Source organism: Pirellulales bacterium, assembly GCA_035656635.1.
Taxonomy (GTDB): domain Bacteria; phylum Planctomycetota; class Planctomycetia; order Pirellulales; family JADZDJ01; genus DATJYL01.
The window spans coordinates 1-57,671 of the sequence record DASRSD010000067.1 but is presented as its reverse complement, the minus strand read 5'-3'; the positions used below and the strand labels follow the sequence as shown (position 1 = coordinate 57,671).

Sequence of the window (57,671 nt, the reverse complement as noted above, 5' to 3'; positions counted from 1 at the left end):
ACCTGGATTTTGCGCCGTGGCGGCGCCGCCTTGGAAGCGGCCGAAAACATTCACACCGATTTGGCTCGCGGCTTCATTCGGGCCGAAGTCATGCGCAGCGAAGATTTAATCCGCCTGGGCAGCGAGCGCGAAATCAAAGCCCAAGGGCTGGTGCGACAAGAGCCAAAAGATTACGTCGTGCAGGAGGGAGATATTCTGAACATTAAGTTCAGCGTGTGAGTTGCATTTTCCTCGCCGGCCACACTATGATAGTGGTCGGTTTCAGAGACCGGCCAGACCGCGCATTTTGAAGCGCCGCGACGGCAAGTGGGGAAAAACAGAGGCAACGGAAGAGGCATGGGCACTTATACGCGCTCTCAATGCGTACATACCATTCTGGCCGGGCTGGCACTTGCCGTGTGCGCATTGGTTGCATTTTCCGCGAGACCAGTGCGCGCTCAATTGTTGGCTTTTCCGGGCGCTGATGGAGCAGGGGCCCTGGCTTCTGGCGGCCGCGGCGGAATTGTGTATCACGTCACCAAGCTCGATACCAAATTCAGCGATTCCGGCGTCGGCACGTTGCGGTACGGCCTGAACGACGCCAACTTCAAAGACAGTGGCGGCAACGTCATTCCGCGGACCATTGTGTTTGATGTCGGCGGCACCATCTGGCTGGGTCGCAATCCGACCGATACCGAAGGCTGGGATACCGAAGATCCTATGTCGATTGGCTCGAATGTTACGCTGGCCGGACAGACCGCACCGGGCGGAATTACGATTATGGGGGGCGGACTGAAAGCCAACGGCAACAATTCCATTATCCGCAACGTGGTCATCGCGCCGGGATATGGGACGCGATCGCTTAACTCCACCACGGGCTACGCCGATTCGTATGTTTTCGACGGCATGAACATTCACGCCAATAACGTGATTATCGATCACGTTTCGACCGTCTTCTCCACGGATGAGGGAATCTCAGCCGACGAATTTGCCAACAACGTGACCGTGCAGTACAGCGATATTTCGCAGGGGCAGAATTATCCACAGGCCGATGCCGAAAATCCGGGCACGTACACTGGCCATGCGTTAGGTTCGCTGTGGCAGCCGGGCACGAATGCCAAAACCAGCATTTTGCACAATTTATATGCGCAGCAAAAAGGACGGTTGGTGCGAGTGGGAACTGAGACCTCGAAACTCACTTCTGGCGTGGGCGCCATCAACGATATTCGCAACAACGTCATTTACAATTGGTACGATACCGCCGGCACCGGCGCTTCTGGGCAGCCAAGTTCCAACAACTTTGTGGGCAATTTTTATCTGGCCGGACCAGGCGGCGATGATAACTCTGGCACTACCATTATCAGCAAGGCCGGGGGCACGAGCATTTTTAACGGGTCCAGTGCCAGCGTGACCGGCGTGTACCAGTCGGGAAATTTGAAAGACACCAATAAAGACGGCGATGCCAACGACGGCGTCACCACCACCGCTGCCGATTTCACCAATTCCACGCTGCAGGCCAACCCGTACGCAGTTCCTGTGTATGGCGTGACCGACAGCGCGACCGCCGCATACCAAAACGTGCTGAATTACGCGGGCGCGAATTGGAACAATCGCAATTCGATTGATGCCCGCTTGGTCAACGAAGTGCGCACCGGCACGGGCAAAATTACAGCCTTCAACGATCCCACGCACGGCACGGATTGGAACGCACTGTTGGCTCTGCGTTCGGTGACCAATGGCGGCGTTGGGGGCACGGGCGCCATGATTCGGTCGGCGAATTTCGATTCCGATGGGGACGGCATGCCCGATGCTTGGGAAGCTGCACACGGATTGAATCCGAACGTGGCCGACAACAATGGCGATTTCGACAGCGACGGTTACACGAATCTGGAAGAGTACATTAACGAACTGGGCGAGTGGCCGGCTCCCCAGCCGTTGGTGTTCAATCCCGCGGGTGGTCGATTTGAACTGAGCACGAGTTGGAATATTTTGTGGCAGCCGTCGCGCTATGACGAAGCGCAAATCAACTCCGGCGTGTGCACTATTACCAGCGTCGGCCAGCATGCCAATGTAGTGCGTTTGGCGACCAGTGCAGGCAATGTTGCCGAGATGGATATCAGCGGCGGCTGGCTGAAAGTGGAAAGCGGCGTGGTCATCGGAAACACTCCCACGTCGCAAGGAACGTTGCGGCTGAGCGGCGGAGAGTTAAGCACGCCGCTGTTGACGAAAGGGGCGGCCGGTCAGTTTTTCTTCACCGGCGGAAAGCTGCATGCCGATGCGGTGGCGTTTGATCTGGTCAACCAAGGCGGCGTATTAGCGCCCGGCGACACTTTGGGCGGCTTCAATGCCAGCAATGTGTTTGTGCCGGGAGTGCATATTGGCCAAACTCACGTGCTGGGCAATTTAACGCTGCAAAGTGGATCGCTGGAAATTGAATTGGGCAGCCACACCCTGAGCGATTCGCTGACCATCGACAGCCTGCTCACGTTGGGCGGAACGCTTGATGTAGAATTATTCAACGGCTTCCAACCGCAGGTGGGCGATCGTTGGCAAATTGCTTCCGCCGCCGGCATAACGGGCAGTTTTGCAGCAATCACCACTGGCTTTACGCTCGATCAAGAAGGGGGTAACTTGTTTTTGGTTTCGCAAGTGCCCGAACCAAGCTCGGCGATCCTCATGCTGTTGGGACTGCTCGCCGTGGGGAGCACAGCATTTCGTTCCACGTGGACAAGGAAACCAATTCCAGTGTGGGCTTCACCTTCGAATTTTCAAAAACAGGCAAATTTCAAAATCAGGAATGACCATGCACGCTAACAATTTGCGGATTGCGAGATTCATTGGTGTGGGCCTGTGCGTGACCGTGGGATTTGTTTTCGTGCAGTCTCTCCGAGCGGCCGATCAAGCGAGTGCCAAGAGCACTGCCGCCCCGACCGATTTGCCGCTCTTGTTGGATGAAAACTTCGCCAATGGCGCCGACCGTTGGCAGCCGGCCAGCCCGGAGGCCTGGAAAATGATCGATTTGGAAGGCGGCGGCAAAGCCTTCAGCAGTTTCAAAGTGACCGATCTCACGAAAAAGCTGCCGCATCGCAGCCCGTGGGATGTGGCCCTGCTCAAAGACATCACGGTGGCTAATTTTGTGCTGGAAGTGAAAATGCGGGAAACTGCCCGTGAATATCCGCACCGCGATGCGTGTTTGCTGTTTGGCTACCAGGACCCGTCGCATTTTTATTATGTGCACTTTGCCCCAGTGACGGGCGATCCGCACGCCGACCAGGTATTCATTGTGAACAACGCCGATCGGGCGGCGATTACCGATAAGGATCATCTTTCGACCGGCGTGAAATGGGGAGATAAAACCACCTGGCACCGATTGAAAATTGTTCGCAATATCGACAGCGGGCTGATTGAAGCATATTTTCACGAAGACGACGCACCGTTTACCGACGCCGACAAGCCGCTGATGACGGCCCACGACAAAACGTTCACGTCGGGCCGCATTGGCGTGGGAACCTTTGACGACACGTCGGACATTGCCGAAGTGAAGTTGTGGGGAAATAAGGTCAAATCGCCGGGGCCTGATGTCAGTTATCCGTAGCCCCCGAGCGCGACCAACGGTCGCGGCTTTATAAAGAGGCCGGGCATAGCGGGCTATGAGCCAGCAAAAAACGTTTTTCGCCGGCACTGGAGGCGAACATGACCGTGGCTTTGCGCTTTAGGCCGCTGCCGGAGAGGGCCACGATTTTTCCCAGGCCGTAATGCGGATGGCGCACGACCATGCCCTGGTGGAACACTTCCGGCGAAATGCTTGGCAGGGATGGTGCTGCTTGGCCCGGGGCTGCTGAGGCGCTGCGTGCGGCCAATTCGGCGGCAGTGGTGAAGCGAAAGGGTGGTGCGGACACAGCACCCTCACCCCGGCCCTCTTCCAAAGGGAGAGAGAGTGAAGAATTGTCGGCTCCGGCAGAAAGAGAGGCGGCTACTTGGCCAGCTTCGGAAGGCGGCGAGGGAAATTCCAAATCGTGCGGATCGAAATCGATGGCATCATCGCCATGTTGATCTTCCGCATGCAAATCGGAAAACGCCGGCTCCGGTAATGGCGCAGTTTGCGGCTGCTGGAAGTCCAGCTCCTCTTGGGGCAGCTCCATCAGAAACGCGCTGGGCACCGTCGGCCGGAATTGACCGCGGTAATGGCGATAGCAAGCGCGATTCAAATACAATTCTTCCTTGGCCCGCGTGACGCCCACAAACAGCAGCCGGCGCTCCTCTTCCAATTGTTCTTCCTCATTGCGGCTGCGCTCGTGCGGGAAAATGCCTTCTTCCAGCGCGATGATAAATACCACCGGAAATTCTAAGCCCTTGGCGGCGTGAACGGTCATGAGCGTGACCCGGTCGTCGTCCACTTCCCAGGCATCGGTGTCGTTCACCAAGGCGGCCTGCTCCAAAAATGCCTCCAGCGCGCCCGGGCCAGGATGGGTTTCGTCGAACTCGCGGGCGGCGGTGAGCAATTCTTCGATGTTGGCCAGCCGTTCCTGGTCGTCTTCGTCTTCCGACTCTTTTAGAAAATCGTGATAACCGGAATCGGCCAGCACTCGCCCGATAATTTCTTCCACCGGGGCGCCGGCCGCCAGCGTCACGTGATCGAACAGGGCCACAAACTTGGCCACCCCCACGGCCGCCCTTTTATTCAGGCCTTCGATCAAACCGGCCTCGCGCGCGGCCGAAAGGAGCGAGAAACCCCGTGTGGCGGCGTAATCTTGCAGCCTGCCGATGGTGCCGCGGCCAATGCCCCGTGGCGGCGTGTTGATGATGCGCGCGAAAGCCACGTTGTCGCGCGGATTGTTCAGCAAGTGCAAATACGCCAGCACATCCTTGATTTCCTTGCGCTGATAAAATTCCAGGCCGTTGATCATTTGGTACGGAATGCCGTATTCGCGCAGCGCAAATTCCAACGCCCGAGATAACGCATTGGTCCGGTAAAAAATCGCGAAATCGCGCGGGCGGCGTCGGCCGGAGCGCACTTCAGCTTCGATCGTGCCGGCAATTTGCTCCGCTTCATCTTTTTGCGTAGGATGAAAAATCAATTGCACCGCGCGCCCTTCGGCATTGTCGGTGAACAGCGTTTTCAGCTTGCGTCGCTTATTGAAGGAGATGAGCCGATCGGCCACGCGCAAAATGCGCTTGGTGCTGCGGTAGTTTTGCTCCAACCGCACGATCTTCACGTTCGGATAATCGTGCTCAAAATCCAGAATGTTGCTGAGGTTCGCGCCGCGCCAGCCGTAAATCGATTGATCCGGATCGCCGGTGACCGCCAGGTTCGGATAGTCAACCGACATCGCCCGCACAATGGTGTACTGCGCTAAATTGGTGTCTTGATATTCGTCGACCAAAATGTAACGGTAGCGATCGTCCAGCCGGCGGCGAATTTCCGGGTTCTCGCGCAACAATACCGCCGTGTGCAACAGCAGATCGTCGAAATCGACCGCTCCGCTCGCCAACAACCGCTTTTGATATTCCGGATACACGCGGGCCACGATAGCGCCCACCGGACTGCCTTTGCGGGGTTCGTATTGCTCCGGCGTAATGAGATTGTTTTTGGCCCAGCTCATGGCCGATTGCACGCGCTCCGGCGTGGTGTGGGTGAGGTCTAAATCGAGCGCATCGAGCGTGTGCCGCAGGGCTTGCAAGCTGTCGGAAGTGTCGTAAATGGTGTAGTTTTCCGGCAGCCCAATGTACGGGGCGTATTCCCGCAACAGCTGCGCGCAAAAACGGTGAAAAGTGCTCATCCACACGGCGGCCAGCGGGGCCAGCAGGGCCACGCGACGCTTCATTTCATCGGCCGCTTTGTTGGTGAAGGTGAGCGCTAAAATGTGCCGCGCCGGAACGCCCAACTCCAGCAGGTTTGCAATGCGATGCGTAACCACGCGCGTTTTGCCGCTCCCCGGACCGGCAAGAATGAGCAGCGGACCGTCGACATGCCGCACGGCTGCCAATTGGGCTTCGGTAAGTTGTTCGATGCTCATGAGACGGCAACGCAGTGTGAGAGGTTGAGTGATCGGCGGCCAGTTGTCAGTAATGGTTGTTGATTGCCTGTAGTTGGTGAACCAAGTTGCAAAGACTCTTTGGAGTCGACGAGAAATCAATCGTTCGGTTCACCGACCATTGATCACCGACCACTGCCTACCATACATAAGTATACCGCTAGCACACACGCCGCGAAGGGCAGCGCACATGCTAGCGTTTGTGTTGACCGCGCCGTCCGAAGAGGCGACATAGAAGATGAGCACGAATTTTTTTTGGAAACTTGGGCAAAGTAGTTGGCGAAATTGGAAATTTCGTTATACTAGCACTTCAACATCCGGTGCGTATTCGAACTCATGGTGGGGTCGCGTGCCGGAAGGAAGCGCTAGTTGACGGGAGGGAACCCATGAGTCGCACTCGTATTCCGCTGAATACTATTTCCAGTCCGCACGATGGTTTGGCCGAACGGCTCGAAATGAGCACCGCCGAAATCGGCCTTTCGGTGCGAACCACCAATTGCCTGGAGGAACGGGGCATCTTCACGGTGGACGATCTGTTGAATTGCACTCGCGATGATTTGCTGAGCATTTCCAACTTCGGCGAAAAGACATTGGAAGAGGTTTATACCGCCCTGGAAGGCATCGGCTTTTTCCGCCCGAACCGCCAGGCCGAGGTCAGCATAGCCTAACCAATTCGTTTGCACGCGGGTCGAAATAGACCGTGGCGCTGAGAAAGCAGGAGAAGCCGCATTTTCCGCGAGGTTCTTGCGGTGCGTATGCCTCTGTGCGCCTGTGGCAGGCTGGCGTTGCCAGGCGGAAGGTGTACACTCAAACTGTCGGCGCTGCTGGCGCCCAAGCATTGATTTGCTGCGTCTTTCCCCGCACATTTTTTTCCTTAGCCCTCATTACGGACGTGGCTCGATCGTTCCGCATGTTCGGTAAGAAGCGCGGTCATCGCCGCACGGGGTCGAAGACTCTGCGGAATGTCGGCGAAGTGGTGTTCTTCGCCCTGCTGTTGACCATGGGGACCGCATTTTTGGTGCTGCTGCTCGCCCGAAAAGTCATTCCGGAGTGGCGGGCTAATCACGAATTTTTGGAAACCACGGCGACCATCCTCGAAAAGCGAATCGAGCATCGGCACGATCCGGACGGCAACCTGCTGTACGTGCCGAAAGCGAAAATCCAGTACGACCAGTCGCCCGACGATATTTGGACCTACGACATTGCCTCCACGTCCACCAGCCACGAAGCAGACGCGCAATCGCTTTTGGATCGCTACGAAATTGGCCAAGCGTACGCTTGCTGGTACGATCCGCTCGATCCCAGCGTGGCGGTGCTGGTGCGCGGATACAGCTTATGGTTTTGGATGTTGCTGTTGGCGCCCAGCGGCTTTATGCTCATCGGCGGCGGCGGCTTGGCGTACACGCTGTGGCATTGGGGGCGCTCGCCGGAGCATCAGGCGGCGCGAGGGCAACTTGGGCGCATCGATTTATTTGAAGAACAAAGCGCGCGGGCGAAAGATTATCCCACCGTGCCGTTCGATGCCGATTTAACCAACAGCCCGGGCACGCAATTGAAGTATCGCTTGCCCAGCAGTGCATCGCAGGGCTGGCGCTTGCTGGCGGCCACAACCATTTGCCTGATTTGGAACGGCATTGTCGCGGTGTTTGTCGTGCTGGCAGTGCGCAAGCACTTGCAAGGCGCCGGCGATTGGCCGCTCGATTTGCTGGTGCTCCCATTTTTCCTGGTGGGTTGTTTTCTCATTTATTACTTTGTGCGCGAGATTTTAATTGCCACGGGCGTGGGTCCCACGATTGTAGAAATATCGGCCCATCCGCTGCTGCCCGGCGTTGCTTACGAGTTGTACGTGGCGCAGCAGGGGCATTTGTCGGTGAAAACCTTCGAGGTGCTTTTGCGCTGCGAGGAGCAGGCCACATTTCATCAAGGAACCGATACTCGCACTGATCGCCGGGAAGTCTACACGCAGCAATTATTGCAGAAGCAGAATTTTGAAATTGTTCCGGGCGAGCCGTTCGAAATTGTTGCCGAGTTTCGTGTGCCGCCAGGGGCCATGCATTCCTTCGAGGCCGATCACAATCAAGTGCAATGGAAGCTGATTGCGCGGGGCGAGGCGGAGGGGTGGCCAGCGTTCGAGCGGAGCTATGCGGTGGTGGTGTATCCGCCGGAGCGGTCAAATGGCGCTCAAGCCGATGAGCCGGCAGCCGGCGTAGGCCATGAAGTTGGCGCACCGCGCGGATGAGAAGAGAGATTTTTCCATGATCAAAATGCTTCGCCAGCCGTTAATCAGCATTCAAATTGACAAGCGCCAGCAAGAGTTCGAGCCGGGCGAAGTTTTGGCGGGCGCCTTTCAAATTGACGCCGTCGATCCCGCCGCGCTTCGGGCGGTGGAAATTTCCGTGCTGTGGTTTACCGAAGGCGCCGGCGACGAAGATTTAGGCGTGCATTATTTCGAGCGCGTGTCGGCCGAGGATGTGCCGGAGCTGAATCTGCATCAACGGCGCCGGTTTCAAACCGTGTTGCCCAATAGCCCGTTGAGTTATGAAGGGTTCTCTGTGAAAATTTGCTGGTGCGTGCGGGTCCGAATATTTTTGCGCGAGGGGCGCGATTTTGTGGCCGAAAAAGCCTTCCACCTGGGCGCGGTTCCGCCTCCCGTGGGATCCGGCGAGCAAGCAAGTAGTCAGTAACGAAGAGCGATGCGGCTATGCAATCCCGACAAAGCAATCCGTTTTCCACACGGTGGGTGCGACCCGGAGCGGTCCCATATTTATTTTCCACCGGCGTCGATGCAGCCGCGGTGGTGGCGCGGTTGCAAGCGGCTGGCTGGCGGGGAGCGATTGTCGGCCCGCACGGCAGTGGAAAATCGACACTGCTGGCCTCCTTAATTCCGCTCATCAAGGAGCAAAATGTGGCGGTGCAGCTCATCGCATTGCACAACGGTCAAAGGAAATTGCCGCCCGGTGCGCTCGCTGCCTCGCACCAGTCAACACGCCGCCGGCTGCTGGTGATCGACGGTTACGAGCAACTGAGTTGGTGGCAGCGGCAACGGTTGGCCGCGGCGTGCCGGCGCCATCGTTGGGGGCTGTTGATTACCGCGCATGCTGCGCCGACTGATCGCAGCTTGCCGGTTCTGTTTCGCACGGCGGCGGATTTGGCGACCGTTCAGTTCCTAATCGACGACGTGTTACCCTCGCATGGTGGGCAGATTGGCCACGCAGAGGTGGCCGCCGCCTTCCAGGCAGCCGCCGGCAACGTGCGCGAAACCCTATTTGCCTTGTACGATTTGTACGAACAGCGACGGCGGGCGCCTCAGGAAGGGTCACCCCAAGAAGAGCTTGTTCATCTCGGTGCAGGCTAAGTGGCAAGCGAACGCCTGGCCGCTTGTAACGGTTGTAACAATTACACAGCCGCCATTGCTGATCAACGTCAACCAGGAATTCTTTTTGCATTCTGCGGCGTTGCCTTTTTGTAACCTACGCTTGCACAAGCGAAAGGCGCAGGATTTGCGCGGCCGCAGCGCTTAGGCGCGCGGTTCGCACTAGCGCCAGGAAGTGCAATCGCAGAATGACACCACGCCAGCACAGCTTGTGCAACGCGAACGTGTTGCCCCTGACGAATGTTCTTCCAAATGGTCGCCGGCGCGCCAGCGCTTGTTGACAATCCGTCGACCCGCGGATTTAACATAAAGAAGGGTTCCCATCGAGCATCGGAGCGATGTCATGTTCAAAAGATTTGTGCGGTGCAGCGTAGCGGCTGTGGTAACTTCCGTGGCGCTGGCCAGTGGAACAAGCCAGGCGTGTTGCTTTTCGGATTGGTGCTGCTGTTGGTTCAAGCCGAAAGAACCGGTTTGCCCTGCGCCCGTCGTCACGCCCGCATGCGCCGTTTGCCCGCAACAAATTAGCTACGTGCCGCAAACCAGTTACCGGACGGAATATACGTGCGTGCCTTGCACTTCGTGCCAGCCAGTGGCTGCGTGCGATCCTTGCGGTGGTTCGCAAACGGTGATGCAGCCCGTCACCACGTATGTGCGCCGCCCTGTGATGGTTCCGTATACCAGCTATCGGCCCGTGGCCACACAAGTAAATTATGCGGCCCCGGCCTGCACCAGTTGCGGCGCCAGCGCTCCCTACTATAGCGGCGCGGCGTACGCACCGGCTGCCACCAGCGGCTGCGCTACTTGCGGCGGCGGAGCGGCTGTTTCGTACGGCCCACCGGCTTACACCGCCGCTCCGGCAGCGACGACTTCGCTATACGGCGCGGCCCCAGCTTACGCCGCCACGCCTCCTAGCTACGCCGCGGCGCCGGCTTACACCACGACTACCACGCCAGGCTATGGCGCGGCTCCTGGCTATGCAGCGCCACCTGCTGGCTATGTAGCGCCGCCTGCATACGGCATGCCCCCCAGTGGTCCGCAAGGGATGATTGCCCCGTCGATGAACGGCATGCCCACGCCGGCTGCTCCGCCCGCGGGCAGCACCCCAGCCAACACGTTCCAGCCGAGCGGCGCCACCCCGCAGAATAATTCATCGTTGACGCCGCCGACTGCAATTCCAGATAACGACAAAATGAATTCCGGCGCCGCTCCGCGCCTCTTGGATCCACAAAGCCGAACCACCTCAACCTCGCTCATGAATCCCCAGGTGACAACGGCCATTTTCAACACGGCCGATCGCGGCTCGGTGTTCCACACGGCGATGTATCCGGCGAGCCAGAATAGCAATTCCACCAGCGGCTGGTCGGCTGCTTCGAACAGCAATTCATCGACGAACAACGACGGTTGGCAAGCCGGCAGCGGCCGCTAAGATTGCAATCGTTCAACAAGACCCACGGTCAAAGCCCGGTTTAACCACCGGGCTTTTTTGTTGCGCTCCTGCTTCGAGAAGTAGGGCTGCTGGGTCGATACCGATCTGCATTACACGCGCCAGAAACAATTTCACGTCATGCCGTGTCGAGCAGCTTCACATTGGGCGCCAGTTCGGTAATTTGGCGCTCCATGTAGCGGATGATTTGGGCGGAGGTGCTCAGCTTGAGCGCGTGCTGCAAAATTTTTTCCGCCTTGGCTTGCGTCAGGTTCGAAATCAGCTCTTTGATCGTCGGTATAAACGCCGGGCTCATGCTGAAGCTGCGCAGCCCCATGCCAAATAGCAGCACCACGGCGCGCGGGCGGCCGGCCATTTCCCCGCACAGCGTGACCGGCTTTTTGGCCCGGTTGCAAGCGGCAATGGTGTTGGCCAGCACGTGCAGCACGGCGGGACTTAGCGGTTGGCACAAATGGCTGACGCGCGGATTATCGCGATCGGCCGCCATTAAATACTGCACCAGGTCGTTGGAGCCGATGGAAACAAAATCGACCACTTCCAACAGCGATTCAATCATCACCGCCGCCGCCGGCACTTCCAGCATTAACCCAATCGGCACTCGCCCGCACGGCTTGCGCTGCTTGGTCAAATCGCGTTGCGCCCGGTCCACCATGCTCCGCACTTTGCGGATTTCTTCCAGCGTGGTGATCATCGGGAACATCAGCCGCACGTGCTTTCGCGGGCCGGCTGCCGCTTGCAACACCGCCCGAATTTGCGTGGCGAAAAATTCCGGATGCTCAAACGACAGCCGAATGGAGCGCCATCCCAAAAACGGATTGGCCTCGCGCGCGTGCCCCAGGTACGGAATCGTCTTATCGCCGCCCAAATCCAGCGTGCGAATGGTCACGCGGTGGTTGGGACTGGCGGCAATGATTTTGCGGTAGGCGGCGGTTTGTTCTTTTTCATCGGGCACGTTGGGATGGGTGAGAAACAAATATTCGGTGCGGAACAGGCCTACCCCAGAACCGCCCATGGCGCCGGCCGCTTGGGCATCAGACAAATTATTGATGTTGGCCAGCAGCTCCACTTCAACGTTGTCGCGCGTGACGGCAGGCTGCTGGCGGTTTTCAGCCAGATGGTCTTTCAAATCGAAAAATTCACGCTGCAGCTTGCGATAGGCCGAAGCAGTTTCGGCATCGGGATTAATCAGCACGTGCCCTTCGCGGCCGTCGACCACCACGAGATCGCCATTCTTCACGTGCTTGAGCATTCCCCGCATGCCGGAAACCGCGGGAATGCCACGGCTGCGGGCCAAAATAGCGGCGTGGCTGGTTTCGCCGCCGGCCTGCGTCACAATGCCGCGAACTTCCCGCTCTCCCAGCATCACCACTTGCGATGGCAGCAGCTCGTCGGCGATAAGAATCAACGGGCCATCGACCCCCGGCTCCGATTTGGTTTGCAGCATTTCCGAAAGATGTCCACTCAACCGCACGACCACGTCGCGCACGTCGGTCAGCCGCTCCTTGATGTATTCGTCTTTGGTGCGCGCAAACAGGCTGCTGTATTCGTTCAACACGTTGTGCAAGGCGGCGGGGGCCGATTGCCCATCGTCAACGATCCAGCGGCGAATTTTTTCCGTAAATGCCGGATCGTGCAAAATCGATTCGTGGGCCAAAAATATCGCCGCCTGCTGCGCACCGACCTGGCTGGAAACTTTGGTGTGCAGCGCCCGCAAATCAGCAGCGGTGGCGTCGCGGGCTTTTTCGTAACGGGCCAACTCAGGCTGCACTTCGGCAGCCGCCAGCCGGCGCGTGTTCGGATTCACGTAGATTTCGTGAATGCAATAAGCCGTGCCGACAGCCACTCCCGGGGAAACTCCAATGCCTTTTCGCATAAATCAAATGTAGCATCGAAACGTTTGGCGTGACAGCATGCACCCCCGACGGCACAAACAGGCGATTCGTGGCGGCTAGCAGCGCATTCAGCTAGCGATTTTCTGCGGAATTTGGGGTCGCCGTGCACTGGCAGCGCGGTTATTCTACCGACCCAACGATGAACTTCTCTTCGCACGTTCGTGCCATGCGTAATCCACTCGCAAATTGCCTGGCGGCTTTGGTCGTCACCGGCGCGTTGTGCTCTAACGCGCTGGCACTGGATTATTATTCCACAAGCGCTGCACAACAAAGCTCTCCCCAAACCTTTCGCTTGCTCGATCAGCCTGCCATGCCGCCGGTCGATGCGGTTCCTCTGCCCGGCGCACTGCCCAGCCCGATTGCTGCGCCGCCGCCGTTCACGTCGCCTGCGCCGGTTGCCGTGGCGCAACTTCCCGCGCCCAATCCAACCTGGGCCACGTCAACGCCCGCGACTAATTACGTGCCCCCTACCAGCGATTGTCCCACGGAGCCGCTGCCGGGTTGCCCCAGCATTGCCACCTGGTACACGCGGATCGATTACTTTCACTGGAACGAACGAATCGACGGCGCCGATTTCGTGAACGAAAGCGGGCCCTTGTTCACGCTGGGTTATGAGCGGCGGGTGAATCGAGAGCGCTTTCGGGCGGAATTTTTCGGCAGCCAGGTGCAGTCATCATCGGAGATCGACCTGGGGGGTGGAATTCTCGATCCGTTGCATGCGCACACCAATTACTTGGGCCTGCGCGCCGAGTACGAATTGCTGTTCGAGCCGCAAACGTTGCCGGAGCTGGATTTCTTCCTGGGCCTGGGCACGCGCTTTTGGATTCGCGATTTGCCCGACGCCTTTACTGACGGCGGGCTGTTTGTGATGGGTTACCAGGAAACGTGGTGGACAATTTATCCGTACTTCGGCATGGAAACCCGGCAGTTGCCCCAGCCCGATTTGCAATGGTATGGCCGGGGTCGAATTGGCCTGACAGCCGTGACTTACCAAAACCTGAATGTGGATCCTGCGGTGACATTGTATCCGCTTCCAGGGATCGAAGCGCAAGCGGAAGGGGGACTTCGCGGGCAGCGGTTGTTTGTGGGGGCTTATTTTGAGGCGCTCAGCTGGTCGCAATCGGCCGTGGTGCGCGGCTGGTATCAACCGACTTCAAGAATGTTCACCGTCGGCGTAAAAACCGGTGTGAGCTTCTAAGCGGCCGGCTCGAGTTTGCCCCGCCGCCCTTTGCTGCAGTGTGCGGCTGCCGCATCGCAAAAATCTTTTTGCAAAATCGTTGACAGGACCGTGCGGTTATTGTATTACTGAGTTAATACAATAGGTGCGTGGCCCATGCAAATTCACATTTCTCCCAGCGACGGCGTGCCGATCTATTTGCAGATTGTCAATCAAATCAAGTATCTCGTTTCCGCCGGACGGCTGACCGTGGGCGAGGAACTGCCTCCCATCCGCGTGCTGGCCGAAAAGTTGCTCGTGAATCCTAACACTGTCGCCCGGGCCTACCGCGAGTTGGAGCAGGCCGGAATGGTCGTCAAGCGCCGCACTGCGGGCACTTATGTATCTAATGCGGGGTTGCGCATGGGCAGGCGCGAACGGTTGAAAATTATTTCGCAGCGGATCGACTCCTTGGTGGCCGAAGCCCGGCAACTGGATATTCCATTGACGGAAGTAGTCGAATTGCTCCGCCAGCGCGATCGAATGATGCAATCGCAAACGAACCAGGAGTGAGCCATGGTTGCTATGAATCAAACGCTTCCCGCCCCGCAGAGCGACTTTGCTTGGGAGCCCGATACCATTATCGACGTGCAGAACGTGACGCGCCGCTTTGGCGACAAAGTGGCGCTGGACGACGTGAATTTTCGCGTGCCGGCTGGCTCCGTCGTCGGCCTGGTCGGCGAAAACGGCGCAGGAAAAACCACGCTCATCAAGCACATTTCGGGGCTGCTCAAAGCACAAAGCGGCTTGGTGCGCGTGTTTGGACACGACCCCGTGGCCAAGCCGGTGGAGGTGCTCTCGCGGATTGGGTATTTATCGGAGGAGCCCGACATGCCCGGCTGGATGCGGGTGCGGCAGCTCATCCGCTATGTTTCGGCTTTCTATCCGCACTGGGATGCAAATTACGCGGAGCAATTGCGGCGCGAGTTCGATCTCGACCCCGCCGCCAAGGTGAAGCAGCTTTCCAAGGGGCAGCGCGCCCGGGCCGGTTTGCTAATTGCCTTGGCCTATCGCCCGGCGTTGCTGGTGCTGGACGAGCCTTCCTCGGGGCTGGATCCGGTGGTGCGGCGCGATATTTTGGGGGCCATTATTCGCACCATTGCCGACGAAGGCCGAACCGTGTTGTTCTCCTCGCATTTGCTGGCCGAAGTGGAGCGCGTTTCCGACCAGGTGGCCATGATTCAATCGGGCCGCATTTTGTTTTGCGATTCGATGGAGCACATCAAGCAAACGCATGCCCGGCTGACGCTGCGCTTTGAAGATTCGCGCAGCAGCCCGCCGGCGCTGGCCGGAGCGCTTTCGTGGGATGGCTCCGGGCACGAATGGACCGCTGTTTGCGCCGGGCAAACCAATCGGCTGTGTGAAGCGGCGCAGCAGTTGGGCGCGCGAATTGTGGCACAGGCGGGAGTTTCGCTCGACGAAATTTTTCTCGCCCGAACCAGCCAGCGGCGGGAAGTTACTTCCGCCGTGATTGAATAATAAGAGTGGAGCAATCAACAGCGGAGCAATAACATGAGCGCGGCAGTGGGAATGGCCAACTCGTTATGGTGGCGGGCGCGATGGATTTTAATCGCGTCGGCGGCTTACCTGCTTTTTCTGGGAGTTGGTGTGCGCTGCTTTCCACAGTACGCCGAGGTATTCATCTCGGGCGCGATGGTTTTGATTTTTGTCTGGGCCGCGCTGTTGAATGTGTTTGCGTTTGGGCCCGCCGATATTGGTTCCCAGCGTTCGACTTTTCCCGCGCACATGTTGGTGTTGCCGGTTCGAACGCGCGCACTGGTCGGCTGGCCGATGCTTTACGCCGTGGCCACCAGTGCAGCGCTGTGGTTGGGAGTGGTGGTGGCCATCATTGTTCCGATCGCCGCCATGGCTACCGAGTGGCCCGAAATGCATTCAGCCCCGGCCAGAGTGTGGATGTGCTATCTCATTTGGCCGGCGTTGGTGTTGGGTTCGGCCACCGTGTGGGTGCAGGCCGTGGCGTGGTCGCCATTTCCCACGCCGTGGATTCGCGCCCCGCTGTTAATTGCGGCCGTAATTCCCGTCGGTTGGTTGGCCATGTGGGGCTGCGTTAATAACGACGATGCGTTGAAGTTTAATAGTGCAATTGCTTTGGAAATTGCCTGGACTGCGGTGGCCTATGTCGTGGGCGTGTTGGGATTGGCGCGCGCCCGTTGCGGCGGCCAATCGGATTGGCGGCGGTTGCTGCGCGCAGTGGCCCGGTATTTGCCGCGCCGCACGACGGCCAGACCAATGCGCGTTAAACCGTATCGTTCGGCGGGCGCTGCGCAATATTGGCACGATTTCCGCCGCAATGCCGTTTCGCTTCCGTTTTTGGTCAGCCTGTCGTCGCTGTGTTTTGTGCCGATTTTGATCAGTATGCTCTTCCAGCGTGATCAACCGCACGGTTTACAGATTCACTCGGTGCTAATCAAATCCGAAGTTATCGGGCTGGGGGCGGCGATTTTTCTTCCCTTAGTGATGGCTGGCGTGGCTGCCACGGCGCTGGGCAAATTCGATTTTTGGGGGTCCGAGCGCATGTCCACATTTTTTGCCGTGCGGCCCATGGCTTGCAGCGAGTTTGTCTGGGCAAAGTTCAAAGCCGCCGCGCTGGGGGCGGCGACGGCCTGGGGGCTGCTGCTATGTTTATTGTTGATTTGGGCAGGGCTCGATATCAGCCCGTTGAATCGGCACGAATCGCTCGTGAAGGCAACCTGGAACTATGCCACGTCGAAAGACATTGCCGCCTTCGGTTTGTGCGCGGTGGCCTACTTGTTCCTCCTGTGGCGCGCACTGGTCACCGGATGTTGGATAGCCTTGGCGGGGCGCAAATGGCTTTCGACCGCGATGGCCGTGCTTCCGCTTACGGCCTTCGCGATCTTGCCGGCCGCGGCGGAGTGGATTTACACCCATCCGCTTCTGCGCGATCAGTTTGTAAAACTGCTGCCTTGGATTGTCGCCGGCGTGGTGGCAATTAAGCTGTGCACAGCGGCGTGCGTTGCCGCGCGATTAATGCAACTGGGCATCGTTCCTATCCGATTCCTGGTCGCCACGCTTCTTCTATGGGCTGCCCTGCTGGCTGGCATTGTCGGAGTGCTAGCGTGGTATGTGACGCTGACGCCCCTGATCGTGTGCGCAGTAGCACTCCTGGTGCCGCTGGTACGAATTGCCGCCGCTCCGTTGGCCTTGCATTACAATCGCCATCGGTAAAATCGTCGGTTGAAACCGTTCGCCCCAAACCGGCCGTTTCCGGTGGATGGACCTCGATTGTTGCCGTAAGTTTTTTGTTATACAGGCTTTAGGCGCGAAACTTATTCCTCGGCCCTGTCTCGGCTGCAGCTGAAAAAATCAATTGACTGCAAGGCTATAACCGCGGATAATTGATCGCTGACTGACCAGTCAGTCAGATTGAGCATTTCCCGAGGGCTTTATATGGCTGTACCTAGAAACAATGTGAAAATCTCGCTGAAACGGCCGCAAGACGATCCGCAATGTGCCGCCCGCCGTGAGGAAATTCTCACCCAGGCTGCCCGGCTGTTTGCCGAGCGGGGTTACGACAAAACCGATACCACGCTGCTGGCCGAAACCGTCGGCGTTGGCAAGGGCACGGTTTACCGTCACTTTCCCAGCAAGCGCGAACTTTTTTTGGCAGCGGCTGATCGAGTGATGCGGATGCTGTGCGAGCGCATCGACGCGCGGATGGCACAAATTGAAGACCCCTTGGAGCAACTGATCAACGGCGTGCGCGAGTTTTTGAGTTTTTTTGCCGAGCATCCCGGGTTTGTCGAATTGCTCATTCAAGAACGGGCTTTGTTCCGCGATCGTAAACGGCCCACGTTCATTGAGCATCGGGAGATGAACGCCGAGCGCTGGCAGGCATTTTATCGGGACTTGATGGCACAGCATCGAGTGCGTGATATTCCCGCCGAGCGCATTACCGATGTGCTGGGCAGCTTGTTGTACGGCACAATTTTCATGAATTATTTCAGCGGCCGGCCCATTGCGGTGGATGTGGAGGCCGACAACATCATCGACATTGTGTTCCGCGGAATTTTAACGCCGCAAGAATTGAAGCGCCGCGGCATGTGCGCCGAATTGAAGAAAGCAGAGTGAATCCCTTGCAGTTATCCCTAAAGAATCTAACCGTGTCATCTCTAAAAAATCTAACCGTGTTCACCATTCAAAAACCAACCGCAATGTGGGCCGGCATGCTGGTCGCGCTCGCATGGATCGGCCTGACGCTCTCCGGGTGCGATAAATTTATGCCCGGCAAATCGGCCAGCGGAGCACCTAGCGGCCCGCCTGGGATGCCGCCTCCCAAGCCGCCGGAAGTTTTCGTCAGCCTGCCTGTCCTGGCGGAAGTGACCGATTACGAAGATTTCACCGGTCGCTCCATGGCCAAGCCGACGATCGACATTCGCCCCCGCGTCACCGGCTATCTCGACAAAATTTACTTCAAGGAAGGGGCCGACGTGAAGGAAGGGGACATGTTGTACGAAATTGACCCGCGCCCTTATCAGGCCGAGGTCGATCGCGCGCAGAGCAACCTTTCGCAGGCCGAGGCGCATTTGAAGCGGTTGAATTTGGATTTGCAGCGGGCGAATTCCATGTTGCCTAACCGCACAATCAGCCAGGAGCAGTACGACCAGGTGGCCGGCGATCAGGCCGAAGCGCAAGCCGCCATTGGCGTGGCCCAGGCCAGCTTAGATTTGGCGAAGTTGAACCTCAGCTATACCAAAATCAAAGCCCAAATTAGCGGCCGCTTAAGCCGCACTATGTTCGATCAAGGCAATCTGGTGAAAGCCGACGACACCGTGCTCACCACCATCGTGGCGCTGGATCCCATTTACGCCACCTTCGGCGTGGACGAACGGCTGCTGGAAAAAGTTCACACGTACATTGCCAAAGGAATGGTCAAAACCAACGAAAAAGGGCAAGTGCCCGTGCTGATGAGCCTGGTCAATGAACAGGGCTTTCCGCACCCCGGCACGGTCAGCTTCATCGATAACCATCTCGATACCGGCACCGGAACGTTGGAAGTGCGCGGCGAATTCCCCAATGCCAATCGCCGCATTTTGCCGGGCTTGTACGCCCGCATTCGGCTGCCGCTGGGCGAGCCGTATCAGGCAATCACAATTCCGGAAAAGGCGTTAATGCCCGATCAAGACAAGAAATTTGTGTACGTCGTCAATGGCGAAAACAAAGTGGAATACCGGCAGGTGGAAACGGGCCGCTCGGAAGGATCGCAACTGGTCATTCTCAAGGGCGTGGCGGCGGGCGAAAAAGTGGTGGTCAGCGGGTTGCAGCGCGTGCGGCCGGACATGGTAGTCGAGCCGAAAATCATGCCTTCGACAACGACGGCGAAGAATTAGGGACGAGTGGCTAGTGGCTAAGGATTAGAGGCAAGTGGTGTGGGACGATGTGGCTGGTTGCTAAAAGCGAATTGCTAATCGCTGGTGTTGAAGCGAGGCGAACTTGATTTCTCGATTTTTTATCGACCGGCCGATCTTCGCCTCGGTGCTGTCCATTGTCATCACCTTGGCCGGCGCCATCAGCGTGTTTCAATTGGCGATTGCGCAATTCCCGATGATTACGCCGCCGACCATTCAGGTCACGTGCAATTATCCGGGGGCCAGCGCCAAAGATGTTTCCACTTCGGTGGCGGCCCCCATCGAGGAGCAAGTCGACGGCGTGGAAGGCATGTATTACATGTCGTCCAACAGCACCAACGACGGCTCCTATTCGCTCACCGTCACCTTCCGCCACGGCATCGATTTGAACATGGCCCAGGTGCTGGTGCAAAACCGGGTCGATTTAGCGTTGCCTTCGCTGCCCGATGTCATCCGCCAAACCGGCGTCACGGTGAAAAAGCAATCGCCCGATATTCTGGTGGGCTTGGCCATCACCACCAGCGACGAAAAGCGGTACGACCAGTTGTATCTCAGCAACTTCGCCCTGATGCAAATTCGGGACGAGCTTTCTCGGCTGGATGGCATTAGCGACGTCAAGCTATTCGGCGAGCGCGATTACAGCATGCGCATTTGGGTCGATCCCAACAAGCTGGCCGCCCGAAATTTAAGCGCCGGCGACGTGGTGCAGGCCGTTCGCGAGCAAAACCAGCAAGTCGCCACGGGCATGATTGGCGCGCCGCCCACACAAAGTCAGCAAGATTTTGAAATCACGCTGAGCACGCTGGGGCGGCTCGCCGATGCGCAGCAGTTTGAAGACATCATTCTGAAATCCGATGACCGCGGCCATACCGTGCGCATTCGCGATGTGGGGCGCGTGGAGCTGAGCTCCAAAAATGAAGATGTCGACGTCAAGCTGGACGGCAAGCCGACGGTGTTTTTGGCCGTGTTTCAATTGCCCGACGCTAACGCCCTGCAAACTTACGACCAAGTCATTTCCAAAATGCACGAGTTGGAAAAGACCTTCCCCAAGGACGTGCAGTGGGAAATTGCCTTCGACACCACGCCCTACACGCGGGAATCGATCACCGAAGTGTTCAAAACCCTGCGCGACGCCGTGGCCTTGGTGGCCGTGGTGGTGCTGGTGTTTTTGCGTAATTGGCGGTCGTCGCTGATTCCCATGGTAGCCGTGCCCGTGGCGATTATCGGCACGTTTGTCGCCATGGCAGCCCTGGGCTTCAGCTTGAACAATTTGACGCTGTTCGGATTGGTGCTATCGATTGGCATTGTCGTGGACGACGCCATTGTGGTGGTCGAGGCGGTGGAGCATCACATTGAATTGGGCCTGGCGCCGCGCGAGGCAACCATTAAAGCCATGGAGCAAGTTTCCGGGCCGGTGATTGCGGTCGGCCTGGTGCTCAGCGCGGTGTTTGTTCCTTGCGCGTTCATTAGCGGCATTACGGGGCAATTCTTTCGGCAATTTGCGTTGACGATTTCAGTTTCCACCGTAATTTCGGCGTTCAATTCGCTCACACTGAGCCCGGCGCTGGCGGCGCTATTGTTAAAGCCGCGCAAAAAGCACAGTGCCCCGCCGCTTCCTTGGCCGGCGTTTGTGATTGCCGGCGGATGGCTGGGCTGGACTTATTTGGCCCCGCATGTGGCGCCCTGGCTGGGTAGCTACGGCTTTGACCAGGATGTGCTGCAGTGGGTCGCCGCGGGACTGGGCGCCGTGGCGGGCGCGCTGGTTTGCTGGCCGCTGAATCGACTGTTGGCGCTGCTCTTTGCGGGCTTCAACCAATTGTTTAACGGGCTGAGCGTGGTGTACTCGTTCGTGGTGGGGATTCTGCTGTGGTTGACGCCGTTTGTGCTCGTGGGCTACGGCGCCTTGTTGTACCTGACCAATTATGATTTGGAGCACACGCCCAAAGGCTTCATTCCCGGCCAGGACATGGGCTACTTGCTGTGCAACGTGCAGTTGCCCGACTCCGCTTCGATGGAGCGCAGCGAGGAAGTGATGAACCGAATTAGCGATATTGCCCAGCACACGCCGGGGGTCAAGCACGCTTCGGCCATCACGGGCTTGTCGTTCGTGTTGAATGCGTTTGGATCGAACTTTGGATCGGTGTTCATCGGCTTGAAAGATTATTCCGAGCGGCGCGATCCGAACTTGACGAGCGATAAAATCATTGCTTCGCTCACGCAGCAGTTCGCCGCCAAAATTTACGATGCCCAAGTGATGGTGTTCCCGCCGCCGCCGGTCCGCGGCGTGGGCCGGGCGGGTGGATTCATGCTGATGGTGGAAGACCGCGGCGACTTGGGGCCGCACCAATTGCAGGAACAAACCGAAAAGCTGGTCGCCGGTGCGCAGCAGCAAAACGCGGGAAAAATTATGGTGTTTCCGTCGCCGTTTCGGGCCAACGTGCCGCAGTTGAGAATCGACCCCGACGTTCACGAGTGCATGGAAAAAGGGGTCACGCTGCGCGATTTTGCCGACACGCTGCAAATTTATCAGGGCTCGTTGTACGTGAACGACTTCAATTTGTTTGGCCGCACGTGGCAGGTCATTGTGCAGGCCGAGCCGCAGTTCCGCAACCAAATTGAAGATTTGCCGCGGCTGGAAGTACGCAACAACCAGGGAAAAATGGTGCCGCTAGGCTCGTTGGCCAGCATTACGCCGGTGAATGGGCCGCTCTTGATTTCGCGCTACAACAGTTATCCGTCGGCGCCTGTCAATGGCACCGGCTTGCCGGGTGTCAGTTCCGCCGATGCCATCGACATGATGGCCGGCGCGGCCAAGACCGAATTGCCCGCCACCATGACGTTTGAATGGACCGACATGGCGTATCTGGAATTATTGGCGGGCAACACCGCCATGGTGCTGTTCGGATTGGCGGTGGTGATGGTGTTTTTGGTGCTGGCCGCGCAGTACGAAAGCTGGTCGCTGCCGATGGCGGTGATATTGGTTGTGCCCATGTGCTTGCTCAGCGCGATTATTGGCGTGCGCATGGCGGCCATGGATATCAACATTTTCACGCGGATTGGGTTTGTGGTGCTGGTGGGGTTGGCCAGCAAGAACGCGATTTTGATTATCGAATTTGCCAAGCGGCAGCGCGAAGCCGGGAAATCGCGCCGACAGGCGACGCTGGAAGCCTGCCGATTGCGGTTACGTCCCATTATTATGACTTCGCTGGCGTTCATCCTGGGCGTGTTGCCCCTGATGTTGGCGAGCGGGGCCGGGGCGGAAATGCGCCGCACCCTGGGGACCGCCGTGTTCAGCGGCATGCTGGGAGTGACGCTGTTCGGCATTTTCCTGACGCCGGTGTTCTTCTCGACCATCGATTGGCTGGGAGGCACGCCGCTGTTTGCTTCCTGGGCGATGCGGATAGTGGGGCGCTTTTCGCTGGGGGTAATTACACTCCGGCCGGCGCGAGAAATCACGATGCGCTGGTGGGAGCGGCGAAAATTAGCAGCGCCGAAGCCCGCGCGGCCTAAGCCAGCGCGGCCCGTGGCGAGTTCGACGACCGTCGTCAATCCGCCGCCCGTTAGCGGTCCGTCAACTGTCGTCGGCCCTTCAACCGTCGTGGGCCCGCCGCCGCGAATTAATACGTTGAGTGCAGTGAATGGACGGCCGACATCTGTGGTGGACAATCCTCCGCGTGATCCGGCACTGCGCGATCCGGCGCTGCATGATCCGGCGCCACGTAATCCGGCACTGAAAGATTAGCGAATGCGAACGAGGCGATTAAAAATGACGCGCTGGCCCAATTTTCCCTTGCCATACCGCCCGGCGAATGGCATACTAGGCCGATTAGTGTACAGATGAACATATTTATGCATGACATCGATCCGATTCCGAACGCTGCCCAGGTGATTCCGTGGTGCGCGGGCCGCCCCAGAAAAGCCCGCGCGCTGACAACCATGGTGCGAAAACGCGCACCGGCGGACGTAAATGCCGGCCGTATTGGCAGGCGCTGGAATCGCGAAGTGACAGATTTTCCGAGTCTGCGGCGGTGGTTGACGGACAAAACACTCCCGTTCTGTCCGGAAAATAAAAATCCTGGACACACAACTGAAAAAACATTTCCCCAGGGAAGATAAATCGAGCAATCGTGATCAACGCTTATGTTTTCGACGTTCTTTATTAATCGACCGATTTTCGCCAGCGTGCTGTCGATCATCATCACGTTGGCCGGCAGCGTTGCGCGGTTCACGCTTCCCATTGCGCAGTATCCGCTGATTACGCCCCCCACGATTGAAGTTTCGGCCACGTATCCCGGGGCCAACGCGCAAGTGGTGGTCGACACCGTGGCCGCGCCGATTGAACAGCAAGTGGTGGGCGTGGAAGGCATGTTGTACATGTCGTCGCAATGCACCAACGACGGCGCCTACGTGCTTACGGTTACGTTCCACAACGGCGTCGACTTGAACATGGCCCAAGTTCTGGTGCAAAACCGCGAGGCGTTGGCCGAGCCGATTTTGCCCGATTTGGTGAAGCGCCGCGGCATTACGGTGAAGAAAAAATCGCCCAGCACGTTGATGATTGTGAACTTGTTTTCGCCCGATGGCAGGCGTGACAACTTGTATTTGAGCAACTACGCCACCATTCAATTGAAGGATGAGTTGGCCCGCTTGGAGGGCGTGGGAGACATTGCCTACATCGGCCAGCGCGATTACAGCATGCGGCTGTGGCTGGACCCGGAAAAAATGTCGACGCTTAATCTTTCGGCCAACGACGTAGTGCAGGCCATTGAGCAGCAAAATACGCAAGTGGCCGCCGGGCAAATTGGCCAGCCGCCGGTGAAATCGGGGCAAACATTTCAATACACCATTTCGACCATGGGCCGGTTGGCCGATCCCGAGGAATTTGCCGGCATGATTTTGAAGGCCGACGCCTCGGGCCGCATTGTGCGGGTGAAAGACGTGGCCCGCATTGAATTGGGCGCCCAAGGCTACGATCAAACCTGCCGTCTGGATGGCAAGCCTTCGGTGGCGCTGTCGATTTATCAATTGCCCGGCTCGAATGCCTTGGAAATTGCCCGGCGCGTGCGGGCGAAGATGGACGATTTGAAAAGCCGCTTCCCGGAAGGGCTCGACTATTCGATTGTGTATGATACGACGCCGTTTATTGATGAATCGATTAGCGAAGTGTACAAAACGTTGCGCGACGCCGTGATTTTGGTGGCGATTGTGGTGTTGGTGTTCTTGCAGAACTGGCGGTCGGCGATTATTCCGCTGATTGCCGTGCCGGTGGCAATTGTGGGCACCTTTGCCGTGATGGCGGCCATGGGCTTCAGCCTGAATAATCTCACGCTGTTCGGATTGGTGCTGGCGATTGGCATTGTGGTGGACGACGCCATTGTGGTGGTCGAGGCGGTGGAACATCACATTGAAACCGGTCTATCGCCGCGCGACGCCACCATTAAGGCCATGGAGCAGGTGTCCGGCCCGGTCATCGCCGTGGGCTTGGTGCTGAGCGCGGTATTTATTCCGTGCGCTTTCATCAGCGGCATCATGGGGCAGTTTTTCCGGCAATTTGCGCTGACGATTTCTGTATCGACGGTAATTTCAGCGTTCAATTCGCTGACCCTTAGTCCCGCGCTAACCGCGTTACTGTTGCGGCCGCGCGATAAACACGCCGCTCCTCCGCTGCCGTGGCTCGTATTTGTGCTTTCCGGAGCTTGGGCGGGCTGGGAGTTTTTATCGAATTGGGTTGCCGCAGCGGGCCAGAATTTGCCGATCGAGGTTACTCCCGCAGTTGCTCCTTGGATTGGCGCCGCGTTGGGCGCGATTGCCGGCGGCATTGTGGCGTGGCCGCTTAACAAACTGCTGGGTATCGCGTTCCGATGGTTTAATCGCGGCTTCGATTACACGTCGCGATTCTACACGTGGACCGTCGGCAAGCTGCTGCGGGTTTCGGTGTTGGCGCTGGCGGCCTACGGATTCTTGCTGTATCTGACGTACGCCGGATTTAACATCGCCCCCAAAGGATTCATTCCCTCGCAGGATAAGGGCTACCTGGTCGTGAATTTGCAGCTGCCCGATTCCGCTTCGGTGGGCCGCACTGAGCAAGTGATGCAGCGAATGGAGGAAGAATCCAAGAAAATTCCAGGCGTGAAGCACACCGTAGGCATTTCTGGGCAATCGATATTACTCGGCGCGAACTCGCCCAACTTTGGAGCCATGTACGTGATGTTGGACGATTTTTACGATCGGCTGTCGCCAGATTTATCAGCGGAAGCCATTCGTACCCGGCTGCAGGACCGCCTGCAAAGCGATGTTTCGGAAGGGATAGTTCAAGTTCTTGGCGCGCCGCCTTTGGAAGGGCTGGGCAATGTCGGCGGCTTCAAAATGATGATTGAAGATCGAGGCAACGGTGGCTTGCAGGTACTGCAAGATGTCGCCGACGCCACCGTGGCTGACGGCTTGCGCACCCCGGGTCTGCGAGATTTGTTCACCAGCTTCCGTGCCAACACGCCCTGGCTGTATTTGGACATCGATCGCACGGCAGCCAAAACATTGGGCATTTCGATGGCCGAAGTGTTCAACACGCTGCAAGTTTACATAGGCTCGCTGTATGTCAACGATTTCAATGAGTTCGGCCGCACCTGGCAGGTGAACGTACAAGCAGATAAAGATTTCCGCCAGGAGATCGACGGCTTGAAGCAACTGAAAATGCGCACCGACAAAGGCGGCATGGTGCCGTTCGGGTCGTTTGCCCAAGTGCGCGACATTGCCGGGCCGGCGCTGGTGAATCGTTACAACATGTATCCGGCCGCGGCGATTAATGGTAGCCCCGACGAAGGCGTTAGCTCGGGCCAGGCGATCGAACTGATGCAGAATGTGGTGAACAAGAATTTAAGCTGGTCGATGCGCTCCGAATGGACTGAGCTGGCGCTATTGCAATTACAAACCGGCAACACGGCGATGATGGTATTTTTGCTGGCGGTGGTGCTCGTGTTTTTAGTGCTGGCGGCGCAATACGAGAGCTGGTCGCTGCCGCTGGCCGTGATTTTGGTTGTGCCCATGTGTTTGCTGTGTTCCATTGCGGCGGTGCTATTTGCGAACCTCGATATTAATATTTTCACGCAAGTTGGGTTTGTAGTGTTGATTGGATTGGCTTGCAAAAATGCGATTTTGATTGTGGAATTCGCGCGGGCCCGGCGCATTGGCGGAATGACTCGGTTTGACGCGACCCTGGCCGCGTGCCGCTTGCGGTTGCGGCCGATTGTGATGACATCGTTTGCATTTATTTTGGGCGTGGTGCCATTGGTGCTTTCGGTGGGGGCCGGGGCGGAAATGCGCCGCACTTTAGGAACCGCCGTGTTTGGCGGAATGTTGGGAGTGACCCTGTTCGGCATTTTTCTAACGCCTGTATTCTTCTATGTGATTGAAGGAATAAACGATTTAACTCGGCGCATCCGGCGGTGGTACGATACCGATCAAGAAGATTCGGAACCGCGAGAACCGCAAGAGTCGAAAGATCATCCTTTGCCCCCAGTCCAATCGAAGCCGCTGATTCAACGGCCGGTTGAAGCCGCCGTGCTAACTGTGGTTGAGACGGGAGTCCATTGATGGGTAAACTTGAGGGATGCAAACCGATACCGCCGTATCAAGATTTCATCCCTACCGCTCCAAAGGTTGGCCTCCGGTTATTTTCGGATTAATGACGTTGATCTTGGGAATTCTCTTGGCTTGGGGAATTACCGGTGAAAACAAGCAGCCATTCAACTTGGCGCGTTCCAGTGCCTTAGCAATGCTGGTATTCCTTGACCCACTGACATGGTTCAGTCTATGGCTGATGAGTTTGGGGATTGGAATATGGCGAGCGCATGTAGCCATTAGAGAAGACGGCCTGGAGATGTATGCTCATCGATTTTCGATGTGGTCAATACGGCGAATGCGCCGCGTGAGATTGGCGTGGAATGAAGTTGCCGGCATTCAGCCCTTCGCCTTGACGAACATGCTGGCGCCCGGCGGAGTGCAGGAGGAATTTGTTCTGTATACCGCTGCAGGAAAATTCATTCTCCCGGGAATGCTATGGCCGGACGCACAACAAATTGCGACGCAAATTTCCAACCACATGGGCAAAGCGATCGGCGATTTATCGGCCGTGCAGGAACCCATTGTCGGCCGGCGGCCGAGCGACCGCCGAGGTGCTCGCATCATGCACGGCATTGGCTGGTTTGCTCAAGCGGCGGGGTGGGTTTTTGCGGCGATCAGCTTGGTTGCAATTTTTGGAGGGGCAAATTTTCGGTCGATGATCTATATGATCATGTTATCGATGATGTTGGTGCTTTCCGGATCGTCGCTGCGACGGTTTCGCATGGGATGAGCCGAATGATCCGCGCTTCCCGTTTTGTTGCAGCGCTGATTCTGGCGCAGATTTTGGTTTCGTTGAGCGCGATCGCGGCGGAACCAAAGTTCACGCGGGATGAAGTCGTCAGCGCCATGCAGCCGTACCATGGCGCCAGCGAAACCGGCGTCGATTGCAGCACTCTGACCGGGAAAGTAATAGCTGGTTACCAGGGTTGGTTTACCTGCGCGGGCGATTCTTCGGGCCTGGGATGGCATCATTATGAATCGCACGGAGAATTTCGGCCGGGGCGGTGCAATATTGATTTTTGGCCCGACGTCAGCGAACTGGGTGCCGACGAGAAGTTTATCACGCGGTTTTCTTATAGCGATGGCAGCCCGGCATATGTCTATAGCGCCGATCAACCGAAAACGGTGTTGCGGCATTTTCAATGGATGCAGCAATATGGCTTGGATGGCGTGTTTGTGCAACGGTTTGTCGTGGAAACTATCTCGCCTGTGAATTTGCGGCATTGCAATGCAGTGTTAAATTCCTGCCGCGAGGGAGCGAATCGATACGGCCGTTGCTATGCCGTGATGTATGATCTGTCGGGAGTACAAGCCGGCGGTATTCAATATGCGATCGACGATTGGAAATTGCTCGTCGACAAAATGCATTTGGGTCGGGATGCCAACGACCGTGCGTATTTGCATCATGGGGGTAAGCCGGTTATCGCTGTGTGGGGCATTGGTTTTAATGATCATCGAGCTTACACGCTGGATGATTGCGGTCGGCTGCTCGATTTTCTCGAAAACGATCCGAAATACGGTGGCAACAAGGTGATGGTGGGTGTGCCGACGGGTTGGCGAACGCTGGACCGTGACACCATTCCCGACCCTGCTTTACATGCCACACTGTTGAAAGCTGACATCATCAGCCCGTGGACCGTTGGGCGGTATTCAACGTTGGATGGCGTTGACCATCACGCTGCTCATGATTTGCAACCCGATCTAAATTGGTGCCATGACCATGGGAAGGACTATTTGCCGGTCGTCTTTCCGGGTTTCAGTTGGCATAATATGAACCCGAAATCGCCTTCGGACCAAATTCCGCGGCTAAAGGGAGAGTTTTTGTGGCGACAGTACGTTGATGCCCGTGAAGCGGGAGCCACGATGATTTATCAGGCCATGTTCGACGAAATGGATGAAGGAACGGCCATTTTCAAGTGCACGAACGATCCACCGGTCGGCGACAGCCAGTTTCTGACTTTTGAAGGGTTGCCAAGCGATCACTATTTGTGGCTTGTGGGGACGGGAGGCAAACTGTTGCGTGGTGAAATTCCCACATCAATTACGCCGCCGACACGAACAGTTGGCATGAGGCAAGGTGGCCGACAATGATTTGGAAGTAGGCATCTAGCGTATGCGGCGATGGAATTCCAAGAATTCTACTGGCTGATCTTTGACAGCATCTCGAAAATCTCATATCTTATTGGCAATGGACCCGTTCGAGCGTGGTTTCCTTTTGGCAAATCTTTTCTTTCCTTCTTTATTGCCACGTTCGTCCGCTTCGCACGACCGAGACCGCAGTTCCTTTCGTTGCAACCGAGTACACCGCGCCAAGCGAGGAATAAGCCGCAAGGCGCGTTGATTAGGAATTTGGGTCGTTTGACGTAACTACTCGCCCACGTTTTTTATGGGCGAGCGGCTGCGTGCGGCGTGCTGACTTTATCCGGCGCTTGATCACTGCCTGATCAAAGTGTGCAATCAGCGCGGAATTCTATTTTCTCGGGAGATCATGACGATGGTCATCCGTTCCAATGAAACCGGTGGCGTTGCGTCGACCAGCGAAAACGGCAAACAGGTTCCGTTTCCTGGCATTCCCACCACCTGCGACGGCGCGGAGGCTGTCGTGCATGTGGAGATTCGTGTCACACAAGGGGCCGGAGCGTTTCCGATTACCAGTTCGACGACGATGGGCGGAGGTTACAACAATGCCGTGATGAATGGCTGGAAGAATTTGTGGGGCGACGTGCTGATTTTCGTCGAACCGGAAAGTGAGCATTCGGCGGCCTCATTTTGCGAGGGCTTTGCCGCCAGCGGTGGCCGCGTGACCAACTTTACGTCGGGTCAGGGCCTCGTGCTAATGAAAGAAGTGCTGTACACCATTTCCGGCAAACGCTTACCGGTGGTTATGAATATTGGCGCGCGGGCCTTAACCAGCCATTCATTGAACGTGCACGCCGGCCATGACGACCTGATGAGCGTGGCCGATTCCGGTTGGGGCATGCTATTTGGCCGCAACGCTCAAGAAGCTGGCGATTTATGTCTCATTTGCCGGCGTGCCGCGGAATCCTCAGTTACGCCGTTTTTTAACGTGCAGGACGGTTTTCTGACGACCCATACCGTGGAAAAAGTACGCTTGCCGGAGCCGGAGTTCATGAAGCAATTCGTCGGCAGCCCAACGGAAAAGCTGGTGAATTTAATGGATCCAGCGAACCCGATAATGTCGGGCGTGGTGCAAAACCAAGATTCGTACATGAAGGGGAAGATTGCCCAACGTTGGTATTACGACCGGGTGGGTCCGGCATTGCGCGACGCATTCGACGTGTTCTACAAAAATACCGGGCGGCGGTACGATTTTGTATTGCCATACCGTTGCGAAGATGCGGAATACATCATCGTCGGCATGGGTTGTTACATGGAAACGTGCGAAGCCACGGTTGATTATCTGCGGCGATCACGGGGCATTAAAGTCGGGTGTTTAACGGTGTGTTGTTTCCGGCCGTTCCCCAGTCGACAGATCGTGGGTGCCTTGCAGCACTGCAAAGCCTTTACCGTACTGGAACGAATGGACGACCCGCTTTCGACCACGGGCAACCATTTGACGCGGGAAATTAAAGCGGCGTTTTGCGACGCCGTGACGGGGCAAAACGGCTTGGAAAAAATCGAGCAGATTCCGCAAATTTATTCCGGCGCAGCCGGACTAGGAAGCCGTGACGTGCGGCCGGGCGACATTATTGCCGTGGTCGAGAACATGCAAGAAGACGGTCAGGATTATTTTTGCGTGGGCATCGATCATGCGCTGGCTCTGAAAGTAAACGAAGACCCCGATTTGCGCGAATCGGGCACGTTTTCCATGCGCGGGCACAGTATTGGTGGCTTTGGGTCGGTGACGACGAATAAAGTCATCGCCACGATTGGCGGCGACGTGTTTGGCAAAGACGTGCAGGCATATCCAAAATATGGATCAGAAAAGAAAGGGTTGCCGACCACATATTACCTTTCCATTGCCGACCGGCACATTTATTTGCACAGCGAATTGGAATACGTTGACCTGGTCGTGCTGAACGACACCACGGCATTATTCAGCGGCAATCCGCTAGAAGGCCTGGTCGATGGCGGGGCAATTGTGATGCAATCGACCTATACCGAACCCCACGACGTGTGGCAGCGCATTCCCGACCATCATAGACGTACCATCCGCGACAAGCACTTGCGGGTGTTTTATGCCGACATGGTGCAAATTGCCCGCGAAGTAGCCTCGGTGGCCGATTTGCAAATGCGCATGCAGGGTATTGTGCTGTTGGGCGCGTTCCTCAAGCTCACGCCCTATGGTCGACAAAGCGGCATGAGCGACGAACAAGTTTATGCCGGTGTGGAAAAAGCGCTGCGAAAATACTTCGGCAAACGCGGCGACAGAGTTGTGCAAGACAACATGAAGTGCGTCATGCGTGGTTACCAGGAACTGCACGAAGTGCTGCAGGAAATGATGCAAGACGCAGTTGCGGTGTAAAACACAAATTACAATTCTCAAATAAACTTCAAAAACCAAAGGTTTCAAAGGATATTTTATGGCTACTGTGGAAAAAGTTCCTTCGATGAATGAGGCCAATCCGCGCGATCCGTACAACAACAACAGTTACGGCACGCTGGTCGATAGCGGATATAAAATGGTTAAACTTCCCATTCTCGACGTGAATGACTTCAATGAGCGAATCATTCGCTCCTATGAGGAAGGTACGGCAGAAAAAGGATTGGCGGCCGATTTATCGGTCGCCAGATCACTCATTCCCGCGGGCACGGCTACGCTGCGTGATTTCAGCTACATCGCTCCGGACATCCCAGAATACATTCCCAGCAATTGCACCGGCTGCATGGATTGCGTCACGTTGTGTCCGGATACTGCCATCTTGGGCAAAGTGTTGGGCGAAAGCGAATTTGACAAGCGCGTGGCCGCCATTAGCGATCCGCAGGAACGGGAAGATTTTCGCAGCCAGTGGTCCAAAACACGTAAGTATTACGAAGGCCCGGCCAAGAAAGTGGGTGAGGGGGGCCTGTTTTCGATCATGATTGATCCCAGCAAGTGTAAAGGGTGTGCCGAGTGTGTGACTGTGTGCGACGACTTGGCACTGAAAATGATTCCCAAGACCGAGCAGGTGATGACACATGTGCGAAAGAGCCATCGCTGGTTCAAGGAGGTGGGACCCTCCGATCCGCGCTATATCAGCGATAATTTGCTGATCGATATGATGCTCAAGGAGCAAACGCACATCTATACTGGCGGCGCAGGCAGCTGCGCCGGTTGCGGCGAAGGGACAGCACTGCGGATGATGTGCGCTGCCACCGGAGCTAAATACGGCGATGATTGGGCCATTGTGGCCGCCACAGGCTGTAACACAGTGTACACGTCCACGTATCCATACAATCCGTATTTGGTGCCATGGACCAATTCGTTGTTTGAAAACGCGCCTGCCATGGCCATGGGAGTGCGTTCGCGGTGGGATCAAATGGGTTGGGGTAATAAGCCCATGTGGTGCCTGGGGGGTGATGGAGCGATGTTCGACATCGGCTTCCAGGCCCTATCGCGCTTGTTCGCTTCAGGCATGAACATCAAAGTTTTTGTGCTGGATACGCAGGTGTATTCCAATACCGGCGGACAGGCATCCACATCCAGCTACACCGGCCAGAACACAAAGATGAGCGTGCATGGCAAGGTTATCGCCGGCAAGCAGGAGCGGCGCAAGGAAATTGCACAAATTGCGATGATGCATCCGCGCACCTTTGTGGCGCAAACCACGTGTGCGCACGTTAATCACTTTTACCGCTGCGTGCTAGATGCCTTGGCGTTCGACGGACCGGCGCTGATTTGCTGCTTCACAACTTGCCAGCCAGAACATGGTGTGGCCGACAATATGGCCACTGATCAGGCTCGGCTTGCGGTCGATTCTCGCGCCTTCCCATTATTAATTTACGATCCGCGCAAAGGCGATATGCTTCGAGAGCGGCTATCATTACAAGGCAATCCGGCGGTTTCGGAAGATTGGTGGACCAATCCCAAGACCGGCGAAGTAGTCGATTTCATTGAGTTTGCCCGGAGCGAGGGTCGTTTTGGCAAGCATTTTGATAAAGAAGGCAATCCCAGCGAAACACTGTTGCGAGCCAAAGCAGATCGGCTGGAAAACTGGCGATTGTTGCAGGAATTGGCCGGAGTGCGAGGCGGAAAGGCAGCGATAACGTCACGTGTAAAATTGGCCGCTGGCACAGCGGTTGCAATACAGCCTTCGGCGACAAAAGCGCCGTTTGAAAAGCCTGCAGTTCCCGCCGCATCCGCATCAAAAGTTGTAAATAGCGGGAATGGGGTTGGTAAATTATCCAACGGCGCCATGGCTTCCGGATTGGCTATCGGCACGAAAATCAAGTATCGCGATCGGCGGGCCAGCGTATGGGTTAATGGTACAGTGGAATCGCTCCATCCGCTGGTATTGTCTTTGGACGACGATACCGAAATTCGCACTACGCCGGAAGTTTTGGCCGCTGGATTGGCTGAGGGGATTATTGTGCAGCAATAACGAGCATTTGTTCATCAGGCACAGCGTGAGGTGGAAGGCAAACAAAAAAATGACGAATGTCTAAATGAAGTCCGAATGACGAAGCACGAATTGCCTCGTCATTGAGATTTTGTCGTCATTTGTCATTTGGGTTTCGTCATTCGTCATTCGTCATTTTTGTCGGGAGGATCCCATATGCACGCGTTCGAGCGAGGTGAGTTATTAATCGGCGGCATGGCCTTGCGCCAGCTGCAAGGGCGGATCGAGCAGGAAGAGCAAGCAGTGAATTCCAGGGCATGGTTATTGTCCGGCAAGTTGCGGTTGTCTTCGCAGCACGGCAGCCAACTGGAGCTGGAGCGGCAATATCTGTTGCGTATTGACGATGGCCGGGAAGGGCTGGTCGAATTGACGCGATTAACGCCGACCGAAGGTGATTTGGAAGCGGATTTTCGACCGCGTGCTGGCTTGCGCTCATGAACCATGCTAGCCCGGGCCGTGGCCGTAAAGATGTTGAATGGGCGTGGCGTGGCCCCATACGATTTCGTCGGCCGGAAGGTTGAACACAGTGGAAATCTTTTGCCGTTCAGCGGGGCTGGGAGTCCAGCGGCGCAGTAAAATTGCTTTTACACGCTGCTCCTCCAAGCCGGAGTCCTCCACCAATTTCTCTAAGCTGACGCTTTGAGCAATGCACAATTCGGCGACGGTTTGTGGCATGGTAGCGCCTTTCGTTCGGTCCGGCCGATTTTCAAAGCTAAATCAAAAATCCTCTTTCAATCCAAATCGATGGTACCGCACGTTGCGTGGATTCATCGTGTGTCCCCAACTGATGTCGGTCACACCCACTCCTAAAGCGATGGCTAGTTTTTCTCGCTCAGCAGGGCTGGGAGTCCAACGGCCATCGGCAATGGCCGCCACTCGCTCGATTGGTAAGCCGGATTGCGCTGACAGCTCAGCGAGTGTAATGTCAAATTCTTCCAGTAACACATCGATGGTTTTCATCGGTGCGGGCGATGCGAAATAGGGCTGATGGCAATTGCAGGATGCGACAACAACATTGTATCAACCGTGTGACAGCGGGCGAACCAGAAACGATGCCTGCCAAACTCGGTCGGTGTAATTCATGTCGACTTGGCCAGTTACTCCCAATTGGACCATTGGGCAAAGAATTCGTCTAAATGATCATCTTCTGAAGCACAACTTTTCCTGTGTGGATGCCTGTCCGCGTGCAAGTTCGCATCCCCGGGCGCTTGATCGGTTGATGCCGGTAGGAGCCGGGTTAACCTTGTTGGCAGCGAAGCTTGTTCTGGGGACGTTTCCGCTGGCCGGGACAACCGCAAAGGTTCATTGGACGAAATTGGAACAGCGATTGCCTCGAAGGAAATTATCTGCACGTTTTGCAGGGAAGGGTCGGTCACCATATCGCTGTTGGACGAAAGTGGAGGATCAGCTGTCAAATCTGAAGGTAGTGGGGCGGTTGCGGTATCAATGTTTGTGTAATCGCTTATTGTGGGCAAAAAGCTACGCGAGAGGATGGTGCCATTCCAAGGGGGCGCAAGAGCAGCATCTACCACATCAACAGAATTCAGTGACGAGGCAGGAGCAACCGAAGTAGAAGTTACAGAGTCGTTTGAGGAAGACGTCGATGTCGTGGTCCCACTTATGTGAACTACTGCTGCGGCGTTGCCGGTGTTGGAAGCAGCCATCGCCTCACTGGTGCCGTTCTCCGCAGAGGTCGAGCCGCCGCCGTTAAGCAATTGATCGATGAGGTATTGCAGGTCGGCATTGTTCACATGGTGATCGCCATTGATATCGGCGATGAACAATAAATCGGAATCGGTCAAAGTATGACTCAATTGATAACCGGCCATGTTGACGAGCATTTGCATCATGGACACGAGATCTGATGCATCTACGTGGCCGTCATAATTTATATCGCCATGCACCAGATTGATCCCTACCAGATCGGATTGGCCTGGCGTAGGCGGGGCGCCGACCCAATTGGTTGGCTCATCGCCGAATACCCGTGACGAAATACGAGTGAGAGACATTCCACTTTGCTCGTGAGGCAATGAAGGCCAAGGTGCAGCAATGCCGTAATCCACCTCGTCCACCAACACATAGGGCAGCACCGTCGGGTTGTCGGACGATGGCGTATCGGGGCGCAGCAATTGCAAATCATCGCCATTGGCATTCAACGTGCCGGTCCAGCCGCCGACTATTTGCTCGCTGGCATCCAGTCCATAGGCAGCACGAAAGGCGGCAAGCTTGGAAGCGTTGGCCGGATTGCTGGGATCGAAGTCCACAATCAACAGGTTGGCGCGCGGGCCAATGATTGTGCCCAGCGGAAAGTTGAAAACCAACCCGTTGATTTGCCAGGGTACAGCGCCAAATCCGCTAATGGTGTTTGACAAAGCAACAGCTTGCGTGGTCAGATTGGTCAGCTCGACATATTGCAAATCGGGATTGCCGCCGACCGGATTGTACATGACTTCACTAAATGCCACCGGCCCAATCAAAGGGCCGCTATTGGGGCCGCCCAATGTGATCGATTTTTGGGGATATAAAATTCCGGTTCCATTGGGCCAGCGCCCCAGCGGAACATTGTCGGCCACAGCCGAGAGATTCTGATGATCTTCAAAGTTCAATAATGTTCCGCTGGCATTGGTCGATAAAAGCCAGACGTCGTCACCCGAGGTACCGGAAAGTGCAAACGGAATATTGCCGTCCGTGGGAGTGGATGAATCGAATTGCATGGCATCAAACACCAGATACTGGCCGGCTCCGATGATTGTGCCTGTAGGGATTTGATACTTTTTGTAGTTGTCGCTCGAGTCGCTCAAATACCAACCGCCAATGTCGATGGCCGAGGCAGTAGTGTTCAGCAGTTCGATGGCGTCGACGGCAGGCGAATCTTCGCGACTTAACACTTCGTTCACCACGACACGGTCTGCGGGCCCCTTGCCGGCGGTGCCGGGCGTGCCGCCATATTCGTAACTGGAGCGCCAATTGTCGGCGTCGGTCGGATCGCCCAACGCGTCGATAATTTCCAATGAGCTGCCCTTGCCGTCTGCGCGGTTGGGCCAAGGACTATCATCGCTATAGGTAAAATCTTGCAGTACGTCGCCGAAGGGATCGAGCAACCGAATTTCTTCTCCGGAATTTGCCAATTTGCCCGAGTAGGTTCCCGGCGCTAAATTTACGGCTGCGCCATAGATCGATTGAAATACCGACCGGTCACGCGCCAAGACAATTCGCTGTCCCGGAGCAATTTGGAGCGAAGTGGTGAATTGATAAGTAATGGCAGTGTCGAGCTTGACGCCGTTCAGGTCGACCATTTGTGTACCCGTATTGAGCAACTCGACGAATTCCATATCGTCGGAATCTGTAACGCCGGGGCGATCGGCGGGATGGTAGTTCAGTTCGACAATTCGTACAGGATAGGGTGTGGTCAGCTTAAAGATAGAATCGACCAAGGGACTCCAGGTGCTTGTGCTGCTGACATAGACACGCGCTTTCACATGCTCGGACGCATTGATGGCAATGGGACCACTAGCTGGAAGTGCGCCGGAACTTATCGCTCCACCGGTGACACGCGGATCGGAATTGTCCAGTGTGTAATAAACGACGGCGCCAGTAGGAGAACCCGCTGGAAGGCTCACGTTGAGTTGAAACCCGGGACTGACGGTTCCCCCATATTCGCTGTAGACGGGAGCAGCCAAGGACGGAAACCAACCATTGGCGATGAACTGGTTCAGTACGGTAGAAGTGCGATTCGGAAAGTAATTCGTCAACAAGCTTTGTACATTGCCGTTTCGCTGGGCAGCTGTATAGGGCACGCCGGGCGTGTAGTTATCTCCCCAACGTGCCGATTCGCCGACGATGGCCAAATTCAATTCGCCCGCTCGTTGCGTGAACAGCGATTCCGCGGATTGCGGTGTGAGCAGTCCGCCATTGAGCATTAAACGCTGAACTTCGTCGGCAAATTGCAACTTGAATTCTGAATTGGCCATCAGGTCTTTGAAGATGTCCGTCGGGCCGCCCGGTTGTAAAACGCCGGTTACATTGTCTGTAAGATTCTCGAAGACATGCTCGGCATCCCAACTTGCGAATCGCCACTTTCCGGTGCCACTGACATCATCGTAACTGGCATACCAATTGTGTTGGGCCGTGACGGAAGCCCAGTCGGTATTACCTGCGTAGTAGTTGATGATCATGTAGTCGATGAAGCTCTTAGTATCCAGCAGGTTGGTCACTGCCTGATAGTTGGCCTGCACGGTCATGTTTTGGCGGACGGCGGCTAAAAGAGTCGCATAATCCGGAACGGCCGTCGTGCTATTGTTGACCGGCGTGGTGGGATTGTGCTTGATGACATCGTAATTGTCTTTGTCGTCGCCCAAGTACGACGAATCGAAAGAATCGTCGGGCCGTTCGTGCACGTAGTACACGCCCCAATACAAGCCGTCGATGTAAAGTTGCACGTACGTGCCATGCGGGGCATTTCCGCCAGCGAGATTTTGTAAATCGGCCACGAATTGGTCCTGCACGCCGGTTTCGCGGCCGCGCTGAGTGGCATCGGGATGGGTCCATACGTTATTTGATTCCGCGTCCAAGATTAAAGTATCGAACGATGTGGCCGCTTCCGGGTCGAACGTCGAATCGGTAAACAGCGGAAAATCAAGCTTAGATGGGCCATAATCGGAAGTGAACTTAAGGCGGAAGGAAAGCTTGTCCTGCTTCCAGCGGTCGTCGCTTGTGCCGCCTTGGATTTGGATCGAATCGTCAATTTGAAATTGCTGGGTGCCATCGGCATTGAAATATTCAGTCGAGGCAGCTTCCGGAATGCCCGCGCCGGAAATATAAATGCCTAGCCCATTCGGTCCGAACATGCTGTCCCAGGGCAAAGTGATGGACATGGTCGGGATGGCTTCCAAGGCCGGAATAATTTGGCTGGCATAAGTGGGATTGTTGACGATGTTCGGATCCATCGCCCAATCCGGCCCGGAATGGCCCCAGGTTGCATAGTCGGGCAGGTTCGCGCCGGTTTGATGAATCACATCGTTGAGAAAGACGTAGGTTTCTGTATCGACATTGGTGGGCGTATAGCCGACCTTGAAGGCAGCCGCGCGCAAATTCGTAGTCGTGGAGATGAGAATTGGTGCGGTGTAAATTAAACCTGTGGTGGCGGTCGGCTCGCTGCCATCGAGGGTATATCGGATGGTCGCGCTGGGTGTGACCGTGGTGATAGCAACATTGAAAGGCGCGCTATAAAATCCACGATCGACCGAAAACTGGGTGTCAGCTACAAACCCTAAGGAGCCGGTGTTGTTGGCGGCGCCGGGCGTGGGCGTGGACATGTAGCCCACGGTCGGTGGATTGTTGCGTCCAGCCGATAGCAGCGGGTCGATCAAAAAATCCGTCAGATTGCCGGACTGATTTAATCCGGCAATTGCCAGTACGTTATTGCCGTTCACAAGCTTGTTCACGAATGATGAGATATTGAAATTCTGATAAACTTCTGCTTGTGTGTCGGTGTGCGTGTTTGAGGCCGATGAGCCTGATCCAGGCGCGCCTGTAAAGTTTGCTCGTGCCACTTCGGTGCCGTTGAGATAGGCAACAAAGCCGTCGTCATAACGCAGTTGTAGTGTGAGCGAAGTCAATTGACTGACATTGGTTTCCGAGAATGCCAATCGTAAAAAAGCGGCATTTCGCTGCGGCGAAACATTCATCATGGCGCCGACATCCGTGTTGATAAACGGTCGGTAATCTTGCGTAGCGGTGGGGGCGGTATCGTAACCCACGCCGATTTGCCCAGCCAGCCAGTTGGAATCGTCGAAGCCCACGGTGTTCCAATTCGATGCCAGCGTTGAAGTGGTGGCAGGAACTAACACCTTCACAGGTGCATCCTCGTCGACGAGCATATCGGTTGTGGTGGAGGTGGCGGTGATGCCGTACGACACATCGTCCAATTGCGCCGGGTAACTCGCATAACTGGAGGCGATTGTTTGATCGGGCATTTCCAGCGCCAAGTATCCGCCACTGGTGTTCAATTCAAAATTTGTGTGCAGTTCTTGGCCAGATACAGCCCGATTTTTTCCCGAGGCGAACACGGTCAGAAATGCGCCGGCCGCTAGATTTGTGGAAGGGAATTGCCACTTGGTGGGATTACCGAGATCATCGGTGAGATACCAGCCGCCCAGATTGACCGCTGACGAGCCGGTATTTTGCAGTTCGATCCAATCGGAGTGGGCACCGTCCTGATCGAAAATCCCGTGCACGTTGCTGGCCAGAAACTCGTTGATCATTACGGCCAGTACACAGCGAGATTCCAATCGCTCAAATTCCATGCTGCGCAAAGTGAGCAGGCGGGGCCCAGTTTTTTTGTGCCACCGTCTTCGGCGTATCGCCATTCCCAGAGCTCCTCTTTCCCCCCGCGATCCAAAACGATCGGACTTTGCCTCGCCGAATTTATTAGCAAGGCGTGTAAGCTGCTGTTAGCATAGCAAGCTTCAAAATCGAGGTAAAGCAATCTAAAATCATGCATCCATTAATTTGCGGTGTAATTTCCAGCGGTTGCAAAGTGCATAGATCGTGGTTTTACACATAGGTTGGTTCGCTAACAAACGAAGCTTTCAGGCGGGACATTCCGTCGGTAGTAGTTACGATTGGTTGGTAGCCAAAATCGCGGCGGGCGGCGGAAATGTCGAACCAATGCGAACGCCCAAGCTGAGCCGCCAAAAACCGAGTCATGGGCGGTTCTGTCCGCAATCGTAATACCCGGTATGCAGTTTCCATCATCAGTCCGACGCGCCAGGCTTGCGTAACCGAAATGCTTTTCTTCACGGCGGGCAAGCCAGTCAAGGCCAGCAATTCGTCGATCCATTGCCAGCAGTTCACCGGCTCGCCTTGACTAATGAAATAAGAGCGGCCACAAACCGGCGATCCAGGAATAAGCGCGTCGGCAGCCAGCAAGTGTGCGGCAGCTGCGTTATCGACATAAGCGATATCGGTGAGGTTCTGGCCATTGCCGACTTTGCGCAACCGCCCAGAACGAGCGCTGGCCAAGAGGCGCGGCAATAAGTGACGATCGCCCGGGCCCCAAATTAAATGCGGCCGCAATGCACAGGTCCTTAAGTCACCTTCGATGTTGGCAGCCAAAACGGCTTGTTCGGCCAGGGCCTTGCTGTGCGAGTAATGGCACAGCCAACGATGAGTATAGGGCAGCGATTCGTCATCGCCACATTGATCTGCCGTGGTAAAAACTACGCTTGGGCTGCTGGTATATACCAATCGTCGAACCCCATGGCGGCGACAAGCGGCGATGACATTTTGCGTACCCTGCACATTGACTTGAAAATAATGCTTCCACGGCCCCCACAATCCTGCCACGCCTGCTACATGAAAGACCGTGTCCATGCCATTTAGGGCAGCATCAACGGCAAGCGGATCGCGGATGTCGCCTACCGCGATTTCAACATGCTCCGATTTCAGTCCAAACAGCGCAGCCCAAGAAGCTTTTGGCGTGCGACAAAATACGCGCACGTGGTTATCACGAGCCAGCGCTTGTTGGACGATGTGCCGGCCTAAAAAGCCAGCGGCACCGGTGACGAGAACGCTCACGTTTTCTGTCCTTGCCGTGGCCGTGTTTTTCGCGCAGCCCAATGAGACAACTGTTCGCGATTGATTTTTACATTATGCCGTACATCGACGGGGAGCGATTTACGGATTAAAAAGTCGTGGATCGGTGGAGAGCAGTTAGCCGATTTGGCGAGCGTTCGTAAATCGGCAATCAACTTTTCACGCTGTTTTCGACCGCGCGAATATCGGCCCGGCTGCGGTTCAATTACAATCACCGGTGCTTGCTCCCCCGGCAAGCCAATGCCGACCAGCGCTGAGCGAGATACATCAGGATGCTGGTTGAAAATGGCCTCGCAGAGAATTGTGAACATCGTCGTATCTGTCGGTGCCGGACCGTGGGCGAAGCGACGATCGTTCCCGGCCACACTTGTGATTACTCGCTGTGACATGCGGCCGCAAAACCAGAAGCGATCGCGTTCATCCAAATATCCGACATCGCCCATGCGGTGCCAAAATCCGGTGCTGTCGTATATTTTTGCTTTCGCGTTGGCGTTGCTCTCCGTCACATATTCGGTAGTGACATTTGGGCCTTGGACAATGAGTTCGCCGATTTGCCCGCACGGCATTTCTTTCGTACTGTCCAAACTGGGGATTGGATCGTCGGTAATCCGGATCACCCGCCAGCAAATACCTTCGAATCTGTTGCCGACGCATACCCCGGCTCCTTGTTCTGTGCGAGCCCAAGTTTCGTTAAGAACTATGGAAGCTGCAATAGACGCCACTGGCAACGCCTCGGTAGCACCATAGGGAGTATGCATGCCTCCTTCAGGGTGAATGCAGGCAGTCATGCGACGCAATATATGCGCCGCAACTGGTGCACCGGACGAAAGAATGCGTCGCAAACTAGGTAAACGGAGATGTTGTGCCTCACAATATCGTCCAACAACATTCCAAATTGCCGGAGAACCGAATGCCTGGGTGGCTTGCCAGTCATTCACTGCGGTGATGATATGCCGCGGATCGACACGAGCAGGTCGAGTGACATCCATTTGTGGAATGATGCTGCTGACACCCATTGCGGCATTAAACAGCCCAAATAGCGGGAAACAGGAAATGTCGATTTCTCCCGGCCGAACCCCATAAAAATTCTGGATTTGGCTGACCTGCTTGTCGAAGTTTCCGTGGCGATACAACACACCTTTGGCCGGGCCTGTACTACCGCTGGTGAAGATAATGGCGGCGGGCGTAGCAGCAATCGTGGCCTCGGGCTGGAAATTTGATACTCTCGCGCCAATACGACGGATTTCATTCAACGTTGGCATTCGCGAAAACCATCTATTGCCAACGACCACATTGAAGCGAGCCGCTGGAAATAGATTTTGCATCGATAATCGAGCAAAGTGTACAGCTGACCCGCCAATAAAGCCTTGCGGCTGAACTTCTGCCAGGGAGCGAATCACATTGCGCATCCCCATGCCAGGATCAATCAGGACTTGTACTGCGCCGAGTTTGAATAAAGCGAAAATCAACGAAACGAAATCGATTCCTGGTTGCAGCAATAATGCAATGCGCATGCCTGGTTCAATGCCTAACTTGTCGAGTCCGGCGGCAATATTGGTACTATCGGTATCGAGCTTTGCAAATGACAGGCATCGATAGCCAGATGGACAAATTAGAACCTCATCGGTCGGATCATCTGGAACGGAAGAATGTTTTTTTCGACATGGTTCGGCGATAGCCACCGCCGAGGGCATAAGCCTGGCAATTTCAGCAAGACGCTGCGATACATTCGCCTTTGTATGTACCGTAGCAGATGTTGTTCTGGCGGTGCATGTAATCGGTTGCATGGGAATTGGAACGCGCAGCATAAAATTCAAGGAAAGCCGCTTGCTCAGAAATCCTGCTCCGAAGGCACAAAGGCCTACATCATGCCGTTGTTAACGATTTCTCGCAATTGGGGGACGGGTATGCGGAGTGGCGAGCTCGAGCTAGAATTAAATGTCCTGGAGGCACAGGTTTTCTAACGACGGGCTATTCCACGGGAGGAATTGAACTTGCCTAGTTTAACCGTCGAAAACTACGTCAAGGCAATTTATCAGATCAGTGCGGAACAGAACGGTGAACCAGCGACCACCGGTCAATTGGCCGCAGCGCTGGGCGTTTCACCAGGTACCGTGACCAGCATGCTTAAAACGCTGGGGGAGAGTAACCTGGCGGAATATACGCCGCACCATGGGGCCAGACTTACACATTCGGGGCATGCCTTGGCCTTGCGCGTTGTGCGGCGGCATCGGTTGATTGAACTGTTTTTGGTGCGTACGCTGGACCTCAACTGGGACGAAGTGCATGAAGAGGCCGAGCACATGGAGCACGCGGTCAGCGATTTGTTGATCGATCGTATCGACGCCTTTTTGGGCTACCCTGATTCCGATCCACACGGCGATCCAATTCCTCGGGCTGATGGTTCGGTTGCCGCGCCAACAACGCACAGCCTGGCCTCCTGCCGCGAAGGAGAGCCTTTCCGATTGATCCGTGTGCTCGATCAGTCGCCGGAATTTCTGCGTTACCTAACGGCCGCGGATCTTTCGCCGGGCACGCAGGGAAAGGTGCTGCTAAACCGGATGGAGGCGGGCTCGCTCTCAGTTGAAGTAGGTGGACAAGTGACATCGCTGGGGCGCGACGTGGCGGAAAAATTGCTCGTTGCTCAACCGTGATGGGTTTAGGGCATTTTCACTTGACATTGGTCCACCCGTCATTCCCCAATACATGGTTACGCATGCTACCCTAACTCCGTAATACATCGATTGGCTCAAAAGCGGCAACAGCTCTGGCCGCGATGGCACGCTTGACCAAGCTCCTAAGGCGGGATTTTCATCGCTGGTTCGGCTGCCTAATTCTATCCTAATGACCCAGCCGTTTGACGTCATGCCTCGTTGATCGTAAAACTTGTGATAGCGGCTGCGATTTCCGATGAGAGGTCCCCGCAATGGAGGCCTGTGAACCTGGTCAGGGTAGAAATACAGCAGCCATAAGCAGTCACCTTTTTGTGCGGAGGACCTCTCATCGGGAGTCGCCAGTGCAACTTGAGCATGTATCAATATTGATTGACCGCATTGAATCGTATGGCCGATGAAATAACCACGGATGGAATTGCACATGAAGCCGTAGGGCGGGCCGGAGGATATGTCGTTATTGCCAGGCGGTATCGCCCGCAAACGTTCTCGGAATTGATTGGCCAGGAACATGTGGCCCAAGGGCTGGCGGCGGCGATTGCAGCCAGCAGAGTAGGGCACGCTTATCTTTTCACCGGGGCTCGCGGAACTGGGAAAACCTCAGCGGCCAGAATTTTGGCCAAGGCGCTGAATTGCAAGAATGGGCCGACGCCGACGCCATGCAACCAGTGCGATATTTGCCGTTCCATTACTACCGGCGAAGACATGGACGTTCTGGAAATTGACGGGGCCAGCAATCGCGGTATCGATGAAATTCGCCAACTGCGGCAAAATGTGAACGTACGGCCGAGCCGAGCTCGGTTCAAAGTTTACATCATCGACGAAGTGCATATGCTGACCGAACCCGCGTTCAACGCGCTTCTGAAAACTTTAGAAGAGCCGCCGGAACACGTGAAGTTCATTTTTTGCACAACTGAGCCGGAAAAGATTCCGATCACCATTCTTTCCCGGTGTCAGCGGTTCGATTTTGCCGGAATTCAAACCAAGCAAATTGTCGAACGTCTGCGACAGATTGCCGTTGGCGAGGGAGTAAACGCTGAGCCGCAAGCGCTCGAACTTTTGGCCCTCCGGGCCGCCGGATCGATGCGCGACAGCCAATCACTACTGGAGCAACTATTAGCCTTTGGATCAAAGGGAATTACTGTAGCCGACGTGCATCGCTTGCTAGGCACGGCCGGTTCAGACCGAATTTCGCGATTGGTAGAAAAACTGATTGCACGTGATGCAGCAGCGGCGCTGGCGGAGTTAGGCCAGGCCGTGTCGGATGGCGTCGATGTTGGGCAGTTGCTCTCCCAACTACTCGGTTATTTCCGAGATGTAATGGCGGCTGCGGCAGGTTGTCCTGCAGATGCACTGTTGCACGTTTTGGCTGGGGAATTCGAAAAGGTTCGTAGCACCGGTCTACGTTTAGGGCTAGAGACGATTCTTGCAGTATTGCAAATTCTTGATCAGACAATTTCTCGGCTGAAATTTCTGACGCACCCGCGTACAGTAGCGGAGATTGCTTTGGTGCGGATCTGCAAACTGGAAGACCTTGATGCTTTGCAGCAGTTGATTTCTCAAATGCGCGAGGGATGGCTCCCAACTGCTACGACGGCTGCTGGTACGGCGGTTATCCAAGCAGATACTTCCTCTGTGGCATCAAAAAAAAAGCACGTTGAGCCTATAATATGCGCCAGCTCAGATTTCAATGAGTCGGCGGCATCGGGAACCGTCATTCCAAGCGAAGTGCAGCCGGAAAACGGTAAAAACGAATCATCGCTGCATCAAGCGAACACTGCTCGCTCACCCTTCGACTGTGCCACTGCGCGGCCCGCAGAAGAAAAGCTGCAAATCAATGAAGCAAATGGAGATTTGCTCGGGATCAATTCAGCGGATGGGCCTCCATTCTCCTTGAAGGAAAACGAAACGGCCTCAAAATCTGCGATTGAAATCTGGCAGATAGCTGCAGAACGTTTGGGAGGTTTAGCTGCGGAAAAAGCACAACAGGCTAAAAATGCTGCAATTTCCGCGCCAAATAAACTAGTAGTTATCTTTCCTAAAAGGTATAATTTTTGCAAGCAGTTCTGCGAACGGCCTGAGATGGTTTTGCAATTGAAAGAAATCATCGAAGAGCTAGCTGGTCGCGCATTGCAGTTGGAATTTCGGTTGAGCGATGACGAGACAACTAAACCTGCGGAGCCACAAAGAGCTGCCAATCCGCGGCAACGAATGTACGAAGCATGTCAGCGCCCTTTTGTTCGGCAAGCCATGGAATTGTTTGAGGCGACCGCTCAACGACTGGAGGAGCCAGCGAAAGGCTAGTGGCAGGCAATGGGTTTGTTGAAATCGTACGGATGCAAAGAGAAATCAAAAACTAGCAAAAAACAACATGTTCAAAGGACTTACAAACCTGGCATCGCTCGTTAAGCAGGCTCAGCAAGTCGGCAGTCGCATGCAGGCCATGAACGAGGAACTCAAAACTCGCCGAGCCACTGGCAAAGCAGGCGGTGGCATGGTCGAAGCGGAGGTTGATGGATTAGGCCAAGTTTTACGAGTTACGATCGATCCATCGTTGATTGAACGCAAAGACCGAGAGCTAATGGAAGATTTAGTTCCCGCAGCGGTGAATGCCGCCATCGCCAAATCGAAGGAACTGCATGCGGAAGTTCTTCGTGGCTTGACTGATGGGATGGATCTGCCGGGCCTGAAAGAAGCGCTCGGCGCCGGCTCCCTCGACGTTCAGCCATCCTCCGAACCCGAATAATATTGGATCGAATATTCAGTCTTTGCCAAAGCATCGAATTGTTAAACCTTGATCACTCAGTCCGTCACAAAGCTGATTGAACAGTTAGCCAGGCTTCCAGGCATAGGCCGTAAAAGCGCGGAACGAATTACTTACCATTTATTGCGAATTTCGAAAACCGACGCGTTGGCTCTGTCGGATGCCATTCGTGATGTAAAGGAGAACGTTCGCTACTGTAAGGTCTGTTTTAACCTATCGGAAACCGATGAGTGTGAAATATGCCGAGATCCAAAACGCGATCGACGTTTATTGTGCGTAGTGGAGCAGCCGCGCGATTTGATCGCTTTGGAGCAGCCGGGAACCTATAAGGGGTTGTATCATGTATTATTGGGGCGGATTGCACCGCTGGATGGGATGGGGCCAGACCAATTGACAATCGACGCTTTAGTAAATCGGGTAAGAAACGGCGAGTTTAGGGAAGTAATTATGGCCACAAATCCGACCTTAGAAGGAGACGGCACGGCCTTGTTTATTTCGCAGCAATTGACTGGGTTTCCAGTTGAAATCACTCGCCTCGCCCGGGGTATTACTACGGGCAGCGTACTAGAATTTGCGAACAAAGAAATTTTAGCGGATGCCCTGTCCGGGCGACAGAAGTTTTAGCCAAAAATGGTAGAGTTAGGGTGAGGTGGTCGGTAGTTGATTGGGAATTAAGTAGTAAGCGAATGACATGTGACGTTGGATTTTTGAACCCTGAATTCTGAGCTCTATTATGCGACTTTCCTTCGGCCAAGAAATGCGGATGGTCCAGAAGCAAATTCTGGCGCCGCGTATGATCCAGTCGATGGAAATCTTGCAATTGCCAATCCTCGCTTTGCAGGAGCGGATTGAGCAAGAGATGCAGGAAAATGAGACGTTGGAATTGCAAGAGCTCGATCCGGACCTGCCGGAAGAGCAAGCGGAGCAGGAAAACCCTAATGCCCCCACTGTCGAAGAACGTGAACTCGTCGTCGACGAAAAAAAGAACAACGAAGACGATTTTGAACGTCTGTTGCAATTGGATGAAGAATGGCCCGATCACTTCGAGGAACGCAGCCGCCCTTCGGCCACGCGGATGGAGGAAGAAGGTGAACGCAAGCACGATGCCATGGCTAACGCCGTGGATCGGCCTGAGTCCCTCAACGATTATCTGCATCATCAACTCAGTTGGTTTGAATTGGATTCCACAGTCCGCCAGTGGTGCGACCGAATTATCTATAATTTGGACGCCAATGGCTATCTGCAAAGCCGCCTAGAAGACTTCGTGGAGCCCGATGCACCGCCGGCACAACTGGAATTGGCTCGGCAGGCGCTCTCGATTGTGCAAAAACTCGATCCACCTGGCGTAGGGGCTCGTGATCTGAAGGAATGTCTGCTTTTGCAGCTAGTTCCCGGAATGGACTATTACGAGCAACTGAAGACGCTCATTTCGAACCATCTCGAAGACTTGGAACACAACCGTTTGCCGCAGATCGAACGCAAAACCGGTTATTCGCTGGAGCTCATTAAGGAAACACTAGAGCATTTGCGTCACCTCAACCCGAAGCCCGGCGCGGCATTTACATCAACCTACGTGCAACCGGTGGAGCCAGACGTATTTGTTGAGCCGGGTGAAAACGGGCGCTACAAAGTGCGCTTGGAAGATGGCCGCACCCCGAATTTGTTTATCAGTCCGTATTATCGCAAACTATTGATGAGCGGAGATACGGACGAAAAAACACGGGAATATATTAAGCGAAAAATCAACGCTGCTCAGTGGCTTATTGAATCCATTGAGCAGCGACGCAATACGCTCACTCGGGTGTCGCAGGCGATTGTCGATCATCAAATCGAGTTTTTGAACAAGGGGCCCGAGGCCATTGAGCCGCTCAAGATGCAGCAAATTGCTGACAAGGTGGGCGTGCACGTGACCACCGTGAGCCGGGCAGTGGATGATAAATGGATTCAAACGCCGCGGGGGATTTTCCCGCTCAAACGCTTTTTCGTGGGAGGCACCGTTAGTGCTGATGGTGAAGAAGTAGCGTGGGACACGGTCCGCATGAAGCTCCAAGAAATCATTGACAAAGAAGACAAGGCCAGTCCCCTATCCGACGATGATTTAGTAACCGAATTAGGTAAGCATGGGCTTACAGTAGCACGGCGGACCGTCACCAAATACCGCAAGGCAATGAACATTCCTAGTTCTCGCCAGCGGCGCGATTGGACAGCGGCACCAAAAGAAGTTGCGCCCAAGGAAAACAGTTTGGTTCTTCCGGAGAATCATTTGCCGGAATTGAGCAGCTTGCCCGCGAGTCAGCAGGTTAAATCACCTGCTTCAGTGGCGAACGACCAAGCACCAATTCTGAGTAGTCCCCCAGCAACTGATCCCGATCGTCCTGCATCATTGGATGGGAAATCAACTATTCGTTTTGGCTAAGGCAATTCTCATTGAATTCGATCGTTTCCTCTATCGACTCTCAGTTTTTCTGCGCACACTCTTAATTTGCCGCTATCCAGATTTGTAAAGTAACTGCATGCGATGCCCTTATTGCCGTGTGGATAACGATAAAGTAATTGATTCTCGCACGGGGCAAGATGGTTTTTCCATTCGTCGCCGCCGAGAATGCGTACATTGTAGCCGCAGGTTCACAACCTACGAGCGCGTTGAAGAACCGGTGATTAACGTTGTGAAAAAGGATGGCGTGCGTGAACCGTTCGATCGGGAAAAAATCAAATCTGGTCTGCTTAAAGCCTGCTGGAAGCGACCGGTGAGCGACGAACAATTGGAAGGCATTGTGACGGCAGTGGAAAATAACGCATTTACGAATTTCGAAACTGAAGTGGACAGCCGTTACTTGGGTAATCTGGTGATGCAATATCTTCGTGACGTCGATCAAGTAGCATATGTGCGCTTTGCCAGTGTGTACCGCGAGTTCAAGGATTTGCGGGACTTCGTGCAAGAACTCAAGCCAATTTTAGCCGAAGCCAAGCGAGCGCCAAAATAATCGCGCTGTTTTGTCTACATTCAATCACGCTTTGACATCGCCACTCTTTGGCGAATTCGGCGACTTTGTTTGGATGAAAAGGGAGAACTGTAAAAATCATCCAACTCGCGAACCTGTCTATTCGCTCGATGCTTTCCAATCGCCGCTTCTACCGCCAGATTTCTCCTCAAGCCGGACATGCTCAATCCTCATACCTCGCTCGGCGCTTTTGCACATATCGTAAATGGTGAGTGCCGCAATGCTGACGGCTGTAAGCGCTTCCATTTCTACACCAGTTTTGCTGGTAGAGGAGACCGTGGCCTCAATGTGCACAATGCCGCTATTTTGGCGCGAATTTTCGGCTTCGTCGGGAAAAGCAAAATCGACGGTCACGGAATCAAGCGGCAATGGATGACACAACGGAATTAAATCCGCCGTGCGCTTGGCGGCCATGATGCCAGCTAATCTAGCGATTTCAAGTACGTTCCCTTTTGCCAACTTTTGATTGTGCACCAGTGACAAGGTTGCAGTCGACATTGTTACCATCGCGCTAGCTCTGGCGCTTCGCCGAGTGATCGATTTTTGGCTCACATCGATCATGCGGCTGGCGCCATGCTCGTCGAAATGAGAGAGTTCGTGTGGCATGGCACTATGATACACTGGGCGCGATTCGCTTGTAAGTAAAAATAGGTCGCTCTTGTCGCACTAACGGCAGCTGCCTATAACGCGACTATCCGGCATACAAATGGTTCAGTTAACTTTCAAGATACTAAAGCGATGTCTTCTGTGGTTGGCGGCCATGATTTGTTGCCGATTGGGTTAGCTCTTGGAATTATGCGAAAACCCAACAAGGGGAGCAGTTGCAACGTTTTTCATTTCCGTAATTAAAGAATAACAGAAACGTAGATCACAATTGTTTTACAACAATGAAGTTTGCTCCCTTGGCGAGCATAGAAAAATGGTAACTGGAAATCCGTTTGGTCGCTCAAAAATGGTTGTACCAATGGGCATGGTGCTTGTGGCTTGGACGACCTTTGCAGTGCTATGCGGGCTGAGGTTCCAGGTCAATTTAGCGCTCTGCCTGCCGCAGCCAGCGCAATGTATGCCCCCGAACTGCGGGGCAATAGTGACGAAATAAAACTGAAAATCAGCGATTAGAGCAGTTGGCAATAGGGCGACAGCTATATGTTGCCATCCGTGCCAGCTATTTGCTGATTCTTTGGTAAAATACGTTGGCCGGCATTTCCCATCTTTTCTGCTGCAGGGAATGAGAAATCTGGCGAAATCCCAAGCGGCAAAATTGGGTTGATTCAAGGATTTCGCGATACCTTGAGTAGCGCATGGTGGTTAAAACCAAAATGGGCCAGTACTTGAAGTGGAAATCGATAGTAACTGTGCAATAATACAGTTCCATTTCGGTGTATCTATTAGAAAGTGGCGTGCATGGGTAGCCGATGGTTTAATACCGCCGTGGTTTTGGTTTGGCTAACGACCGGCACATGGTTAGTTGTGGCCAAAATTTTGCCTCCGCTGCGCCGCGGAGAGCCACCGAACTATCACTCCATGTATAGTCTCCAAGCGACGGAAGCAGGTTTGCATGTTGCTTGGGATATGTCACTTAATGGTAAGGAGTTGGGCTATGCGGTGATTTCGCTACAAAAAAAGAATAGCGACATGACCGAGGTGGAAAGCCGCATTCATTTTGAACACGTGCCTTTGGAAGAGTTGTCGCCAGCCTGGATGCGAGCATTGATGCATACAGCAGTTCCACCTGGTGATAACTTCCGCATGTTCGTGGAAAGTCATTTGGTAATTGATAAGCTTGGATATTTGTCCGAGTTCAACTCGGCGCTGCGGATCGATGGCTTGCACGATGTCATCCGAATAAAAGGAACTGTGAATGGAACGTTGCTAAAAATTGTGGTACGCGCTGGTGAAGTGGAATATCCGTTCGATACCTATTTGCCTGGCGACGCCCTCGTATCTGACGAATTATCGCCACAATTGTGCCTGACCGGCCTGCGGATTGGACAAGAATGGACCGTGCCGGTATTCAGTCCATTGCGACCGCCGAACAATCCTGTAGATGTGTTGCAAGCTCGGGTCGAACGTCGCGAAGTATTAATATGGGAAGGCCAGGGAGCGGCAGTCAATTTAGTAGAATATCGTGCTGATTCCGGATCGGCACTATCCTCCACGAGTCAACCACGAGCCAGAATTTGGGTCCGCGATGATGGCGCAGTTCTCAAGCAGGAAGTGTCGATATTGGGTTCTGACTTGACTTTTCTGCGACTTTCTCCGGAACGGTCGGATGAACTTGCCGTACGAAGTAAAGACGAAGAGCCGGAGGGCAGGTTACATATGCACCGGCGAGGCGGATTTGGAGGGCCATTGAACGCCAATTCAAATCCCGCAAACTCCAATCTCAGTGTGCCCGATACTGGCCCTGATCCTACCGAACCCGTGACTAGTCCACCGCCCTGAGTCATGGCGAACAGGCGATGTTAGTCGGCATTTATTTCTGATCGCCGAAATCAGTTTTTGAAGACAGCGATGATCGAATTCGACCAAGTAGTGCGAAACTATGGACCAAAAACGGCGGTTGACCGTTTGACCTTAGCCATTCCGCCCGGCGAGTTGTTTGCGCTCTTGGGCCCCAACGGCGCCGGCAAAACAACTTCCATCAAAATGTTGGTCGGCTTATTGCGACCCACCGTCGGTACAGTCCGGATTTGCAACTACGATGTTGTCCGCGAAACGCGTCAGGCCAACCGCTGCCTGGGTTACGTGCCGGAAGAACCCTATCTGTACGAAAAGCTTTCCGGTCGCGAGTTTTTGCAATTTATCGCAGATTTGTACGGCCTAGGTCGTGAAGAAGCAGCGACTCGAATTGCGCGTGAAATTCAAAATTTTAGTCTCGCGGAATTCGTTGATCAAATGACAGAAAGCTATTCGCACGGCATGAAGCAAAGGGTTGTGTTTGCGGCTGCGCTATTGCATGATCCGGCAGTGCTAGTATTGGACGAGCCCATGGTGGGACTCGACCCGCGCAGCATGCGGTTGGTGAAGGACTTGCTCCGAGAACGGGCGAATGCCGGCATGACCGTGTTTATGTCAACTCACACCTTGGGGCTGGCCGAGGAAATTGCCGATCGCATTGGAATTGTCGATCGCGGCAGACTAAAATTTTTGGGCACTGTCGCCCAATTGCGGCAACAATTGGCACAGGAACATACCAGCTTGGAACGCATGTACCTCGATCTGACGGCCACGGCCGAGGAAGCGGCTGCGCGCGAGTCAGTTTGAACGAATTTCTCGGAAGCAAAAAAAGATATTTCCATGGCCACGGCTGCCGTTAACGATTTTATTCCGCCGGTGGGCGGTTTGCTCGACGCGCATGATGAAGCGCAGTTATTTTGGCAGCTTCGTTGGCGTTCGGCATTTGCAAATCTGCGTTGGATGTTGGCCTCGGCACGGTTGCGAATATCACTTGTTGGTTCGCTCAGTTTGTTTTTTTGGTGCGGACTGTTCGTGTTATTCTACCATGGCTTTACGTTTTTATCGTCGCCGTCGATCCATACCAATGTGATCGAGCCACTTTTCAATGCTTTCTTTTTGGCTTTGATGTTGATGCTGATTTTTTCGTCCGGCATCATCCTGTACAATGCGCTGTTCAATTCCAGTGAAGTGGCGTTTTTAATGACCACGCCGGTCCGCGCGCAACGCATTTTTCAGCACAAGTTTCAAGAAGCGGTCTGGTTTAGTAGTTGGGGATTTGTCTTATTGGGCAGTCCTACCTTGGTGGCCTATGGCGTGGCGACTTCGGCACCATGGTATTACTTCGCGCTGTTGTTGCCGTTCGTTATTGCGTTTGTGCATATTCCAGCCGCGATTGGCGGAATACTGTGCCTGTTGCTTGTAAATCGTCTGCCGTCCGTTCGGATGCACGCATTGGTTCTGAGCTTAGTGGCGGCAATTCTGTCGTTGTCTTGGCTGGCCTGGACGATGTTCAATGGGGCGGAAAATAATTTGATGACGCCAGAATGGTTCCAGGAGATGTTTTCCCGCTTGCGTTTCACTGAGCAGCGGCTATTACCCAGTTGGTGGCTAAGCACAGGGTTGCTAGAGGCGTCGCGGTCTTCTGTGCTGGTTCCGTTGGGAGATCCACCGTGGGCCCAGAGCTTGATGTATTTGGCGCTCTTGGTTTCAAATGCCTTGTTTTTCAATTTAGTGGGCGTTTGGCTGGCCGCCAAGCTGTACCGTGTCACTTATAGTCGCCTATATGATGAACCCACGCAACGGCGCCATGCCAGTACTTGGTGGTTGGATGGAGCGTTAATCCGTTGCTTGTTCTTTTTGCCACGTGACGTACGGCTGTTGTTAGTGAAAGACTTCCGACTTTTTCGTCGCGATCCGGTGCAGTGGTCGCAATTTATCATTTCATTTGGCTTACTTGGCTTGTACGTGGTCAATATTCGCCGCCTGAGTTACATTCCAAATTATTCGGCGATGATCGGATTTTTGAATTTGGCGGTCGTTGGCTTAATTTTATCTACGTTTACGACGCGATTTATTTATCCAATGATTAGCTTGGAAGGACGGCGCCTGTGGATTTTGGGTTTATTGCCAATTCATCGGGATGCCATTTTGTGGTCGAAGTTTTTATTTGCTGCGATTGGCTCGTTGTTGCCTTGCACCATGCTGGTATTGGTGAGCGATTTAATGCTGCAGATTAACTTGCCGCTGGTGATTATTTTTCACCAGATATCATGCATCGTGCTATGCATGGGACTGTCGGCCATTGCGGTGGGCTTGGGCGCAAAAATGCCTGATTTACGTGAACAATCGCCTTCAAAAATTGCGGCCGGCTTCGGCGGCACGCTAAATCTGGTCATCAGCGCGGCATACATCGTAGTGATTGTGTTGTTGACCGCGCTGCCGGTGCATTTGTTTTTGGGTTCAATGCAGGAGGCACCGCAAACGTTTGTCGACCAGTGCCTGCATTTTTTAGGCAGTCGCACTGGAATTGCCTCCGGCATGGCGCTGACGCTGTTCACCGGCGTAGTAGCCACCATTTGGCCCATGCGCGTAGGATTGCGAGCGTTTCGGAAATTGGAACTCTAGTAGTTTCACGACCGGCGATAGGTCGCACTTTCCGAATGCCTGGCGAGTTTCTACAATCGGAGAAGGAAAATCATGCAGGCTGGCCACGGTGGGCCACGAGGTCGTCTGCGTCGCAACGGGAGGAAATTATGGCCACACGCCTCAAGGTCGGGGCGGTTAATTATTTGAATACCAAGCCGTTGGTTTATCGGTTGCAACAATTTGCGCCGCAGGTTGAATTGAGTTTTGATTTGCCCAGTCGGCTAGCCGATCATTTGGCGGCCGGTCAGCTCGATGTGGCGTTAATCCCATCGATTGAATACTTCCAAGACCCCGCGTATTCTATTGTGTCCGATGCCTGCATTGCTTGCCGTGGGCCTGTATTAAGCGTAAAGCTGTTTTGCCGCACACCAGTCTCCGAAATTCGTACTTTGGCATTAGATGAGGGTTCACGGACCAGTGCCGCGTTGATTCGTATTTTGCTTAAGGAGAGATTTCAACTGGAGCCAGTTTGCCGGCCACTTCCAATTGGCGCCGCTTGGGATGAGGCAAATACGGATGCGGTATTGTTAATTGGCGATCGGGCCATTCATTCTCCCCCCGGCCGCTTTGCCGAAGTTTGGGATGTGGGCGATCAATGGTGCCGCTGGGTCGGCTTGCCGTTCGTGTTTGCCATGTGGGTGGCACGACAGGGGGTTAGCGTTCGTGAGCTAGAGCCGGCACTGGCCGAGGCCCGTGACTGCGGCGTAACGAATTTGGAGCAAATCGCGGAAGCGGAGGCTGCTCCATTAGGTCTAACTATTCCCCAATGTCTAGCATATTTGCGCGACCACTTGCATTTTTATCTCGGTCCGGATGAAATCCACGGATTGCAGTTATTTTACCGGAAAGCTAATGAATTGGGACTTGCCCCGGCCGGCATTCAATTCGCCGGCATGAGTATTTCGATTTAATACGGACGATTCAAGAACAGTTATGGTTGCGACATCGATTCAGTCGATTCTTGATAAATCTATCGCTGGCGAACGAATTAGCGCTGCAGAAGCATTGCGGCTTTTAGAATCGCACGATTTAGCCAGCATCGGTCGGGCTGCTGATGCGGTTACGCGCCGACTGCATCCTGATTCGGTTCGTACGTACAATATCGACCGCAATATCAACTACACGAATATTTGCACGGCGGTGTGCGATTTTTGTGCGTTCTATCGGCCGCCCAAGCATGCCGATGGCTATGTATTGGAACGACATGAACTTCTGCAAAAAATTAGTGAGACGGTTGAACTGGGCGGCGACCAGATTCTGATGCAAGGTGGATTGCATCCGCAATTCAATCTGGAATGGTACGAAGAGCTGCTGAGCGACATCAAGCGACATTTTCCGCAGGTAAATATTCACGGGTTCAGTCCGCCGGAAATTCATCATTTCACGAAAGTTTCCAAACTGCCGTTACTGATGGTGCTTGAGCGATTGAAAGCAGCGGGTTTGGGAAGTTTGCCCGGCGGCGGTGGAGAGATTCTTGTTGATCGCGTTCGCAACGAGATTACACGTGGGAAGGTGCTGACGGACGATTGGCTCAATGTGCACCGCGTTTGGCATGATCTTGGCGGTCGCAGCACGGCCACCATGATGTTCGGTCATGTAGAAACTCTGGCAGAACGAATAGAGCACCTAGAACGCTTGCGACAATTGCAAGACGAAACTGGCGGCTTCACCGCGTTCATTTGCTGGACGTTTCAACCGGAACATACCGATATGGCCGATGTTTCGCCGGCTGGCTCGTTTGAGTATTTGAAAACGCAAGCGGTTAGTCGGCTATATTTGGATAATTTTCCCAACATCCAATCAAGTTGGGTAACCCAAGGATTGAAGATCGGTCAGTTGGCATTGTTGTTCGGTGCCAACGATATGGGAAGCCTGATGATTGAAGAGAATGTCGTAGCAGAGGCGGGCACAGTTCATTATCTTACTTTGGACGAAATCCGAGCCTCGATTGAAGAACTTGGCTATACCCCGCGGCAGCGTAATGTGTGGTATGAATTGATTGATTTGCAGCACGAACAAGCCGCCATCGAAGCCAATCGAGCTCGTTACGAGCAAATTCGAAACGCAGGGCAGCTCGTTTCCGGTGCGCGGAATCGTTCCCTGCCTCTAAATGTGGAAATAGCAACAAACTCGCCACTTACGATTGTATCCGGCGATGGAACGGCATAAGGCCGGTGCCCAATTTTGGCTTCCGCCAGCAGTCCAATGAGCATCAACCAATGCGCCATCGGCGGCCAAACGGTTCTTTGCCTTTAAAGCCAACGCAATCCGCGAAGGTTTCGTTATGCCCCGAACCATCGCGGGCGGTTCGCCGTTTGGAAAACCACGTGAAGCTTCAACTGTTCGCTGGAATTGTATTGTTTGTTGCGTCACGCGTGTACATTTTGTGTATTTTTCAGGCATGGTCATCGGATATCGAAAACCCATATTTCATCTATGCAGTTCAAGTCGCTGACGAACACGTGACACCCTATCAAGGGGAATCGCGTATTGAGTATCCACCGCTAGCCTGGTGGGCGATCTACATACCCCGGCTTCTCGATTCACACACGACGGCCGATTTGCAAGATCCACGACAACTGAAATCGGCGTTGGCATTTTACAAGCAAGTATTTCGCGGAATTATGTGCGCGTGCGATGTCGGCTCGTTCCTCTTGCTATTGGGGATTGTTTGGGTCCGCAGACCGCAGATGCTACCGTGGGCTGCCTTCACTTACACGCTTTTAACGTCGATTCTTGCGCACCTGTTATACGATCGCCTTGACATGGCATTGCTGTTTTTGGTTATGGCTTGGGCCTTTTGCTGGGTTCATTCGTTGGAAGCGAGCCGTCGATCTCTTGCTTGGTCGATCGCCAGTTATGCCATACTGGGATTAAGCATTAGCTTTAAGTTAATTCCCATCATTTGCGTCCCTGTTTTGATGATCGCCGATTGGTACGCTTCCCAGCGTTCGATCCGCCTGACAGTTGGAGTCGCTTTTCTGCTTCTCACTGCCTGCGCGCCATTCGTGATTCAATACTTAAT

42 protein-coding genes and 1 other RNA gene (1 of these 43 running past the window's edge) are annotated in these 57,671 nt (G+C 54.8%); 35 read left to right on the top strand and 8 right to left on the bottom strand.

Annotated features, from left to right (window positions below; all coding sequences use genetic code 11):
- From VFE46_06080 to VFE46_06070, 3 genes are all read left to right on the top strand, one after another.
- Positions 1-219: the 3' end of a DUF933 domain-containing protein gene (locus tag VFE46_06080; protein HZZ27559.1), read on the top strand. 837 nt of this gene lie to the left of the window's left edge; only the last 219 of its 1,056 coding nucleotides appear in the window; the start codon falls outside the window, past its left edge; it ends in the stop codon at positions 217-219.
- A 117-nt stretch (positions 220-336) separates the two neighbouring features.
- Positions 337-2,793 (top strand): PEP-CTERM sorting domain-containing protein, encoded by a 2,457-nt coding sequence (locus VFE46_06075; GenBank protein ID HZZ27558.1) that lies wholly within the window; start codon positions 337-339, stop codon positions 2,791-2,793.
- Positions 2,783-3,574, top strand: coding sequence for a hypothetical protein (locus tag VFE46_06070; GenBank protein ID HZZ27557.1), 792 nt, complete (start codon positions 2,783-2,785; stop codon positions 3,572-3,574). Before VFE46_06075 ends, VFE46_06070 begins: the two co-directional genes overlap by 11 nt.
- 28 nt (positions 3,575-3,602) lie before the next feature.
- On the opposite strand, the gene VFE46_06065 is transcribed toward VFE46_06070, so the two are convergent.
- A complete protein-coding gene (locus VFE46_06065; protein HZZ27556.1) occupies positions 3,603-5,996 on the bottom strand; it encodes a UvrD-helicase domain-containing protein in 2,394 nt (797 codons plus the stop codon).
- A gap of 404 nt (positions 5,997-6,400) precedes the next feature.
- Here VFE46_06065 and VFE46_06060 point away from each other — a divergent pair, with 404 nt between their 5' ends.
- The 5 genes from VFE46_06060 to VFE46_06040 all read left to right on the top strand — a co-directional run bounded on the left by VFE46_06060 (position 6,401) and on the right by VFE46_06040 (position 10,813).
- A complete protein-coding gene (locus VFE46_06060) occupies positions 6,401-6,682 on the top strand; it encodes a DNA-directed RNA polymerase subunit alpha C-terminal domain-containing protein (protein HZZ27555.1) in 282 nt (93 codons plus the stop codon).
- A 131-nt stretch (positions 6,683-6,813) separates the two neighbouring features.
- Positions 6,814-8,253, top strand: coding sequence for a DUF3592 domain-containing protein (locus tag VFE46_06055; GenBank protein ID HZZ27554.1), 1,440 nt, complete (start codon positions 6,814-6,816; stop codon positions 8,251-8,253).
- Positions 8,254-8,269: 16 nt separating this feature from the next.
- Positions 8,270-8,698 (top strand): hypothetical protein, encoded by a 429-nt coding sequence (locus tag VFE46_06050; GenBank protein HZZ27553.1) that lies wholly within the window; start codon positions 8,270-8,272, stop codon positions 8,696-8,698.
- 17 nt (positions 8,699-8,715) lie between these two features.
- Complete coding sequence (locus VFE46_06045) at positions 8,716-9,369, top strand: hypothetical protein (GenBank protein ID HZZ27552.1); 654 nt, start codon at positions 8,716-8,718, stop codon at positions 9,367-9,369.
- A 361-nt stretch (positions 9,370-9,730) separates the two neighbouring features.
- Entirely contained in the window at positions 9,731-10,813 is a 1,083-nt protein-coding gene (locus VFE46_06040; protein ID HZZ27551.1) for a hypothetical protein, read from the top strand.
- Between the two features lie 136 nt (positions 10,814-10,949).
- Here VFE46_06040 and ptsP read toward each other — a convergent pair whose 3' ends face one another.
- Positions 10,950-12,704 (bottom strand): phosphoenolpyruvate--protein phosphotransferase, encoded by a 1,755-nt coding sequence (ptsP, locus tag VFE46_06035; protein ID HZZ27550.1) that lies wholly within the window; start codon positions 12,702-12,704, stop codon positions 10,950-10,952.
- Positions 12,705-12,889: 185 nt separating this feature from the next.
- Between ptsP and VFE46_06030 the strand changes: the two genes are divergently transcribed.
- The 14 genes from VFE46_06030 (at position 12,890) to VFE46_05965 (ending at position 33,944) form a co-directional block, all read left to right on the top strand.
- Entirely contained in the window at positions 12,890-13,921 is a 1,032-nt protein-coding gene (locus VFE46_06030; GenBank protein ID HZZ27549.1) for a hypothetical protein, read from the top strand.
- A gap of 135 nt (positions 13,922-14,056) precedes the next feature.
- Positions 14,057-14,452, top strand: coding sequence for a GntR family transcriptional regulator (locus tag VFE46_06025; protein ID HZZ27548.1), 396 nt, complete (start codon positions 14,057-14,059; stop codon positions 14,450-14,452).
- Between the two features lie 3 nt (positions 14,453-14,455).
- The gene (locus tag VFE46_06020) at positions 14,456-15,418 is read left to right on the top strand and encodes an ABC transporter ATP-binding protein (protein ID HZZ27547.1); all 963 of its coding nucleotides are present in this window, start codon (positions 14,456-14,458) and stop codon (positions 15,416-15,418) included.
- Positions 15,419-15,451: 33 nt separating this feature from the next.
- Positions 15,452-17,146 (top strand): hypothetical protein, encoded by a 1,695-nt coding sequence (locus tag VFE46_06015; GenBank protein HZZ27546.1) that lies wholly within the window; start codon positions 15,452-15,454, stop codon positions 17,144-17,146.
- A gap of 222 nt (positions 17,147-17,368) precedes the next feature.
- A complete protein-coding gene (locus VFE46_06010; GenBank protein HZZ27545.1) occupies positions 17,369-18,049 on the top strand; it encodes a TetR/AcrR family transcriptional regulator in 681 nt (226 codons plus the stop codon).
- Positions 18,050-18,081: 32 nt separating this feature from the next.
- Complete coding sequence (locus VFE46_06005; GenBank protein HZZ27544.1) at positions 18,082-19,308, top strand: efflux RND transporter periplasmic adaptor subunit; 1,227 nt, start codon at positions 18,082-18,084, stop codon at positions 19,306-19,308.
- A gap of 103 nt (positions 19,309-19,411) precedes the next feature.
- Complete coding sequence (locus VFE46_06000) at positions 19,412-23,068, top strand: multidrug efflux RND transporter permease subunit (GenBank protein HZZ27543.1); 3,657 nt, start codon at positions 19,412-19,414, stop codon at positions 23,066-23,068.
- A gap of 107 nt (positions 23,069-23,175) precedes the next feature.
- Positions 23,176-23,442 (top strand): hypothetical protein, encoded by a 267-nt coding sequence (locus VFE46_05995; protein ID HZZ27542.1) that lies wholly within the window; start codon positions 23,176-23,178, stop codon positions 23,440-23,442.
- 24 nt (positions 23,443-23,466) lie between these two features.
- Positions 23,467-26,916: a multidrug efflux RND transporter permease subunit gene (locus VFE46_05990; GenBank protein HZZ27541.1), complete on the top strand. Its 3,450-nt coding sequence runs from the start codon at positions 23,467-23,469 to the stop codon at positions 26,914-26,916.
- A gap of 16 nt (positions 26,917-26,932) precedes the next feature.
- The gene (locus VFE46_05985) at positions 26,933-27,676 is read left to right on the top strand and encodes a hypothetical protein (GenBank protein ID HZZ27540.1); all 744 of its coding nucleotides are present in this window, start codon (positions 26,933-26,935) and stop codon (positions 27,674-27,676) included.
- A 5-nt stretch (positions 27,677-27,681) separates the two neighbouring features.
- Positions 27,682-29,037 (top strand): glycoside hydrolase family 71/99-like protein, encoded by a 1,356-nt coding sequence (locus tag VFE46_05980; GenBank protein HZZ27539.1) that lies wholly within the window; start codon positions 27,682-27,684, stop codon positions 29,035-29,037.
- A gap of 403 nt (positions 29,038-29,440) precedes the next feature.
- Positions 29,441-31,432 (top strand): 2-oxoacid:acceptor oxidoreductase family protein, encoded by a 1,992-nt coding sequence (locus tag VFE46_05975; GenBank protein HZZ27538.1) that lies wholly within the window; start codon positions 29,441-29,443, stop codon positions 31,430-31,432.
- A gap of 58 nt (positions 31,433-31,490) precedes the next feature.
- The gene (locus tag VFE46_05970; protein ID HZZ27537.1) at positions 31,491-33,488 is read left to right on the top strand and encodes a thiamine pyrophosphate-dependent enzyme; all 1,998 of its coding nucleotides are present in this window, start codon (positions 31,491-31,493) and stop codon (positions 33,486-33,488) included.
- Positions 33,489-33,662: 174 nt separating this feature from the next.
- The gene (locus VFE46_05965) at positions 33,663-33,944 is read left to right on the top strand and encodes a hypothetical protein (GenBank protein ID HZZ27536.1); all 282 of its coding nucleotides are present in this window, start codon (positions 33,663-33,665) and stop codon (positions 33,942-33,944) included.
- Between the two features lie 6 nt (positions 33,945-33,950).
- On the opposite strand, the gene VFE46_05960 is transcribed toward VFE46_05965, so the two are convergent.
- The 5 genes from VFE46_05960 to VFE46_05940 all read right to left on the bottom strand — a co-directional run bounded on the left by VFE46_05960 (position 33,951) and on the right by VFE46_05940 (position 42,889).
- On the bottom strand, positions 33,951-34,181 hold the full coding sequence (locus VFE46_05960) for a hypothetical protein (protein ID HZZ27535.1): 231 nt from the start codon (positions 34,179-34,181) through the stop codon (positions 33,951-33,953).
- Between the two features lie 42 nt (positions 34,182-34,223).
- Positions 34,224-34,466 (bottom strand): helix-turn-helix transcriptional regulator, encoded by a 243-nt coding sequence (locus VFE46_05955; protein HZZ27534.1) that lies wholly within the window; start codon positions 34,464-34,466, stop codon positions 34,224-34,226.
- 137 nt (positions 34,467-34,603) lie between these two features.
- On the bottom strand, positions 34,604-39,811 hold the full coding sequence (locus tag VFE46_05950; GenBank protein HZZ27533.1) for a lamin tail domain-containing protein: 5,208 nt from the start codon (positions 39,809-39,811) through the stop codon (positions 34,604-34,606).
- Between the two features lie 250 nt (positions 39,812-40,061).
- Positions 40,062-41,084 carry an NAD-dependent epimerase/dehydratase family protein gene (locus tag VFE46_05945; GenBank protein HZZ27532.1) on the bottom strand — a complete coding sequence of 341 codons (1,023 nt, stop codon included), beginning with the start codon at positions 41,082-41,084 and terminating at the stop codon, positions 40,062-40,064.
- Positions 41,081-42,889, bottom strand: a complete 1,809-nt coding sequence (locus VFE46_05940) for a fatty acid CoA ligase family protein (GenBank protein HZZ27531.1) — start codon at positions 42,887-42,889, stop codon at positions 41,081-41,083. Before VFE46_05940 ends, VFE46_05945 begins: the two co-directional genes overlap by 4 nt.
- Positions 42,890-43,096: 207 nt before the next feature.
- Between VFE46_05940 and VFE46_05935 the strand changes: the two genes are divergently transcribed.
- From VFE46_05935 to nrdR, 7 genes are all read left to right on the top strand, one after another.
- Complete coding sequence (locus tag VFE46_05935) at positions 43,097-43,756, top strand: metal-dependent transcriptional regulator (protein ID HZZ27530.1); 660 nt, start codon at positions 43,097-43,099, stop codon at positions 43,754-43,756.
- Between the two features lie 255 nt (positions 43,757-44,011).
- Positions 44,012-44,110: signal recognition particle sRNA small type (ffs, locus tag VFE46_05930), an RNA gene on the top strand.
- A gap of 54 nt (positions 44,111-44,164) precedes the next feature.
- On the top strand, positions 44,165-46,078 hold the full coding sequence (dnaX, locus tag VFE46_05925; GenBank protein ID HZZ27529.1) for a DNA polymerase III subunit gamma/tau: 1,914 nt from the start codon (positions 44,165-44,167) through the stop codon (positions 46,076-46,078).
- Between the two features lie 67 nt (positions 46,079-46,145).
- Complete coding sequence (locus tag VFE46_05920) at positions 46,146-46,520, top strand: YbaB/EbfC family nucleoid-associated protein (GenBank protein ID HZZ27528.1); 375 nt, start codon at positions 46,146-46,148, stop codon at positions 46,518-46,520.
- A 48-nt stretch (positions 46,521-46,568) separates the two neighbouring features.
- Positions 46,569-47,162, top strand: a complete 594-nt coding sequence (recR, locus tag VFE46_05915) for a recombination mediator RecR (GenBank protein ID HZZ27527.1) — start codon at positions 46,569-46,571, stop codon at positions 47,160-47,162.
- Between the two features lie 109 nt (positions 47,163-47,271).
- Positions 47,272-48,954, top strand: coding sequence for an RNA polymerase factor sigma-54 (rpoN, locus tag VFE46_05910; protein HZZ27526.1), 1,683 nt, complete (start codon positions 47,272-47,274; stop codon positions 48,952-48,954).
- Positions 48,955-49,051: 97 nt separating this feature from the next.
- The gene (gene nrdR / locus VFE46_05905) at positions 49,052-49,522 is read left to right on the top strand and encodes a transcriptional regulator NrdR (GenBank protein ID HZZ27525.1); all 471 of its coding nucleotides are present in this window, start codon (positions 49,052-49,054) and stop codon (positions 49,520-49,522) included.
- Between the two features lie 117 nt (positions 49,523-49,639).
- On the opposite strand, the gene moaC is transcribed toward nrdR, so the two are convergent.
- Positions 49,640-50,146, bottom strand: a complete 507-nt coding sequence (moaC, locus tag VFE46_05900) for a cyclic pyranopterin monophosphate synthase MoaC (protein ID HZZ27524.1) — start codon at positions 50,144-50,146, stop codon at positions 49,640-49,642.
- A gap of 798 nt (positions 50,147-50,944) precedes the next feature.
- Here moaC and VFE46_05895 point away from each other — a divergent pair.
- From VFE46_05895 to VFE46_05870, 6 genes are all read left to right on the top strand, one after another.
- Positions 50,945-51,985 (top strand): hypothetical protein, encoded by a 1,041-nt coding sequence (locus tag VFE46_05895; GenBank protein ID HZZ27523.1) that lies wholly within the window; start codon positions 50,945-50,947, stop codon positions 51,983-51,985.
- A 69-nt stretch (positions 51,986-52,054) separates the two neighbouring features.
- Positions 52,055-52,807, top strand: a complete 753-nt coding sequence (locus tag VFE46_05890; protein HZZ27522.1) for an ABC transporter ATP-binding protein — start codon at positions 52,055-52,057, stop codon at positions 52,805-52,807.
- Positions 52,808-52,840: 33 nt separating this feature from the next.
- Positions 52,841-54,625 carry a hypothetical protein gene (locus tag VFE46_05885; protein HZZ27521.1) on the top strand — a complete coding sequence of 595 codons (1,785 nt, stop codon included), beginning with the start codon at positions 52,841-52,843 and terminating at the stop codon, positions 54,623-54,625.
- Positions 54,626-54,753: 128 nt separating this feature from the next.
- Positions 54,754-55,557 carry a menaquinone biosynthesis protein gene (locus VFE46_05880; protein HZZ27520.1) on the top strand — a complete coding sequence of 268 codons (804 nt, stop codon included), beginning with the start codon at positions 54,754-54,756 and terminating at the stop codon, positions 55,555-55,557.
- 22 nt (positions 55,558-55,579) lie between these two features.
- Positions 55,580-56,815, top strand: a complete 1,236-nt coding sequence (mqnC, locus tag VFE46_05875) for a cyclic dehypoxanthinyl futalosine synthase (GenBank protein HZZ27519.1) — start codon at positions 55,580-55,582, stop codon at positions 56,813-56,815.
- Between the two features lie 158 nt (positions 56,816-56,973).
- A partial coding sequence (locus VFE46_05870) for a hypothetical protein (GenBank protein HZZ27518.1) occupies positions 56,974-57,671 on the top strand: 698 nt, incomplete at its 3' end.

Excerpts from the sequence above, each read along its gene's own strand:
- VFE46_06075 (HZZ27558.1), top strand. The coding sequence starts at position 337 with ATGGGCACTTATACGCGCTCTCAATGCGTACATACCATTCTGGCCGGG.
- VFE46_06070 (HZZ27557.1), top strand. The coding sequence starts at position 2,783 with ATGCACGCTAACAATTTGCGGATTGCGAGATTCATTGGTGTGGGCCTG.
- VFE46_06065 (HZZ27556.1), bottom strand. The coding sequence starts at position 5,996 with ATGAGCATCGAACAACTTACCGAAGCCCAATTGGCAGCCGTGCGGCAT.
- VFE46_06060 (HZZ27555.1), top strand. The coding sequence starts at position 6,401 with ATGAGTCGCACTCGTATTCCGCTGAATACTATTTCCAGTCCGCACGAT.
- VFE46_06050 (HZZ27553.1), top strand. The coding sequence starts at position 8,270 with ATGATCAAAATGCTTCGCCAGCCGTTAATCAGCATTCAAATTGACAAG.
- VFE46_06045 (HZZ27552.1), top strand. The coding sequence starts at position 8,716 with ATGCAATCCCGACAAAGCAATCCGTTTTCCACACGGTGGGTGCGACCC.
- VFE46_06040 (HZZ27551.1), top strand. The coding sequence starts at position 9,731 with ATGTTCAAAAGATTTGTGCGGTGCAGCGTAGCGGCTGTGGTAACTTCC.
- ptsP (HZZ27550.1), bottom strand. The coding sequence starts at position 12,704 with ATGCGAAAAGGCATTGGAGTTTCCCCGGGAGTGGCTGTCGGCACGGCT.
- VFE46_06030 (HZZ27549.1), top strand. The coding sequence starts at position 12,890 with ATGCGTAATCCACTCGCAAATTGCCTGGCGGCTTTGGTCGTCACCGGC.
- VFE46_06025 (HZZ27548.1), top strand. The coding sequence starts at position 14,057 with ATGCAAATTCACATTTCTCCCAGCGACGGCGTGCCGATCTATTTGCAG.
- VFE46_06020 (HZZ27547.1), top strand. The coding sequence starts at position 14,456 with ATGGTTGCTATGAATCAAACGCTTCCCGCCCCGCAGAGCGACTTTGCT.
- VFE46_06015 (HZZ27546.1), top strand. The coding sequence starts at position 15,452 with ATGAGCGCGGCAGTGGGAATGGCCAACTCGTTATGGTGGCGGGCGCGA.
- VFE46_06010 (HZZ27545.1), top strand. The coding sequence starts at position 17,369 with ATGGCTGTACCTAGAAACAATGTGAAAATCTCGCTGAAACGGCCGCAA.
- VFE46_05995 (HZZ27542.1), top strand. The coding sequence starts at position 23,176 with ATGCATGACATCGATCCGATTCCGAACGCTGCCCAGGTGATTCCGTGG.
- VFE46_05990 (HZZ27541.1), top strand. The coding sequence starts at position 23,467 with ATGTTTTCGACGTTCTTTATTAATCGACCGATTTTCGCCAGCGTGCTG.
- VFE46_05985 (HZZ27540.1), top strand. The coding sequence starts at position 26,933 with ATGCAAACCGATACCGCCGTATCAAGATTTCATCCCTACCGCTCCAAA.
- VFE46_05980 (HZZ27539.1), top strand. The coding sequence starts at position 27,682 with ATGATCCGCGCTTCCCGTTTTGTTGCAGCGCTGATTCTGGCGCAGATT.
- VFE46_05975 (HZZ27538.1), top strand. The coding sequence starts at position 29,441 with ATGGTCATCCGTTCCAATGAAACCGGTGGCGTTGCGTCGACCAGCGAA.
- VFE46_05970 (HZZ27537.1), top strand. The coding sequence starts at position 31,491 with ATGGCTACTGTGGAAAAAGTTCCTTCGATGAATGAGGCCAATCCGCGC.
- VFE46_05965 (HZZ27536.1), top strand. The coding sequence starts at position 33,663 with ATGCACGCGTTCGAGCGAGGTGAGTTATTAATCGGCGGCATGGCCTTG.
- VFE46_05960 (HZZ27535.1), bottom strand. The coding sequence starts at position 34,181 with ATGCCACAAACCGTCGCCGAATTGTGCATTGCTCAAAGCGTCAGCTTA.
- VFE46_05955 (HZZ27534.1), bottom strand. The coding sequence starts at position 34,466 with ATGAAAACCATCGATGTGTTACTGGAAGAATTTGACATTACACTCGCT.
- VFE46_05950 (HZZ27533.1), bottom strand. The coding sequence starts at position 39,811 with ATGGAATTTGAGCGATTGGAATCTCGCTGTGTACTGGCCGTAATGATC.
- VFE46_05940 (HZZ27531.1), bottom strand. The coding sequence starts at position 42,889 with ATGCAACCGATTACATGCACCGCCAGAACAACATCTGCTACGGTACAT.
- dnaX (HZZ27529.1), top strand. The coding sequence starts at position 44,165 with ATGGCCGATGAAATAACCACGGATGGAATTGCACATGAAGCCGTAGGG.
- VFE46_05920 (HZZ27528.1), top strand. The coding sequence starts at position 46,146 with ATGTTCAAAGGACTTACAAACCTGGCATCGCTCGTTAAGCAGGCTCAG.
- rpoN (HZZ27526.1), top strand. The coding sequence starts at position 47,272 with ATGCGACTTTCCTTCGGCCAAGAAATGCGGATGGTCCAGAAGCAAATT.
- nrdR (HZZ27525.1), top strand. The coding sequence starts at position 49,052 with ATGCGATGCCCTTATTGCCGTGTGGATAACGATAAAGTAATTGATTCT.
- moaC (HZZ27524.1), bottom strand. The coding sequence starts at position 50,146 with ATGCCACACGAACTCTCTCATTTCGACGAGCATGGCGCCAGCCGCATG.
- VFE46_05895 (HZZ27523.1), top strand. The coding sequence starts at position 50,945 with ATGGGTAGCCGATGGTTTAATACCGCCGTGGTTTTGGTTTGGCTAACG.
- VFE46_05890 (HZZ27522.1), top strand. The coding sequence starts at position 52,055 with ATGATCGAATTCGACCAAGTAGTGCGAAACTATGGACCAAAAACGGCG.
- VFE46_05885 (HZZ27521.1), top strand. The coding sequence starts at position 52,841 with ATGGCCACGGCTGCCGTTAACGATTTTATTCCGCCGGTGGGCGGTTTG.
- VFE46_05880 (HZZ27520.1), top strand. The coding sequence starts at position 54,754 with ATGGCCACACGCCTCAAGGTCGGGGCGGTTAATTATTTGAATACCAAG.
- mqnC (HZZ27519.1), top strand. The coding sequence starts at position 55,580 with ATGGTTGCGACATCGATTCAGTCGATTCTTGATAAATCTATCGCTGGC.